Here is a 57671-nt window from a genome sequence, read left to right as displayed (position 1 = left end):
TCAATCCCTTAGTATCAAAATGCCATTCGATCGGCGAGAAAGTCAGCAGCCCATTACTGGGTTACAATCTTCTTGTCGTCCGGGACATGACACCAGTTGTTATTCTCATTTATACCGCCGTTTGGCGAGGTATATCCAAGGCAACCGAGAATGGTGTCGTACAGTTCAACATGGCGACGCGGAATCTTCATATCAGCCTCCTGCTTAAGGTGGGCGAAGGCTTTCGCATGATCGGGGTCTTCCAGATACTTATCAGACATCCACACCATCATAGGAACGCGGAACTGCTCTGGCGGTGCCATTTTACGTGGCGTACCGTGCAGATGCTCACGCTCGTTGATCGACTCACCGTGATCGGCAGCATAGAACACAATCGCTTTCTTATCGCGCAGCTGGTCAAACACTTTGGTGATAAAGTGGTCAACATAGGTTACCGAGTTATCAAATGAGTTAATCATCTGCGCTTTCGAACAACCGCTATCAACATTGACACACTCCGGCTTCCACTGGGCGTACTCACGGGTATAGCGCTGCGTGTAGTTAAAGTGCGAGCCTTTGGTATGCAGGATAATCAGGTGTTTACCATTATCGTCCGGTTTGATTGATTGCTGCATCTCAGAGATCAGCAGCATATCGTCAACCGTTTTGCCACGGTTACGCGGCTCAGCGCCAATCTGCTCACGATAGGCGATGTTCTCCGCCATCGTGTTGCTGTAAAACCACATCTCACTTTGCATCGCGTAGAGATCGGTATTAAAACCTAGCTGGCTGAGTACGGAAAAGACGTTTTGTTCTTTCAGCGTACGCTGCGGGTTATCGCTCGCCCCACCTTCACGAACAAACATACAGCGTAGCGAAAGTTTGGTTGCCGTATCACACGAATATCCGCGGAACGCGGCCAGGTTTTTTTCCTGAGCCAGCCTTGGCGTAGTATTTCTCTCGTAGCCAAAAATGCCCATATGATCCCAGCGGGTCGTTTCGCCGATAATAAACACGACGTAGGTATCATCAATATTCTTGGGGGCGACGTAGGTAAATTTCTTCGCCGGATTCATCAACGAATTGTTATCTGAAGATTCATCCACCTGCGCCCAGGCATACAGACCCAGCGCGGACAGCCAGTTTGAAGGCAAATATGAATTTGCCACTACGCCACCGTAGCTGGGCAAATCAATACCCGTTTCCCGTTCAACTGATTTTTGCTGTATTCCAAGTAAACGAATCGGCGCCCACACCATCAAGCCAGCCAGCAGAACAACGGCCACACTACGCCATCTCATACCTGGCGTACGTATTTGTTTTAGCAGGGTATAGCGGCAACGGTTACTCCAGATAAGCAGCAGCGGCAAAATGCTGACCGACACCAGCCACACGATAAAATGCCAGCCCACAACTTCCTTTGATAAATCAATATCGGTTGTCATGACCGAGGCAATAATGCCGTAGCCAATGACCACATTCAGGAAGGTCATGTAATAGCTGGCACCAGCGGAACACAGCACCACCAAGGTAGCCAGTACGCGCCAGGCCCGCCGACCAAACAGAGACAGAAGACGAAGTAAAAAGAAGGTAACCAGCACGGTGCCGGCCAATTCAACAACCGCAGAGATTCCTTTCAACGCGGTAAATTCCTGCACATAGCTGCCGAAGCGGCGATAAAAAACTGCGCAGTTCATAAACAGACCGATATAGATCGCAAGCAAGAAGCTAAGCTTTTGCTGCGTCATCGATTTAATGTATCTCATGCAAAAAAACCCTGGGAATCGGGATAAAAACACCCTGTGAAGTGGTCAATCGACCAAACAGGGGAAAATGCGACAACAGCAGAGATGAAATGTCTACGGGCGCGGCTAAGTAGACCACAGGAGGGGAGAAAAGTGCTTATGGTGAATGCAAACGGCGCATATATTTTTGTAAATATATGCGCCGGGTATTAATCAGACCGCTAATAGATTCAGGCGTGAGCCTCAGTAAATACGCTACGTTGCGGCTGGCGAATGGTGGTAGAAAGCGCCAGCGAGATGATTAACAGCGCAAAGATAACGCAGAAGGTGACATAGAACCCACCAAACAGCGAAGCGATAATCGAACCACAAATACTGCCGATACCAAAGCCAAGATAGATAACACCGTAGTTTTTCGCCAGGTTATTCAGGCCGAAGAACTCGCTCACCAGTGACGGGAAGACCGTAATGGTGCCACCGAAGTTGAAGGCAACACAGGCAATGGCTGCGAAGAATGTCACTTCATTCAGCGGGGCAAAAAGCAGCGCCGCCATGCCCACCAGCGAAACAACCTGACCAATGGTGATAACGCGAATACGGGAAATTTTGTCGGACAGAATACCCAGAACCAGACGACCTGACAGGTTCGCGATAGAAATAACGGTTACCGCATTCGCCGCTGTTGCCACATCCATTTTTGCCAGGCTTTGGGCGATATCTTTCGCGACACCAATCACGTAAAGCCCGCTCATGCACGCCGTCAGGAACATCACTGCCAGCATCCAGTACTGTGGTTTACGCATGGATTGTGCCAGCGTGTAGTCATTCTCTACCACGCCATTTACGGCTTTAACTTCCTGGTTTGGCGCATCTTTCATCAGCGTGGAGCCAAAGACAATCATCACCAGTACGATCGCGCCCCAAATCATAAAGGTCTTTTCCAGACCCACAGTGCTCAGCAGTTGGCTGTCGATAAATTTAAAACCAAGGCTACCCAGGCCGTAAGAGCCGATCGCAAAGGCGGAAATCAGCCCTTTACGCTCAGGGAACCATTTCACGCAGTTGGACAGGGTTAACAGGTACCCTGCACCGTCAGCCAGACCAACCAGTACACCGGCACTCAGCCACAGCATAATCAGGCTGTCAGAATGCGCGGTTAAGAAGAAGCCCACACCCAGTAAGATACCCGATGCCATGGTGACGCGTTTCACACCGAAACGTTCCTGAAGCTTCCCGGCGACGGAAGAAGAGATCGCCAGACCCAGACTCAGCAAACCAAAGGAAAATGCAACCTGACTCACCGGCGCATCAAGCTTAGAAGAGAGCGCACCGTTAAACAGGCTCCAGGTATAAACAGAACCTAATGCAAATTGGGTAATGATGGTGCCGATCAGTGTCAGCCACCGGGTACGCTGATAATCAGAAGTTTTCATGGCAGTCTTCCTGCATAAACAAAATGGGAAATTCTCTGCCGACAACCATACCGAAGTGCTTTTATGACCAGGAGAAAACGGCATGAAATGCCATCAGGACGGAATGAAATGCCTGGATTGCGGAATGAATGACGAGACAAAAAGTCGGGTTACTGAATTTTATTGCCGGAGTTAGTGCACGCTATCGCTGGAATGCGTGTGATTATTGATCCCGATATGTAACAGAGATGTTTTATCCCGGCTTTCTTTCGTTAAAATTTAGCGCTCACTCCCATGGTGTACAGATAATCGCTGTTATTCGTACTATTTTCTGCCTGAGAAAGTGCCGCATAGGCAGCCATATGCTGATTCAGCAGCATATCTGCACCGACAGTGACATCGACCCAGTTACCATCCTGACTCGCCGCCGCCATACGATTGAGACCCGATTGCGCCTTCCAGATATTCTCGCCAAACTGCTGGTTATAGCTGATTTGCGCCCATGACCGTACATCGCCAAACTGCGAGTCGACCCGCCAGCCCAGGGTACTGACGCTGGCATGCCACATCGGATCGGTCAGCGTTAGCGAAGTCACACTGTCGCCAAATTCGTTGTAGGTAGAGGTGGCTGAACCATCATAATGCAGGGCTGCGACGGGTCCCGTCGTCACCTTACGGGAAAGGGGAAAATTCCAGCCCACGCTCATACCGCTGGTCGCATCCAGAGCCGTTTGGTCCGCCAGATTCACCACCGGCCCCGCCACGTTCTGGGTGGAGCGAATGCGCTCTTCCAGAATGTCGTTATAACGTGGTTGGTGATCGCTGTCCCATGTATAGCGTTCCGACGTATGACCGGACAGCGCATCAACGATATATTCTTGTTGCCAGCCATATGCCGTATTGGCAAACAGCGCACAGACGATGACGTTCGCCAGAGTTAACCTCTGACGACCACTACTGTTTCTTATAATCATCAACGCGACTCCAGAAAAGAGCCGAATACGGCGATATTATTGTCATTGTTTAAAGGATATCGGGCACATGAGGCCCTGTATTAAATATTGTCTTTTTAGCGGGCGCGTCAAGGCGGGCCGAATGAAATTTTTACGCCAGTAAAAACAGCGAGGAAGAGTATGCAACGTTGCGGCTGGGTCAGTCAGGATCCACTATACATTGCCTATCATGACAAGGAATGGGGCGTCCCGGAAACCGATGGTAAAAAGCTGTTCGAAATGATCTGCCTTGAAGGCCAGCAGGCTGGGCTGTCGTGGATAACCGTGCTGAAAAAACGGGAAAACTATCGCCAGGCATTTCACCACTTCGATCCTGCCACCGTTGCGGCGATGACCGAAGAGGATGTAGAAAGGCTGGTACTGGATGCCGGTATTATCCGCCATCGGGGAAAGATTCAGGCCATTATCGGCAACGCCCGCGCATGGCTGGCAATGGAGCAAAACGGTGAGCCGTTTAGCGAGTTCGTCTGGTCATTCGTCGATAACCAACCGCAGTTAACCCGTGCCGCCAGTCTGAGCGATATCCCTACTTCAACGCCCGCCTCTGACGCACTTTCTAAAGCGTTAAAAAAACGTGGATTTAAGTTTGTTGGCACCACTATCTGTTACTCCTTTATGCAGGCATGCGGTCTGGTCAACGACCATGTCACCGGCTGCATCTGTTACCCAGGAGAACAACATGATTCGTGAATCCAACGCTGACGATCTGGCACCAATTCTGGCACTGTGGATGGAAAGCACCATTTTTGCCCATCCTTTTATCGAAGAACGCTACTGGCGCGAGAGTGAGCCTATCGTACGTGATGTCTACCTGCCCGCTGCGCAAACCTGGGTGTGGGAAGAAAACGGTGTGCTCAAAGGTTTTGCCAGCGTGATGGAAGAGCGCTTTTTAGGCGCGCTGTTTGTCGCGCCTGCCGCCATCAGAAGCGGTATCGGTAAAGCACTGGTGCAACATGTGCAGCAGCGCTTTTCGTTGCTCAGCCTGGAGGTCTACCAGAAGAACCAATCAGCGGTAAACTTCTACCACGCACTGGGCTTTCGCATTGAAGACAGCGCATGGCAGGAAGAGACTCACCATCCAACCTGGATTATGGGCTGGCAGGCGGATCAAACGCGGTAAGTGTCAGCGTGGGCCCACTGTACTTCTCCAGCCACGCCAGCGCAGTATTGCCCGCACAGCCGTTCCCCAGCTTCGAGCTGGGGAGATCTTTGGTCAGCACGTTGACAGCACCATTTTTACAAATCCCGTCGGCGGCCGGGTCCAAATCAGGCCAGGCCCCCTCATGAATACAAATCACGCCAGGTTTGATCCCTGTCGTCACGACAGCACCCGCCAGGATATGCCCGCGGTGGTTCCACACTCTGACCGTATCGCCATCGGCAATCCCCCGCGCTTGCGCATCCTGCGGATGAATTGTTACCGGCTCCCGATCCGCCACCGCATACTGTTCGCGTAACGCACTGTAGTTGAGCTGGCTGTGCAAACGGTGAGCCGGATGGGCGGAGAGCACCTGCAGTTGGTCGGGTTCGGCATTGCCGAACCACTCATCCGGCTCCAGCCACATCGGGTGTCCTGCACAATCCGCATAGCCGTAACCTGCAATTTTTGCAGAATAGATTTCAATTTTTCCACTGTCCGTTTTCAGCGGATGCGCCTGTGGATCACGGCGAAAATCAGCAAAACGGATGAACTGCGCATTGGCGGCGTTTTCCGGCATTTCGATCAGTGCATTCTTTTGCCAGAACTCAGCGAATGGCGGCAGTGTAACCTGCTGGCTGGCACCACGCTGCGCGGCAATGTCGTAAAAAGTTTCCAGCCACACCAGTTCGCTTTTACCTTCGGTGAATCGCTCGTAACCGCCCTGTTCCCAGCGCTCGCTAAGCTCGGCAAAAACATCAAAATCGTTGCGTGCTTCAGCCTGTGGCGGCACGACCTGCTTCATCGGCACCAGATGCTGGTTGCTGTAGTCTCCGGTCATGGTCAAATCGTTACGTTCAAAAGAGGTTGTCGCAGGTAACACGATATCGGCATGCTTCGCCGCAGCGGTCCAGAAACACTCAGAGATAACTACCAACTCTGGCTTCTGCCAGGCGCGAATCAAACGATTGGTATCCTGGTGATGCGTGAAGTTGGCGCCGCCCGCCCACCACAGCATGCGGATGTCCGGGAAATGCCGATCCATACCGTTATGCTGATAGAAACCACCGGGATTTTCCAGCGCTTCAACAATTCGCGCCACCGGGATTTTATCCACCGCGTCGGTACCGCCTTTGAGGCTCCCTTGCATCGAAGCCAGTACCGCTGCACGACGTGTCGGGTTCCCGCCGTTGGCAAAATGGTACGACAGCCCAAAGCCACCGCCGGGCGTGCCAATTTGACCGAGCATGGCGGCCAGCGTGACGATCATCCAGTGTTTTTGCTCGCCATACTGCTGACGCTGCATCCCCCAGCCGGCCATCAGCATGGTGGTATTTTGGTGAAATATTGCCGTAAGTTCGCGTATTTTCGCTGCCGGAATACCACAAATTTCAGCAGCCCATTCTGCCGTTTTCGCTATCCCATCGGATTCACCCAGTAGGTAGTCGGCGAACGAATCATATCCGGTTGTACAACGGGCGAGAAAATCCTCGTCGTGCCAGTCGTTTTCCACCAGCGTATGCGCGATACCCAGCATCAACGCTACATCGGTTCCCATATGCGGGGCGATCCATTCCATTTTGTCGCCAAAGAACGCCACACTTTCCGATCGCATTGGATCGATGCAGATCAATCGCTTACCGCTATCGCGCAGCGCTTCAAAGTAAGCAATACCCTGTTCGTCAGAAGCATTCCAGGCAATTTTCAGTGTATTCAGTGGGTTAGCACTCCACAGCACCACCACATCGCTATGCTCCAGCACCATCGGCCAACTGGTCTGCTGCTGGTAAACTTCGTTGCCCCCCACCACATACGGCATGATGGCCTGTGCAGCCCCCGTAGAATAATCCCCCAGGTGTCCGGTATACCCCCCCGCCAGCGCCATATAACGCTGTAGCAGGGTTGCCGCTTTGTGTAACACGCCATTAGATCGCCAGCCGTAAGAACCGGCAAAAATCGAGGCCGGGCCGTAGCTGTCACGGATGCGTTTATGCTGCGTATGGATAAGATTCAGCGCGTCGTCCCAACTGACGCGAACAAACTCATCCTGCCCGCGCACGCCTTGCGGATTCTCCGGCGAGGCGAGAAAGCCTTTACGCACCATTGGAAAACGTACCCGCGTTTTACTGTGAACCTGGTCGCGCACCACGGTTTGCAAGGAGTTGGGATGGGAAGTGGGCAGCGCGCCACGCGAGGAGAAAACCGTCTCACCATCGGTGTCGACGAGAATGGGTCCCCAGTGGGCGGCAGTTAACACCGGGTAATGTGCGGGTGAATTAGCCAAGATGGCGCTCCTGAATGCGATGTGACGGCTTATTTATTATGCCGTTCAATGTTACTTACAAATTTCAGAGTCTTCCCTGGAATTTTCTTCATGTTCACACGTCATAATCAACCGCCACGGTCGCTGTGGCAAAGAAGAAAAAGTCATTAAGGAATTAAGATGAAGAAACGTGTTTTTGTTATTGCTGCCATCGTGAGCGGCGCCCTGGCGGTTTCTGGCTGCACAACAAACCCTTACACCGGCGAACGCGAAGCGGGTAAATCCGGCATTGGCGCGGGTATTGGCTCTCTGGTCGGCGCGGGCATTGGCGCACTCTCTTCTTCGAAGAAAGATCGCGGCAAAGGCGCGTTGATTGGTGCAGCGGCAGGTGCGGCTGTGGGTGGCGGTATCGGTTATTACATGGACGTGCAGGAAGCCAAACTGCGCGAAAAAATGCAGGGAACGGGCGTCAGCGTGACGCGTAGTGGCGATAACATCATTCTGAATATGCCGAATAACGTCACCTTCGACAGCAGCAGCGCCAACCTGAAACCTGCTGGTGCCAACACCCTGACCGGCGTGGCAATGGTACTGAAAGAGTACAATAAAACAGCCGTCAACGTGCTGGGCTTCACCGACAGCACGGGCAGCCAGGATTTGAACATGCGTCTGTCACAGCAGCGTGCCGACTCCGTCGCCAGTGCATTGATTACCCAGGGCGTAGCAGCGAACCGCATTCGCACTCAGGGTATGGGTCCGGCGAACCCCATCGCCAGCAACAGCACGGCGGAAGGTAAAGCGCAGAACCGTCGCGTAGAGATTACGTTGAGTCCTGTGCAGTAATCGTTGAGCCGGGTGGCGGCTTCGCCTTACCCGGCCTACGTTCGACATGTAGGCCCGGTAAGCGCAGCGCCACCGGGCAAATTACTTGCTTCGTCAGATTTTCCCGCTAAGGTATTCACACGAAATTCAGGGAAATCAGCGATGAGCAAATCAACACGGGCAACCATCAGCGATGTGGCAAAGGCCGCAAAAACCGGCAAGACCAGCATTTCACGCTACCTCAACGGTGAAAAGCATCTGCTATCCGACGCGCTGTTAGCCCGCATTGAAAAAGCCATTGCCGAACTCGACTACCGTCCAAGCCTGATGGCCAGAGGCCTGAAGCATGGGCGTACCCGCCTGATTGGCCTGATTATCGCCGATATTACCAATCCCTACTCCGTCAACGTGTTAAGCGGCATTGAAGCCGCCTGTCGCGATAAAGGCTTTACTCCACTGGTGTGCAACACCAACAACGAAGTGGATCAGGAACTGCATTATCTCGACCTGCTGCGCAGCTACCAGGTCGAAGGGATCGTGGTGAACGCCGTCGGGATGCGTGAAGAAGGACTGAACCGTCTGCAGCAGTCTGCGCTGCCGATGGTGCTGATTGACCGTAAAATTCCCGATTTCGCCTGTGATATGGTCGGTCTGGATAACACCCAGGCGGCAACGGTTGCCACGGAACATCTGGTCGAACAAGGTTTTGAAGCCATCCTGTTCCTCAGCGAACCACTCGGCATGGTGAATACCCGCCGCGAGCGCCTGAGCGCTTTTCGCGCCACCCTCGCACAGTACCCCGGCGTTATCGCACAAAATGCGGAAGTCCCGCTAACGGACAATACGCAACTCGATGACACACTGCGCCAGTTTCACCAGCAGCATCGTGGGATGCGCAAAGCCGTTATCTCTGCCAATGGCGCCCTGACGTTGCAGGTTGCCCGTGCGCTAAAGCGTATTGGCCTCAACTGGGGCAGCGACATCGGTCTGCTCGGGTTTGACGAGCTGGAATGGGCCGAACTGGCGGGCGTTGGTATTACCACGTTGAAACAACCTACCTGGCAGATTGGCTATACCGCCGTTGAGCAGGTTGTACGCAGGATCGATGGCGGCTCTGCTGCCATTCAGGAACAGGTCTTCTCCGGCGAATTGATCGTTCGCGGCTCTACCGCCCGCTAAATTTCCTTCGTGATGGTGATCATAAATTCAACATCACAGCCTTTTCTTTGGAACCGGTTCCATCTAGCGTTATAGCAAGAACGCTAGTTTTGGAGTTTCCATGAAAAGAAAAATTATGGTGGTCACTGCCGCTTACGGCTACGACCAGGTACGCGCCGCAGGTGGGCAAACAGCCCTGCTGCCCATCATTGCCGAAGCCGGTGCTGACGGGGTTGAAATCCGTCGCGAGATGCTGACCGACGCCGAGCTAAAAACACTGCCAACCATGGCCTCTGCTATCGAAATCTTCGGCCTGCTGGCCTGTTACTCAGCGCCTGAGCCGTTGTTCCTTGAGGACGGTAGCCTCAATCCCCGACTTCCTGCGCTACTTGAAGAAGCACAGGCCCTGCAGGCGCTGTGGCTAAAAGTCTCCCTCGGCCATTTCTCCCATACCGAACAGTTCAACGTGTTACGTGAATGGCTGGACAACAGCGGGATGGAGCTGGTTGTCGAAAACGATCAGACCGCCTGCGGACGCCTGAAGCCGATGCAGCGCTTTAACGAAGCCTGCCAGACGCAAAATCTGCCGATATCTCTGACCTTCGATATGGGCAACTGGCTGTGGGTAGGCGACGTTCCGGAAGAGGCTGCACAGCAGTTGGGCTCAAGCGTTGGATACATCCATGTGAAAGCCGCCACATCACATCGCGACAGTTACCGTGCCGTGCCGCCTGATCACGCGGAACCACGCTGGCTGGCGCTGTTGGACACGTTGCCCGCAGATGTTCCACGCGGCATTGAGTTTCCCCTGGAAGGGCAGGATTTGGCGGCGGTTACCCGTCACTACGTCGCTCTGTTACGCAAGGAGTAACACATGAAAAATTCACTGGATGTGGTCACTATTGGTGAAGCGATGGCGATGTTTGTCGCCACGCAAACCGGTGATTTGGCGGACGTGGAGCAGTTTATTAAACGCGTTGCAGGCGCTGAACTTAATGTCGCAACCGGACTTGCTCGCCTGGGTCTGAACGTAGGCTGGGTAAGCCGCGTGGGTAACGACAGTTTTGGCCGTTTTATTATTAAGTCGCTGGAGAAAGAAGGGATTAATGCGCAGGGAGTTACTCTGGACGGGCGCTACGCTACTGGCTTTCAGCTTAAATCTAAAGTCGAAAATGGAACCGATCCCATTGTGGAATATTTCCGCAAAGGTTCTGCTGCCAGCCATCTCAGCGTTGAGGATTATCACGATGGGTATTTCTCCAGCGCACGCCACCTGCACCTGAGCGGCGTTGCAGCTGCGCTGTCTGCCAGTTCATATGAACTACTGGCGCACACCGCCCGCACGCTAAAAACACAAGGGAAGACCATCTCGTTCGATCCGAATTTACGCCCAGTGCTGTGGAAAAGCGAAGGCGAGATGGTGGAAAAACTCAACCGACTGGCATTCCAGGCTGACTGGGTTTTGCCTGGATTAAAAGAGGGCATGATTTTAACCGGTCAGCAGACACCAGAAGCCATTGCCGACTTTTATCTGCGCCATGGCGTGAAGGCCGTGATTATCAAAACCGGGGCTGATGGGGCCTGGTACAAAGCAGCGAGCGGCGAGCAAGGCTGCGTCGCACCGGTGAAAGTCGACAATGTGGTCGATACCGTCGGTGCGGGTGATGGCTTTGCCGTCGGCGTTATCAGCGCCCTGCTGGAAGGGCGCTCGCTGCATCAGGCGGTGACCCGGGGCAATAAAATTGGCGCTCTGGCCATTCAGGTCCAGGGCGACAGCGAAGGATTACCCACACGTGAACAATTAGGGGAATAAATTCCCGGCCAACTCTGTCTCTGTACCCTACATTCAGAGGCGGCGTATCAGCATAACCAGAGGGCAGTCTATGAATAGCTCAACCAATGCAGCAAAACGCTGGTGGTACATCATGCCAATCGTGTTTATCACGTACAGCCTGGCGTACCTTGATCGCGCGAACTTCAGCTTCGCTTCCGCAGCCGGCATCAACGAGGATCTCGGTATTACCAAAGGGATCTCTTCCCTGCTGGGGGCTCTGTTTTTTCTTGGCTATTTCTTCTTCCAGATCCCAGGCGCAATTTACGCCGAACGCCGCAGCGTACGTAAACTGATTTTTATCTGCCTGATTCTGTGGGGCGCCTGCGCGTCACTGACCGGGATGGTCAGCAACATTCCAATGCTGGCCGCCATTCGCTTCATTCTTGGCGTCGTTGAAGCCGCGGTCATGCCCGCAATGCTGATTTATATCAGTAACTGGTTTACGAAGTCCGAGCGTTCGCGTGCTAATACCTTCCTGATCCTCGGTAACCCCGTCACCGTCCTGTGGATGTCCGTCGTGTCCGGATACCTGATTCAGGCGCTGGGCTGGCGTGAAATGTTCATCATTGAAGGTTTTCCGGCCATCATCTGGGCGTTCTGCTGGTGGGTACTGGTAAAAGATAAACCGTCGCAGGTAGGCTGGTTGTCAGAATCCGAAAAAGCCGCGCTGCAGGCCCAGTTAGAAAAAGAACAGCAGGGTATCAAAGCCGTGCGTAACTACGGCGAAGCGTTCCGTTCACGTAACGTTATTCTGCTGTGCATGCAGTACTTTGCCTGGAGTATTGGCGTCTACGGTTTTGTTCTGTGGTTGCCGTCAATTATCCGCAGCGGCGGTGCCAACCTGGGTATGGTAGAGGTCGGCTGGCTTTCGTCCGTTCCGTATCTGGCCGCAACGGCGGCGATGATCCTGGTTTCATGGGCTTCCGATAAACTGCAAAACCGTAAGCTGTTTGTCTGGCCACTGCTGCTGATTGCCGCTTTCGCCTTTATTGGCTCCTGGGCCGTTGGCGCAGACCATTTCTGGATTTCTTACACACTGCTGGTTATCGCCGGTGCGGCCATGTACGCCCCTTATGGCCCCTTCTTCGCCATCATTCCTGAAATGTTGCCGCGCAACGTCGCTGGGGGAGCAATGGCATTAATCAACAGCATGGGCGCATTAGGCTCATTCTTTGGTTCCTGGTTTGTCGGCTACCTCAATGGCACCACCGGCAGCCCGTCCGCCTCATACATTTTTATGGGGGTAGCGCTTTTTGTCTCAGTATGGCTAACTCTGATCGTTAAGCCTGCTAATAATCAACAGCTACCTATTGGCGCACGCCACGCTTAAATTTTAACTTACGGAGATTCGCATGAAGCCGTCCATTATTCTCTATAAAGCGTTACCTGACGATTTACTGCATCGCCTGGAAGAGCATTTTACTGTCACTCAGGTGCCTAACCTGCGTTCAGAAACCGTAGCACAGCACGCCGAAGCCTTTGCCAGCGCGGAAGGCCTGCTGGGCTCCAGTGAAGCCGTCAATACCGCCCTGCTGGAGAAAATGCCGAAACTGCGCGCGACCTCCACCATTTCCGTAGGCTATGACAACTTCGATGTCGATGCCCTTAACGCACGTAAGGTGCTGCTGATGCACACGCCAACGGTGCTGACAGAAACCGTGGCAGACACGGTAATGGCGCTGGTGTTAAGCACCGCTCGCCGCGTGGTGGAAGTCGCCGAGCGCGTGAAGGCAGGCGAATGGACAAAAAGCATCGGAGCCGACTGGTTTGGTACCGATGTTCACCACAAGACGCTGGGCATTGTCGGCATGGGACGCATTGGGCTGGCGCTGGCGCAACGCGCGCATTTCGGCTTTAGCATGCCGATTCTCTACAACGCGCGTCGTCACCATCAGGAAGCGGAAGAACGTTTCAACGCGCGCTACTGCGACCTGGATACGCTGCTGCAGGAAGCGGATTTTGTTTGCCTGATTCTGCCGTTAACGGACGAAACCCACCATCTGTTCAGTACCGAACAGTTTGCCAAAATGAAGTCTTCTGCCATTTTCATTAACGCTGGGCGTGGCCCGGTGGTGGATGAAAACGCACTGATCGCCGCACTGCAAAGCGGGGAGATTCATGCCGCGGGCCTGGATGTGTTTGAACAAGAGCCGTTGCCGTCAGACTCACCGCTGCTGTCGTTGCCGAATGTGGTGGCGGTACCGCATATTGGTTCAGCCACGCATGAAACGCGCTATAACATGGCGGCTTGTGCTGTGGATAACTTAATTGACGCACTGCAGGGGAAAGTTGAGAAGAACTGCGTGAATCCGCAAGTGGCCAAATAACACAAAAGGCCGGGTAGCATTGATGCTCACCCGGCCTTTAATGTGTCTTACCGTACGACGATTACTGCGCGGCATTCACCGCAGCAGTCCATGCCTGATTAAATGCCTGATGCTGCGCCGCCAGCGGGCCAATCAGCGTATTGTACTGACTGGCCTGTTGTGAGGTTGGGAACTGGATGCCGTTGGCGACAAAGCTCACCTGCGTATCCTGTTGCGCGATAAAATCGCCTACCTGCACCAACTGCTGCGTGAAAACTTGCGCGGCTGGGATCAGCGGCTGTAACGCCTCTGCCGGTGCGGTCACGACTTTGCTGTAAACCTGATCAAAGACAGGTTTCAGGTCATCACCCTGCTTCAGCGCGCCATGGGCAGCATCTGCCTGTAGCTTCGCATTCTGCAACTGTTGTCCTAACACACCCAGCGCGCCATTTGCCTGACGCAGCGGTTCACGCTGAGTCATATAATCCTGAGGAACACGGATTGCATTTACGCTATCAACAACCGGGCGCAGACCGGAGTCCATTGCCTGATTAACCTGCTGTGAATAGCCATAAAGAATCGCGTAATCGGACACAAACGGGCCAAACTGTTTTTTCTGATCGGCAGTCAGCGTCGGTAAACGCTCTCCGCTACGCATTGCAGTATTCTGCAGAAAATCGATAAACGCTTTGCGTTGATCGCCTTCTTTATCAAAACACCCACTCAGGCCAACTACCATTAAGAGCGCCAAAACAGGCGCAAACCAGCGAGAGCAGGACTTACCTGTCGCCATTTTAATACTCCTTTCACCCAAAAATGCGCACAACGACACCCGCGTGCCTGACGTTGACAAGGATAGTCCAGGTCAGCCCCGCAAGATACCCTTTCCGCGTAATCTTGTGGGGGAAAATAACGGTTTCCGCCGCCCTGTGTTTTGCTCAACAATGCTCCCTTCACATAGCGGCACTCTATTTTAGTCATCTTTACAATTGGAATGGTTCGATCGGAGATCCCGACCTTTATCAGTTCGTTAGCCAACTAAAGGTTGTCACCCGCGATTCGCTGAAACGAATCCACAACGCATACCATAAATTCGCCTTCATTTTTTCCGACTACGCTTAATGAGCTTCGATGAAATTCACGATCCCGCTGTGTGATTTATAGGAGTTCTCAATGGAATACAAAGATCCTATGTTTGAACTGCTAAGCAGTCTGGAGCAGATTGTTTTTAAAGATGTATCGCAGACGGTTACCCAGACGCAAAAAACCAACCCTTTCGCTGAATTTGAACAACTACGACGAGGGACAGGTTTAAAAACAGATGATTTCGCCCGGGTGATGGGCGTAACGGTCGCGATGGTTCATGAATGGGAGTCTAAACGAGTGAAGCCATCCAGTACCGAATTGAAGTTGATGCGCCTGATTCAGGCAGACCCACGATTAAGTAAGCAGTTGATGGATTAAGTTATTTTCAAGTTTGACATAAGAGCGGTCCTGCAGAAGGGCCGTTCCTCCACTGCCAATATCCGCAAAAAAGAAAATAGTAGTTGCATCCACCTGCGTAAAATGAGTTAATGCCCTCAACGGTTTGACGTACAGACCATTACAGCAGTTAGTAAGGCAAGTCCCTTCAAGAGTTATCGTTGATACCCTCGTAGTGAGCATTTCCTTTACTGTTAAAAAATCTGTAAAGCACGCCATATCGCCGAAAGGCACACTTATTTTTTAAAAGGTAATACACTATGTCCGGTAAAATGACTGGTATCGTAAAATGGTTCAACGCTGACAAAGGCTTCGGCTTCATCACTCCTGACGATGGCTCTAAAGACGTGTTCGTACACTTCTCTGCTATCCAGAACGATGGCTACAAATCTCTGGACGAAGGTCAGAAAGTTTCCTTCACCATCGAAAGCGGCGCTAAAGGCCCGGCAGCTGGCAACGTAACCAGCCTGTAAGCTTAAAAAGCTCAAAATTCTGAATCCCTGCCCAACGGCGGGGATTTTTTTTATCTGTACTTCGAAAAACGCCTCGCCCACACGCGTCTTTGCATTACTTTACCCGTCGCCCCTTTGACCTTTCCCTAAGGGCAAGCTTTATAGTGAGCCAGTCAGTATCCCACAACGTTCACAAGGAATTGAAGCTATGTCGAAATCCTCATTGCTGCTGGTTTTAGGTTTACTCACCACCGGTAGCGCGTTCGCCGCCCCCCCTGAAGCCACTTTTTTGGCGGAACACGGGCTCAGCGGAAAATCCGTCGAGCAAATCGTCGAGGCCATTGATCAGTCTCCCCAGAGCCGCCCACTGCCCTACTCGGCATCCGTCACCAGTACCGAACTGAAGCTCTCTTCGGGCGATCAGATCTATACCCTGCCGCTCGGTGACAAGTTCTATCTGTCATTTGCCCCTTATGAATGGCAAACACATCCTTGCTTCAACCACAGCCTTTCTGGCTGCCAGGGCGAAATGCCGGAGAAGACATTTAATGTCAAAGTAACGGATAACAAGGGTGATGTGGTGCTACAAAAAGAGATGAAGAGCGGTCGAAATGGTTTCGTCGGAGTTTGGCTACCGCGCAATATGGCAGGCTCCATCGCAGTAAGCTACAACGGCAAAACGGCGGAATATCCCATTAAAACCATGGAAGACAGCCAGACCTGTCTGACTAAATTACAGCTGCGCTAACAACATAAAAAAATGCCGGATGGCGCAATGCTTATCCGGCCTACTGGTGTTTATCTCGTAGGCCGGATAAGGCGAAGCCGCCATCCGGCATTTTCTAAGTCAGCTCATGACCGTTACTGCAGCAGCGAAATATCCGCCACGCGCAGGAACAGTTCACGCAGTTTTTCGAGCATAGACAGACGGTTAATACGCAGATCTTTATCTTCCACGTTAACCATCACTTTCTCGAAGAACGCATCGACCGGTTCACGTAGCGCAGATAGCTCAACCAGCGCTTCCTGGTAATGACCGGCAGCGAAGACAGGCTCCAGCTTATCGCGCAGCACCACAACCTGCATCGCCAGCGCAATTTCTTCCGGCTCTTTCAGCGTTGCCGCATTCACACGGTCGTTCAGCGTTTCTTCAGACTTCGCCAGAATATTTGATACGCGCTTGTTCGCGGCAGCCAGTGCAGAAGCAGCTTCCAGCGTACGGAAATGCGAAACCGCCTTCATACGTGCGTCGAAATCAGCCGGACGAGTCGGACGACGCGCCAGCACGGCCTGAATGGTATCGACGGTGTAACCTTCGTCCTGATACCAGGCGCGGAAGCGACCAAGCATAAAGTCGATAACGTCATCAACCACTTTCGCGTTGGTCAGCTTATCGCCATACAGACGAACAGCCTCTTCCGTCAGCGTTTGCAGATCCAGATTCAGGTTCTTCTCAACGATGATACGCAGCACGCCCAGCGCAGCACGACGCAGCGCAAACGGGTCTTTGTCGCCTTTCGGATGCTGACCAATACCGAAGATACCCGCCAGGGTGTCCATCTTGTCAGCAATCGCCACGGCACAAGCCACCGGGTTAGACGGCAGGTCATCACCGGCAAAGCGCGGCTGATACTGCTCGTTCAGCGCCACAGCAACATCTTCCGCTTCGCCATCGTGACGTGCGTAGTGCATACCCATCACGCCCTGGGTGTCGGTGAACTCGAAGACCATGTTGGTCATCAGGTCGCACTTGGACAGCAGGCCAGCACGGGTTGCGTGGTTAACGTCAGCGCCAATTTGACCAGCAATCCAGCCCGCCAGCGCCTGGATACGGTCAGTCTTATCGCGCAGCGTACCCAGTTGCTGTTGGAACAGCACGGTTTGCAGACGCGGCAGATGGTCTTCCAGGCGTTTTTTACGGTCGGTATTGAAGAAGAACTCAGCATCCGCAAGACGCGGACGAACTACTTTCTCATTACCGGAGATAATCTGGGTCGGATCTTTCGATTCAATGTTGGCCACGAAGATAAAGTTCGGCAGCAATTTGCCGTCATTCGCGTATACCGGGAAGTACTTCTGGTCACCTTTCATGGTGTGTACCAGCGCTTCAGACGGAACCGCGAGGAATTTCTCTTCGAACTTCGCGGTCAGCACGACCGGCCATTCTACCAGCGAGGTGACCTCTTCCAGCAGGCTTTCGCTCAGGTCAGCGTTACCGCCGATCTTACGCGCCGCTTCTTCAGCATCGGCTTTGATTTTCGCTTTACGCTCGGCGTAATCGGCAATCACTTTGCCGCGCTCACGCAGGATTTCCGGATACTGATCGGCAGAATCGATAGTGAATTCCGGCTCGCCCATAAAGCGGTGTCCACGGATCACACGATCGGACTGAATGCCCAGAATCGTTGCCGGAATAACTTTGTCGCCCAGCAGCAGAGTCACGGTGTGAACCGGACGCACGAAGTGAACGTCAGACGCGCCCCAGCGCATCAGTTTCGGGATCGGCAGCTTCGCCAGCGAAGTGGCGATCATGTTCGGCAGCAGCGTTTCAGCGCTTTCGCCTTTCACATGCGCGCGATACAGCAGCCACTCGCCTTTGTCGGTGGTCAGACGCTCAGCCTGATCAACCGTGATACCGCAACCGCGCGCCCAACCTTCTGCCGCTTTACTCGGTTTACCTTCAGCATCAAACGCCTGGGCAATGGCCGGCCCGCGTTTCTCAACTTCACGATCGGGTTGAGATTCTGCCAGGGCAGCGACTTTCAGCGCCAGACGACGTGGAGCGGCAAACCACTCAACATTGCCGTGCGCGAGGCCAGCGTTGTCCAGCTCCGCGGTAACGTTCGCAGCAAAGGACTCAGCCAGGCTGCGCAGTGCTTTTGGTGGCAGCTCTTCAGTGCCGATTTCCACCAGAAAAGTTTTCTCAGACATGGCCGCCTCTTATTTGTCTTTGTTGCACATCGGGAAGCCAAGGGCTTCACGGGAAGCGTAGTAAGCTTCTGCCACTGCTTTGGTCAGGGTGCGAATGCGCAGGATGTAGCGCTGACGCTCGGTGACGGAGATGGCTTTACGCGCATCCAGCAGGTTGAAGCTATGGGCGGCTTTCAGAATACGTTCATACGCAGGCAGCGGCAGCGGGTTTTCCAGCGCCAGCAGCTGCTGCGCTTCTTTCTCGTACTGCTCGAAGCAGGTGAACAGGAAGTCCACATCGGCGTATTCGAAGTTGTAGGTGGATTGCTCCACTTCGTTCTGATGGAACACGTCGCCGTAGGTTGTTTTGCCCAGCGGACCGTCGCTCCAGACCAGGTCGTAAACGCTGTCTACGCCCTGAATGTACATGGCCAGACGTTCCAGACCGTAGGTGATTTCCCCGGTAACTGGCTTACATTCCAGACCACCAACCTGCTGGAAGTAGGTGAACTGCGTGACTTCCATGCCGTTCAGCCACACTTCCCAACCCAGACCCCAGGCGCCCAGTGTTGGGTTTTCCCAGTTATCTTCCACGAAACGGATATCGTGAATGGTCGGGTCCATACCCAGCTCTTTCAGAGAACCCAGGTACAATTCCTGAATATTGTCCGGTGACGGCTTAATCACCACCTGGAACTGATAGTAGTGCTGTAAGCGGTTCGGGTTTTCGCCATAGCGCCCGTCGGTCGGACGACGAGAAGGCTGCACATAAGCAGTCGCCATCGGTTCCGGCCCCAGTGCACGCAGGCAGGTCATTGGGTGAGATGTCCCCGCGCCGACTTCCATGTCCAATGGTTGAACGATGGTGCAGCCCTGGCGAGCCCAGTAATCCTGTAAGGTCAGGATCAAGCCCTGGAAGGTCCTGGTATCAAACTTTTGCATATTATTTCGTGCTGGATACGTGTGGATTTAAAGGAAGCGATCAGTATACCCGCTGGCTGCAAGATATACAGTACGAAACGGGAAAAAGGGGGAACTTAGCGCATGGAAAGGTGCAAAAACTGCCCGTCTGCGTCAAATGAGCAGACAAAACTCTCTTTGCGGAAGGTAGAACCGCGCATCTCATAGCTACCCTGAAATTGCTCAAGACCGGTGATAGCAATTTTCTGGGCGCCCGTATTATAAAGCTCCGATGCTTCACTTTTGCACAATGACTCCATATCCAGCGAACGCGTGGCGGTAATTTTGCCCTTTTGCGCTTTCTGCACGGGTGCTGACGATTGTGGATCGGCGCACCCCACCAGCAGCAGCGTGAGGATTGCGGGAAAGAAATACTTCATCATCATTTTATTACCGCCTGGTTTGCTGGTCAGTCTTATTATTAGTGTCTGGGAACGGATCCTATTGTGAGAATCTCCCCAGGCCATCACAAGCTTTAGCGTAATAACTCGGATTAATCCAGTGAGCGATGTTCGCAAATACTGGTCAGACTTTTTTTAATGAAAACAGAGGAACTGATGCAGCCCAAAATTTACTGGATTGATAATCTGCGCGGGATCGCCTGTTTAATGGTTGTGATGATTCACACCACGACCTGGTACATCACCAATGCGCAAAGCGTCAGCCCGGTAAATTGGGATCTGGCCAACGTGCTCAATTCCGCCTCTCGCGTCAGCGTCCCGCTGTTTTTTATGATCTCGGGTTATCTCTTTTTCGGCGAACGCAGCGCCAAACCGCGCCATTTCACGCGCATCGCGCTCTGCATTCTGTTTTACAGTAGCGTGGCGCTGGCCTACATCCTGCTGTTTACCTCGATCAACGCTGAGCTGTCGCTGAAGAACCTGCTGCAAAAGCCGGTGTTCTACCACCTATGGTTTTTCTTCGCTATTGCCGTTATCTACCTGGTATCCCCGCTTATTCAGGTGAAAAATGTCAGCGGAAAAATGCTGCTGGCATTGATGGTGGTGATAGGCGTGATTGCCAATCCCAATACCGTCTCGCAAAAAATTGGCGGCTTTGAGTGGCTTCCCATCAACCTGTACATCAGCGGCGATACGTTCTACTACATTCTATACGGCATGCTGGGCCGGGCAATTGGTATGATGGAGACACAAAAGCGCTCACTCACCTGGCTCTGCGCAGCGTTGTGTATCGTCGCCGTGTTTGTTATTTCCCGCGGGACGCTGCATGAGCTCCAGTGGCGAGGCAATTTTGCCGATACCTGGTATCTCTACTGCGGACCAGCGGTATTTATCTGTGCCGCCTCACTTCTGACGCTGGTCAAAAATACGCTCAGCACGCGCACTTTGCCGGTACTGGGCCTTATTTCCCGCCACTCATTGGGCATCTATGGCTTTCATGCGCTGATCATTCACGCGCTGCGCACCAACGGCATAGAACTCAAGAACTGGCCGCCGCTGGATATATTGTGGATTTTTAGCGCCACGCTGGCAGGAAGTTTACTGTTGTCCATATTGTTGCAGCGCATCGATACGCACAGGCTGGTAAGTTAAAATGAAAAACCCCCGCTCGTTACCGAACGGGGGGCTACCGATTATTCCGTAAACTCTTCTGCAATCGCCACAGTTTCTTTTGAACGTTCAAAACCACCATCGCGAATGTTTTTCTGCACGGCAACTGCGCCAAACAGACTCAAAAAGAAAGCCAGACCGTAAAACCCTTTCTCACTAAGTAACAGCGTGGCGTTCCACAAACCAACAACCAGTAATGCTACCGCGATAACAAACGTGGCCAGACAGGTTACATAGTAAATCGGCGTCGTAGGGATACCTTCATATTTATCCCGTACCGTCTTTTGATACGACGCAGCAGAAAACAAACCAAGCACCAACACAGCAAAGTAATACCCCTTTTCATTCAACTGCATATCCGCATTCCACAGCCCCAGCAGATACGTCGCAATGCCGCCGAAAAGCGCTATCCATGACACAATGCTAAATGCGGGAGAATACGTTGAAGTTCTGTTATCCATTCAGAGTTCCTGTCCTTTAGGTGTATTTTCTGATGAGCGCAACAATAAAATTTGCCCCCATAAACAAATAAAGAATGCCGCTGGGTACAGCGCCTTTTCAATGGGCGCTAATGGAGCGTTCCACACCCCCACCAGTAGCAATCCTATCGTGATGAGTGCCACCATCTGACACACAGAGGCGAAGCGTTCGTCGCTCTGATTGAGATTTTCACCACGCTGATAAACATATGTCACAAACATTCCCGCCATCAGCACGCCGAAAAAATAGCCTTTGCCACTCAATAACGGGCATGCCTGCCAAAAGCCAATAACGTAAATCAGCGCGCCAGAGAGGAATAATATCCAGGGCAACAGCCTTGTCGTCAGCCTTGTCGTCTTCATTGGGATCTCCTTATCCATCATGGATACAATATGAATAACCCGCTAAAGACAACACAGAAAAATGCCACTACGCCGGACTTTCAGAATAAATTCATGCACGCCAATTATTTATTAGATTGAAATATATATTTGATAAATCCCCTCTGTTTACCAGAGGGGATTTAGGGTCAGGACATCAGTGGTTGTAATTGCTGATAGATTCGGCGGAAGGTTTCTCGACGCTGTTGGTAAAGAGCATGACGCCCGGCGTCAGGATAATGCGCCTGCTCCAGCGTAAGCTGAGGCAACAGGTCAGATAATGGCCGTTGCGGATTGATGGCAATTTGCGCCAGGCGCGCCGCACCGAGTGCAGGGCCAACATCACCGCCGGTACGGTAATCCAGTTGCAATCCGCTGATGTCAGACAGCATTTGACGCCAGTATTCACTGCGCGCCCCACCGCCAATCAGTGTAATGCTGGCGGGCTGCACGCCACAGGCATGTACCACATCCATACCATCGGCTAAGGCAAATCCCACACCTTCCAGTACCGCTCGCGCCAGTTCTGCCGGACCATGCTGATGCGTCAGACCAAAAAAGACACCCTTCGCTTGCGGGTTGTTGTGCGGCGTACGTTCACCTGAGAGATAGGGTAAAAACCAGACCGGTTCAGCCTGCTCATTTGCCTGCTGTGCGGCATCAATCAGCGCAGGTACACTTGCCATCCCGGTTAGTTTTGCCGCCCAGTCCAGGCAGGATGCCGCACTTAGCATCACGGACATCAGGTGCCACCGTTCAGGTAGAGCATGGCAAAAGCTATGGACTGCGCTTTCCGGTTTGCTGAGAAAACCGTCGCTGACCGCAAAATAGACCCCGGAAGTCCCCAGCGAGAGCATAGCCTGACCGGCATTCATCATGCCGACGCCAACCGCCCCCGCCGCGTTATCACCGCCACCCGCCACTACGGGAATCTCTGACATGCCCCAGGATTGCGCGACACCAGGCAACAGCGTTCCAGTAATCGCACTGCCCTCGTACAAGGTCGGCATATGTGCGCGAGTCAGTTGACACGCAGACAACATGACGTCACTCCAGTCACGTTTCGCGACATCCAGCCACATCGTACCTGCGGCATCCGACATATCGCTGGCAAACTCTCCGGTCATACGCAGACGCAGGTAATCTTTCGGCAGCAGAACTTTATCAACCCGGCTGAAAATGTCCGGTTCATGGCGCTGCACCCACAGCAATTTAGGGGCGGTAAAGCCAGGCATCATCAGGTTGCCGGTGATGGCACGCGATTGCGGAACCCGCTCCTCAAGCATGACGCACTCTTCAGCACAGCGACCATCGTTCCACAGGATTGCCGGACGCAGAACCTTCTGTTGCTCATCCAGTAGCGTCGCACCGTGCATCTGTCCGGCAATCCCCAGCGCTTTCACCTCGCGAAGCGAATGCTGCTGGCCCAACGTTTTCACAGCCCGATCCGCCGCCAGCCACCACTGTTCAGGATCCTGCTCCGACCATAACGGATGCGGGCGCGAGACGGTCAGTTTCTCCGTGTGCGAGGCCACCACATCGCCCTGCTCGTTGAGCAGAATGGCCTTTACGCCTGATGTACCAAGATCTATCCCGATATACATAGGGTATCGTTCCTTAAAGAAAGGCCCGGTAGCGAATCGCTATCCGGGCTTACGGACGTACTCAGCAGTCCGTTATTTGTCGAACAAATAATGGTTTACCAGATTTTCCAGCAATTCCTGATGACCGCTCTGGTGCACCGGTGCCAGGTTATGTTGTTCAGCGTACTGCGCAATTTCCGTCAGCGTCATCTGACCTTTCAGAATTTGCTGGCCCAGCTCACCATTCCAACCGGCATAACGTTTTGCCACGCGCTGATCCAGGCCACCGTCTTCAATCATACGAGCCGCAATTTTCAGCGACAGCGCCATGGTATCCATCGCACCAATATGACCATAGAACAGATCGTATTTATCAGTACTCTGACGACGGACTTTGGCATCAAAGTTCAGGCCACCAGTGGTAAAACCGCCCGCTTTCAGGATTTCGTACATGACCAGCGCATTCTCTTCTACGCTGTTCGGGAACTGGTCAGTGTCCCAGCCCAGTTGCGCGTCGCCACGGTTCGCATCGACGGAACCAAATAGCCCCAGAGCAATCGCCGTAGCGATTTCGTGGTGGAACGAATGGCCTGCCAGCGTGGCATGGTTTGCTTCAATATTCAGTTTGATCTCTTTTTCCAGACCGAACTGCTTCAGGAATCCGTAAACAGTCGCGGCATCGTAGTCATACTGATGTTTAGTGGGTTCTTGCGGCTTCGGTTCGATCAGTAAGGTGCCCTGAAAACCTGTTTTGTGTTTATGCTCGACCACCAGTTGCATAAAGCGGCCAATCTGCTCACGTTCCTGACGCAGGTCGGTATTAAGCAGCGTTTCATAACCTTCACGGCCGCCCCACAGGACGTAGTTTTCGCCACCTAACTTATGTGTGGCATCCATGGCAGTCACGACCTGCGTAGCCGCCCAGCTGAAGACTTCCGGATCCGGGTTAGTCGCCGCACCTGCGCCATAACGTGGGTTGGTAAAGCAGTTTGCCGTACCCCACAGCAGTTTCACGCCGCTCTGTTCCTGTTTTGCCGCCAGCACATCCACCATCTGGGCAAAGTTATTTTTATACTCTTTCAGTGACGCGCCTTCAGGCGAGACGTCAACATCATGGAAGCAGTAGTAAGGCACATTCAGCTTATGGAAAAACTCAAATGCCACATCCGCTTTACGTTTTGCCAGCGCCAATGCTTCACCCGGCTGTTGCCACGGACGGTCGAATGCCCCCATACCGAACATATCCGCGCCGTTCCAGCAGAAAGTGTGCCAGTAGCAGGCGGCAAAGCGCAGATGCTCTTCCATGCGCTTGCCCAGCACGATTTCATCAGGGTTGTAATGGCGAAATGCGAGTGGGTTAGTGGATTTTGTACCTTCAAAACGAACGCGATCGAGTTGGTCAAAATAAGCCTGCATAATAAGCTCCATAATCAGGTAATACGGCAAGTAAACTGCGATACAGTCATACTGGAATTTCCTGATTTATTGCTCAATTACGTTATTTCACACCGCCATTAAGAGAATACCCAAATGTGCGCTGGCTCCCAAAAATGCACACTGAATAAGCAATTAAAAAAGCGATCGCGATCGGCTCTTCATCAATAAACAAAAAACCGTAATACACAGATAAGAAATGACAATTGTCTTCCTGGTCGGGGTGTGTGAATTTTGCGTAGCGTTACGCAAATAAGAAATTTGTAACGCTTCATCAAGTAGTCGCACCTGCGGTTTTGGTAGTATTGACAGGCCACGTTAACCTTTCAGGACAGGCTCTTATGTTTGATAAACGACACCGCATCACCCTATTATTTAATGCTAATAAAGCCTATGACCGTCAGGTGGTAGAGGGCGTAGGTGAATATTTACAGGCATCGCAATCCGAGTGGGATATATTCATTGAGGAAGATTTCCGTGCCCGTATTGATAATATCAAAGACTGGTTAGGCGACGGTGTTATTGCTGATTATGACGATGATGACATTGCGCAATTACTTGCCGATGTCGATGTTCCGATCATCGGCGTTGGGGGTTCCTACCATCTTGAAAGCGATTATCCCCCCGTCCATTACATTGCGACCGATAACCATGCACTGGTGGAAAGCGCTTTTTTGCATCTGAAAGAAAAAGGGGTCAACCGATTCGCATTTTATGGTCTGCCCTCTTCCAGCGGCAAGCGCTGGGCTGCCGAGCGTGAATATGCCTTTTGCCAGTTGGTCGCCAAAGAGAAATACCGTGGTGTTGTCTATCAGGGGCTGGAAACCGCACCAGAAAACTGGCAACACGCCCAAAATCGACTGGCGGACTGGCTGCAAACTTTACCCCCGCAAACCGGTATTATCGCCGTGACCGACGCGCGTGCGCGGCATGTTCTGCAGGCCTGCGAGCATTTGCATATTCCGGTGCCGGAAAAACTGTGTGTTATTGGGATCGATAACGAAGAACTCACCCGTTACCTGTCCCGCGTCGCACTGTCATCCGTTGCTCAGGGCGCGCGACAAATGGGCTATCAGGCAGCAAAACTTCTGCACCGCTTACTGGCGAATGAAGAACTGCCGCTGCAACGTATTCTGGTGCCTCCGGTACGCGTCGTGAATCGTCGTTCAACCGACTATCGCTCACTGACCGATCCCGCTGTCATTCAGGCAATGCACTTTATCCGCAACCATGCCTGTAAAGGCATCAAAGTCGAGCAAGTGCTGGATGCAGTAGGGATTTCACGTTCGAATCTCGAGAAGCGCTTTAAAGACGAGGTCGGGGAAACCATCCACGCCGTGATTCATGCCGAAAAACTGGAAAAAGCGCGTAGCCTGTTGATCTCCACGACGCTCGCGATAAACGAAATTTCACAAATGTGCGGCTACCCGTCGTTGCAGTATTTCTATTCCGTTTTCAAGAAAGAATACGACACGACACCAAAAGAGTACCGTGACATGAACAGTGAGGTGTTGCTGTAGGGGGAATTGTGCCGGATGACGGTTTCGCCTTATCCGGCCTGCAGAGCGGCTCACAGGCCTGATAAGCGTCGTGCCATCAGGCCTATGGAATTACATATGCGCGGCGATTAAACGCTGGTTATCCTGGTACATCGCGAACAGATAGTTATTGTAACTCTGTCCTTTGGTGGAGTACCCCTTCAGCTTATGGATCATCGCGGTCGCTGTCACTTCCTGATCGGCTTTACGCAACTGCGCGCGCGATTTACGGAAGGAAGAGTATGCCGGATGCGTGTTCAGGTTAATGACATAGGCATTCACCGACTCTTTTACCGATTCAAACTGTGAGTAGCCTTTCACCTTACCGGGTGCATTGTTGCAGCGGCCTTTGACACATTTCATGCCAAACAGGTTGTTATTGCTACGCGCCAGTTTCGATGTGCCCCAACCGCTTTCAGCCGCAGCCATAGTCGCCACCATACTGGTAGGAATGATGTCTACGCGTTCAAGCAGCGTATTCCATGGAATTTTACGCGTGTTGCCAGACCAGCTCACCTTGTAGCGTTTCGCGATGTCTTTCATACGCGTACGCTCAGTCGGTGACCAGCGATTCTGGTACTGCTTTGAGATCAGCCAGTTACGGTCCGCCGTAATGGCAGCATTTTGACTGGTAATATAAGGCATAACCGTCCGGAGAAACGCTTTTTTCCTTGGTGTTCCGGAAGGGTATTTTCGCAAATCAGGAAGTGAACTACTCTTTGCACTATTGCGAGAATACTCTTGTTTACTGCTTACCTGTGTATTACTTGCCTTGATTACCTGGGGCTTATGACTCGTTGTCGCCGTGTGTGTCTTTGCCAGCACCTCACCCGAAAATGCAATGGTGAGTAACATAAGAATCATTGCCCCATATCGTCGAATGGGAGTCAATATCATTAGGTCTCCTGGTCGGATTTAAACATTCCAACACCTTATATTTTTCACAAAAATGAGAGATGAATCTCAAATCATATCAAAAATAGCCGTCAAGAGCACCCAAAGGAATAGTCCAATTCTGAAACTATGTCACGTACAAACCGTTCCGGGTGCGGTTAATTCGAAGAAAATGTGGAGGTTATCGCAAAATTAGGTCGTTTTTTGCGCGTGATCGCTCACCCTCATCTCTCATCCGGGCGGAATCGACGCTAAGGATGAGTTTCCGCTCTGATTTCACTGGCAAACTGGCGTAAATCGCAGCATCAAGGACAGCATTATGAAACTTGCCGCCGTTGCGCTGGCGCTGATACCCGGCATTGCCATCGCCTCATCATGGACTTCTCCAGAACTTCCCACCTTCGAAGCGGAAGGTACGGGTAAATTCGTCAGCCATGCAGCGTTGACGAAGGGTACTCGCCCTTTAATCCTGAATTTTGACCAACAGTGCTGGCAGCCTGCTGATGCGATAAAACTCAACCAGATGCTGTCGCTAAAACCGTGTGAAGGCGTGCCGCCGCAGTGGCGTTTATTCAAAGACGGCGATTACACGCTGGAAGTCGACACCCGCTCCGGCACGCCGACCCTGATGCTCTCAGTCAAAAACGCCGCAGAGCCCGCCACCGTCCAGATTCGCCAGTGTCCAAAATGGGATGGTTCGCCGTTAACACTGGACGTGAGCCAGACTTTCCCGGAAGGCGCCGTGGTGCGCGATTTCTACAGTCAGCAAACGGCAACGGTGAAAAACGGGTCGATTACCTTACAGCCCGCCGCAACCAGTAACGGGCTATTGCTGCTGGAACGGGCAGAAACCGATGCCCCCGCAGCCTTCGACTGGCATAACGCCACGGTATATTTCGTCCTGACGGACCGCTTTGTGAATGGTGATCCGAGCAACGACCACAGCTACGGACGTCGCAACGACGGCATGCAGGAAATTGGCACTTTCCACGGTGGCGATTTGCGCGGACTCACCAGTAAACTCGACTACCTGCAACAGTTGGGCGTCAACGCCTTGTGGATCAGCGCACCGTTTGAGCAAATTCACGGTTGGGTCGGCGGTGGCACCAAAGGCGATTTTCCCCACTACGCTTACCACGGCTACTACACCCAGGACTGGACAACGATTGATGCCAACATGGGTAACGAAGTGGATCTGCGTGCGCTGGTAGATGGCGCACACCAGCGCGGTATCCGTGTCCTGTTTGATGTGGTGATGAACCATACCGGCTACGCCACGTTGGCGGATATGCAGGAGTATCAGTTTGGGGCGCTGTACTTATCGGGCGATGAGCTGAAAAAAACGCTCGGTGAACGCTGGACGGACTGGAAACCCGCTGCCGGGCAGAGCTGGCACAGTTTTAATGATTACATCAATTTCAGTGATAAAGCCGGCTGGGAAAAATGGTGGGGGAAAAACTGGATCCGCACCGATATTGGCGATTACGACAATCCTGGCTTTGATGACCTGACCATGTCGCTGGCGTTCCTGCCCGATCTGAAAACCGAATCCACCACACCTTCCGGACTGCCAAACTTTTATCAGCACAAGCCGGATACGCACGCCAAAGCCATTGCTGGTTACACGCCCCGGGATTATCTGACGCACTGGCTCAGTCAGTGGGTACGTGATTACGGGATTGACGGTTTTCGGGTCGATACCGCCAAACACGTCGAGCTTCCCGCCTGGCAGCAGCTAAAAACACAGGCCAGCGCGGCGTTAGTCGAATGGAAGAAAGCCAACCCGGATAAAGCGCTGGATGATAAACCCTTCTGGATGACCGGCGAAGCCTGGGGTCACGGCGTCATGCAAAGCGATTATTACCATCACGGCTTCGACGCGATGATCAATTTCGACTATCAGGAGCAGGCGGCAAAGGCCGTCGATTGTCTGGCAAATATGGATCTCACCTGGCAGCAGATGGCGGATAAACTGCAGGACTTCAACGTCCTGAGCTATCTCTCCTCGCACGATACGCGTTTGTTCCGCGAAGGTGGAGATAAAGCCGCCGAGCTATTGCTGCTGGCGCCGGGCGCGGTACAACTCTTTTATGGCGACGAGTCGGCACGACCTTTCGGCCCAACCGGCTCAGATCCGTTACAGGGTACACGCTCGCAGATGAACTGGCAGGACGTTAGCGGGAAATCTGCCGCCAGCGTCGCGCACTGGCAGCGCATCAGCCAGTTCAGGGCCAGACATCCCGCCATTGGTGCCGGTAAACAGACCACGCTGACATTGAAGCAGGGATACGGATTTATCCGCGAACATGGCGACGATAAAGCCATGGTGGTGTGGGCCGGTCAACCCTGATCCCAACAGGCTTCTCATGCTCAACGGCACGGGAAGCCAGATTCAATATAAAAAACTATCCAGAAAAAAATCTGCAGCACAAAACATCAATTCTGCTCCATGGGCCTGATTTGCACCCCGCCATAGGTAGCGCTATGGTTAGCCACTTTAATACTGAGTTCGACAGATCACCTGCTATGACATTCTCACTTTTTGGCAACAAATTTACCCGCCATTCAGGCATCACACGCCTGATGGAGGACCTCAACGACGGCTTACGCACCCCAGGCGCTATCATGCTCGGTGGCGGTAATCCGGCGCAAATACCAGAGATGCAAAATTACTTTCAGTCTCTGCTGGCAGAAATGCTGGAAAACGGCAAAGCCACTGATGCGCTTTGTAATTATGACGGTCCACAAGGTAAAACCGAGCTACTGTCTGAGCTGGCGAAATTACTACGTGAGAAGCTGGGCTGGGATATCGAACCACAAAATATTGCACTGACAAATGGCAGTCAGAGCGCGTTTTTCTACTTATTCAACCTCTTCGCCGGACGTCGCGCCGATGGAACCACCCGAAAAGTGTTGTTCCCGTTGGCCCCGGAATATATTGGCTATGCCGATTCCGGCCTGGAAGAAGATCTCTTTGTCTCAGCACGCCCAAACATCGAACTGTTACCGGAAGGTCAGTTTAAGTATCACGTTGATTTTGAACACCTGCACATCGGTGAAGAGACGGGCATGATCTGCGTATCACGTCCGACCAACCCAACAGGCAACGTGATCACCGATGAAGAGCTGATGAAGCTGGATCGGCTGGCCAACCAGCATGGGATCCCGTTGGTGATTGATAATGCCTATGGCGTACCGTTCCCCGGCATCATCTTTAGCGAAGCGCGTCCGCTGTGGAACCCCAACATTGTGCTGTGCATGAGCCTTTCCAAGCTGGGGCTGCCGGGCTCCCGCTGCGGCATCATTATTGCGAATGAAAAAATCATCACCGCCATCACCAATATGAACGGCATTATCAGCCTTGCACCTGGCGGAATGGGTCCGGCAATCATGTGCGAAATGATTAAGCGCAACGACCTGCTGCGTCTGTCTGAGACGGTGATCAAACCGTTTTACTATCAGCGCGTTCAGGAGACGATTGCGATTATTCGCCGCTACTTGTCAGAAGAGCGCTGCCTGATCCATAAACCAGAGGGCGCGATTTTCCTGTGGCTGTGGTTCAAAGATTTGCCCATCACGACTGAACTGCTGTATCAGCGCCTGAAAGCACGTGGTGTGCTGATGGTTCCCGGTGATTACTTCTTCCCAGGGCTGGATAAACCCTGGCCGCATACGCATCAGTGCATGCGGATGAATTACGTACCGGAACCGGAAAAAATCGAGGCTGGCGTGAAGATTCTGGCTGAAGAGATCGAACGCGCCTGGCTGGAAGGCTAACGCAAACCCGACCATAGTGCGGGTCGGGCTCACTTCACAGCGGTTGTGAACGCAGACGCTGTCGCTGAATACTGACGGCATCTATACACTGCAACGCGCTGGTCGGGCAGGCTTCGACACACGCGGGTCCCGCCTCACGGTGCCAGCACAGATCGCATTTTATCGCCTGCACCCGAGACGAGCGGGCGACGACATTCATCGCCCCAAACGGGCAGGCCAGCATACAGCTTTTACAGCCAATGCAACGCGACTGTTCAACGAAGATATGCTCATGTTCACGACGAATGGCGTGCGTTGGGCAAACATTCGCGCAGGGAGCATCTTCGCATTGATGACAAGCGACCGCCGTCGTAAAGGCGTCATCTTTGATCACGCGGATCCGCGGAGTAAACGCAGCAGAAGAAACAGACGCGCAGTCCTGGTTTTGCTGATGCGCGACGACACAGGCCACTTCGCAGGTACGACACCCAATACATTTTTCCGCATCCGCCATAATAAACGCGTTCATTGTCCCCTCCCTCTGCGTGAAAACCACAGAGTGCCAGAGAGGTTGCCCCTGTCGCTTTGATCGGACAGGGGAAACGGTTAAATTTTGTCAGGTGACTGAACGACGTCAGGCATGCGCCTAATCTCGAACGGTAAAACCCAGCTCATTTGAAATCGCCTGCGCGGTTTCCCGTAGTGGCTTGAGTAGATTTTTTTCCCCTATCTGCTTAAGTCGCGAGGTAGAGAGTGAAATTGACACCGCGTACGGCACCCGACCATGAATATCAAACACCGGCACGGCGATGCAGGAAACACCCAGCTCGTTCTCTTCCCGATCCATCGCCATACTGCTTTCGCGAATCTGCGCCAACTCATCGTACATGGCCGGTAAACCAGTAATCGTATTGCGGGTCAGCGGCTGAATAAGATCCTGATGGCTCTCCCAGTAGGCTTCCACATAATCCGCATGCCCAAACGCCATGTAAATTTTACCCATCGCGGAGCAATACAGCGGCATATGTTGGCCGATATAAGCGCGGGTACGCAGCATGCCCGTCGTCGGTTCCAGCTTATAAATCAAAATCGCATGGTCGTCTTCACGACTGGAGAAGTTGATGGTTTCACCGGTGGCGATATTCAGCGCTTCAAGGTGCGGCGCAGCAACATGGATGATGTTCAGTGACGACAACGCCTTCTGACCCACGGCAATAAATTTGGTGGTCAGGCGATAACTCCCTGCCGCGGGCGCGGGGGTGACATATCCGCAGGATTGCAGCCCTTGCAGCAGTCGATGCACGGTACTTTTGTTCAGCCCTGCCAGTTCAGACAAATGCGCCAACGGGCAACCATTCGGATAGTTGCTCAAAATCTCAATCAACATCAAACCACGGAACAGGCTCTGACTTCCGGCTGGCCGCTCTTTGTCTTGCGTCATCTCACTCTCTTTTGTGCCCATCGTTTCCGCTCCCCTTTTCGTCGCGCTCTGATGGTAGCGCAAAGTGTGTTTCAGTTCACGATCTGAACCGAAAAAACACAACCATTTGATTTTCATGATTTTAAAAAACAGGGTGCCCCGTTGATCTGTCAAAATTTGATCGCTATATTTGAAATCAGATTTCGCATAGTGAAATTTAGAGATAAAAAAGCGATCAAATTTAAACAAGGAAACAGGAATGAAAGTCACTTTTGAGCAGTTGAAAGATGCGTTCAATCGGGTACTGCTGGCACGCGGTATCGCCGTTGAAACCGCCGATGCCTGTGCCGAAATGTTTGCCCGTACCACCGAATCCGGAGTGTATTCGCACGGTGTTAACCGTTTTCCCCGTTTCATTCAGCAACTGGATAACGGCGACATCATTCCTGAGGCCAAACCGCAGCGCATTACCAGCCTGGGTGCAATTGAGCAGTGGGATGCCCAGCGTTCGATCGGAAATCTGACGGCGAAAAAGATGATGGACCGTGCCATCGAACTGGCCTCCGATCACGGTATTGGCCTGGTCGCACTGCGTAACGCCAACCACTGGATGCGCGGCGGCAGCTATGGCTGGCAGGCGGCGGAGAAAGGTTACATCGGTATCTGCTGGACTAACTCGATTGCCGTCATGCCGCCGTGGGGTTCGAAAGAGTGCCGCATTGGCACTAACCCGTTGATCGTCGCGATCCCCTCATCGCCAATCACCATGGTCGATATGTCGATGTCGATGTTCTCCTACGGCATGCTGGAAGTTAACCGTCTGGCGGGCCGTGAACTGCCGGTGGACGGCGGGTTCGACGATGAAGGTAACCTCACCAGAGAACCTGGCGTTATCGAGAAAAATCGCCGTATTTTGCCAATGGGTTACTGGAAAGGTTCAGGTCTGTCGATTGTGCTGGATATGATTGCCACCCTGCTTTCAGACGGTTCTTCCGTGGCCGAAGTCACCCAGGACAACAGCGATGAATATGGCGTTTCACAGATTTTCATCGCCATTGAAGTAGATAAGCTGATCGACGGCGCCACCCGCGACGCCAAACTGCAGCGCATTATGGATTTCATCACCACCGCTGAACGCGCCGATGAAAACACGCCTGTCCGCCTGCCGGGCCACGAGTTTACCAAGCTGCTGGAAGAAAACCGCCGCAACGGTATCACCGTTGATGACAGCGTCTGGGCCAAAATTCAGGCGTTGTAAGGAGTCAGAGTATGATCTTTGGACATATCGCTCAGCCTAACCCGTGTCGTTTACCCGCGGCGATTGAAAGAGCGCTCGACTTTCTGCGCAGCACAGACTTTAGCAATCTGGAACCGGGTGTGGTGGAAATCGACGGTAAAAATATCTTCGCGCAGGTTATCGATTTAACCACGCGTGATGTTGCCGAAAATCGCCCGGAAGTGCATCGCCGCTACCTGGATATTCAGTTTCTGGCCTGGGGCGAAGAAAAAATCGGTATCGCGATTGATACCGGGAATAACCCAATCAGCGAATCGTTATTAGAACAGCGCGATATTATTTTTTATCACGCCAGCGAACATGAATCGTTCATTGAAATGATTCCGGGAAGCTACGCCATATTTTTCCCGCAGGATGTTCACCGCCCTGCATGTCATAAAACTGTCGCCACGCCGATCCGCAAAATAGTCGTGAAGGTCGCTATTTCAGTTTTATAAAAAGGAGCACAACATGAGCGTTAATAATGCCGGTTATATTATCGGTGCGTACCCCTGTGCACCCTCATTTCACCAAAAGAGTGAAGAGGAAGAGAAGGAATTCTGGCGACAGCTTGCCGATACCCCGGATATTCGCGGACTGGAGCAACCTTGCCTTGAACATCTTCACCCGTTAGGCGACGAATGGTTATTGCGCCATACGCCGGGCGACTGGCAAATCGTGGTCACCGCCATTATGGAAACCATGCGCCGTCGCGGCGCAAACAGCGCTTTTGGGCTGGCTTCCAGCGACGAAGAACAACGTCAAGCCTGCGTTGCGTATTACCGTCATCTGCAGCAAAAAATCAACCATATCAATGCGACCCACGCCGGAAAAGTGATTGCGCTGGAGCTGCATGCCGCACCCAATGCCAGCAATCCAAATGTTGCGCAGGCCACCGATGCGTTTGCCCGTTCGCTGAAAGAGATTACCTCCTGGGACTGGTCCTGCGATCTGGTGCTGGAACATTGCGATGCCATGACCGGCATTGCGCCGCGCAAAGGCTTTCTGCCGTTAGACAATGTGCTGGAGGTCATTGCCGGGTATGACATCAGCGTGTGCATTAACTGGGCGCGATCGGCCATTGAAGGACAGAACCCCGCCCTGGCGTTGACCCACACGCAGCAGGTCAAACGGGCTGGAAAACTGGGTGCGCTGATGTTCTCCGGTACCACTATCACAGGAGACTACGGTGAGTGGCAGGACTTACACGCCCCGTTTGCCCCATTCTGCCCACAAAGCCTGATGACCACCGACCATGCCCGCGAATTATTCGCCTGCGCAGAAGCCGAACCATTGCAATTTGCCGGTATTAAATTGCTGGAAATAAACGCCAATGCAGATGTGAACCATCGCGTAGCAATATTGCGCGACGGTATCGCGACGTTAAATAAAGCAAAAATATAAAAATAAAATACTACTCTACGAGAATATTAATATGAACATGACCTCTCGCCCTACACTCAAAGATATACCCCGTCAGCGCTGGCTGCGGATTATTCCACCTATTCTCATCGCCTGTATTATTTCTTATATGGACCGCGTCAATATCGCCTTCGCGATGCCGGGCGGAATGGATGCCGAATTAGGTATTTCCGCCACCATGGCAGGACTGGCTGGCGGTATTTTCTTTATCGGTTATCTGTTTTTACAAGTTCCCGGCGGAAAAATTGCCGTTCACGGCAGCGGCAAGAAATTTATTGGCTGGTCGCTGGTTGCCTGGGCGGTTATTTCCGTCCTCACGGGGTTAATCACTAATCAGTACCAACTGCTGGTTCTGCGCTTTTTACTCGGCGTTGCCGAAGGCGGCATGCTGCCGGTGGTGCTGACGATGATCAGTAACTGGTTCCCCGATGCCGAACGCGGTCGCGCCAATGCGATTGTGATTATGTTTGTGCCGATTGCCGGGATCATCACCGCTCCGCTCTCGGGTTGGATTATCACCGTTCTCGACTGGCGCTGGCTGTTCATCATTGAAGGTTTGCTTTCCGTCGTTGTACTGGTGCTGTGGGCCTATACCGTTTACGACCGTCCGCAGGAGGCACGCTGGATCTCTGAGGCCGAGAAAAATTACCTGGTCGAAACGCTGGCCGCCGAGCAAAAAGCCATTGCCGGAACGGAAGTCAAAAATGCCTCTCTGGGCGCGGTGCTTTCCGATAAAACCATGTGGCAGCTCATCGCGCTGAACTTCTTCTATCAGACCGGGATTTACGGTTACACCCTGTGGCTGCCGACCATCCTCAAAGAGTTGACGCACAGCAGCATGGGACAGGTCGGTATGCTCGCCATTCTGCCGTACGTCGGGGCCATTGCCGGGATGTTCCTGTTCTCGTCTCTCTCTGACCGCACCGGCAAACGCAAGCTGTTCGTCTGCCTGCCATTGATTGGCTTTGCTCTGTGCATGTTCCTCTCCGTGGCGCTGAAAAATAACGTCTGGCTGGCTTATGCCGCGCTGGTCGGCTGCGGCTTCTTCCTGCAATCGGCAGCGGGCGTGTTCTGGACCATTCCGGCACGTTTGTTCAGTGCGGAAATGGCCGGGGGCGCACGTGGGGTCATCAACGCGCTGGGCAACCTCGGCGGCTTCTGCGGTCCTTATGCGGTCGGCGTACTCATCACCCTGTACAGCAAAGATGCGGGGGTTTACTGCCTGGCTATCTCACTGGCTCTGGCCGCGCTGATGGCGCTGCTGCTGCCAGCCAAATGCGACGCCGGTGCCGCTCCGCTAAAGACACTGAATCCACATAAACGTACCGCATAAAACGATGCCCGGTGGCGCTGAGCTTACCGGGCTTACAAGCTGTAACCGTCGTAGGCCGGATAAGCGCAGCGCCATCCGGCAAAGCTGAGACATCAAAGATGAGTAAAAAAGAGACCTTCTGGCTGGGTATTGATTGTGGCGGCACGTATCTGAAAGCCGGATTGTATGACGCCAAAGGTCATGAGCAGGGCATTAACCGGCAATCGTTGCAGACCGCATCGCCATTGCCTGGTTACGCCGAACGCGATATGCACCAGCTGTGGCAACAGTGTGTCACCACGATCGCCGGGCTGTTAGCGCGCACCGGCGTCTGCGGCGATCAAATCAAAGGCGTCGGTATTTCCGCTCAGGGCAAAGGCCTGTTCCTCCTCGATAAGCAGGATAAACCGCTGGGCAATGCCATCCTCTCTTCCGACCGCCGGGCGATGGACATCGTCCAGCGCTGGCAGCAGGATGGAATTCCCGAGCAGCTCTACCCGGTTACCCGCCAGACGTTGTGGACCGGGCACCCAGCATCGTTGCTGCGCTGGGTGAAAGAGAATCAACCCCAACGTTACGCGCAAATTGGCTGCGTGATGATGGGCCATGACTATCTGCGCTGGTGCTTAACCGGTGTTAAAGGCTGTGAAGAGAGCAATATCTCCGAGTCGAACCTCTACAACATGACTACGGGTCAGTACGACTCGCGCCTGACCCAGTGGCTGGGCATCAGTGAGATCGACAATGCGCTGCCGCCGATTGTCGGCTCAGCAGAAATGTGCGGGGAAATCACCGCTCAGACAGCCGCCATAACCGGTCTGGCGGCGGGCACGCCCGTCGTCGGCGGACTGTTTGATGTGGTTTCCACCGCACTCTGCGCCGGTATCGAAGATGAACACACCCTCAACGCGGTAATGGGGACCTGGGCGGTCACCAGCGGGATCGCGCACGGCCTGCGCGACCACGAGGCCCATCCCTATGTCTATGGGCGCTATGTCAACGACGGGCAGTACATCGTTCACGAAGCCAGCCCGACCTCTTCCGGCAATCTGGAATGGTTTACCGCCCAGTGGGGCGAACTCTCTTTTGCTGAGATCAATCAGGCTGTTGCCAGCTTACCGAAAGCCGGCAGCGATCTTTTCTTCCTGCCCTTTTTGTACGGCAGCAACGCCGGGCTGGAGATGACCAGCGGCTTTTATGGCATGCAGGCGATACACACTCGCGCCCACTTATTACAGGCCATCTACGAAGGCGTGGTTTTTAGCCACATGACCCACCTCAACCGCATGCGCGAACGTTTTACGCAGGCGCATACCCTGCGCGTCACCGGCGGCCCGGCGCACTCCGACATCTGGATGCAGATGCTGGCAGACGTCAGCGGTTTACGTATCGAATTGCCGCAGATTGAAGAGACCGGTTGCTTTGGCGCTGCGCTCGCCGCCCGCGTCGGCACCGGCGTTTATTCCAACTTCAGCGACGCCCAGCGCAGCCTGGAGCACCCGGTGCGCACACTTTTGCCGGACACCGCCGCGCAGGCGAGCTACCAGCGTAAATACCGCCAATACCTGGATTTAATTACCGCACTACAGGGCTACCACGCCCGCATTAAGGAGCACGAATGATGAGTCGACCATTACTGCAACTGGCGCTCGACCACACCAACCTTGAAGCCGCACAACGCGACGTCGCGCTGCTACAAGAGAGCGTTGATATCGTTGAGGCGGGGACGATTCTCTGCTTAACCGAAGGGCTGAGCGCCGTGAAAGCCCTGCGCGCCCAGTGCCCGAATAAAATCATCGTCGCCGACTGGAAAGTGGCCGATGCGGGCGAAACCCTCGCTCAACAAGCGTTCGGCGCTGGCGCTAACTGGATGACCATCATCTGCGCCGCCCCGCTGGCGACGGTAGAGAAAGGCCATGGCGTCGCGCAGTCCTGCGGCGGCGAAATTCAGATGGAGCTGTTTGGTAACTGGACGCTGGATGATGCCCGCGACTGGTATCGCGTTGGCGTTCGCCAGGCGATTTACCATCGTGGCCGCGATGCGCAGGCCAGCGGACAACAGTGGGGAGAAGCAGACCTGGCGCGCATGAAGGCGCTTTCTGATATTGGTCTGGAACTGTCGATTACCGGTGGGATCACCCCCGCCGATCTGCCGTTGTTCCGCGATATTAACGTCAAAGCTTTTATTGCCGGGCGCGCGCTGGCGGGAGCGCAAAACCCAGCGCAGGTTGCTGGCGAATTCCATGCGCATATCGATGCCATCTGGGGAACACAGCATGCGTAATCATCCATTAGGTATCTATGAAAAAGCGCTGGCGAAAGACCTCTCCTGGCCGGAGCGTCTGGTGCTGACGAAAAGCTGCGGTTTTGATTTCGTCGAAATGTCGGTGGATGAAACCGATGAGCGTCTGTCGCGTCTCGACTGGAGCCCGGCTCAGCGCGCCTCGCTGGTTAGCGCAATGCTGGAAACCAGCGTGGCGATCCCGTCAATGTGCCTGTCAGCCCACCGTCGTTTTCCCTTTGGCAGCCGCGATGAGGCCGTGCGTGAGCGGGCGCGAGAAATAATGAGCAAAGCCATTCGCCTGGCGCGCGATTTAGGCATTCGTACCATTCAACTGGCAGGTTACGACGTCTATTACGAAGAACATGACGCAGGCACGCAGCAGCGCTTTGCCGAAGGACTGGCATGGGCAGTGGAGCAGGCTGCCGCTGCGCAGGTGATGCTGGCGGTAGAAATCATGGATACCGCGTTTATGAACTCGATCAGCAAGTGGAAAAAGTGGGACCAGATGTTGTCCTCGCCGTGGTTCACCGTCTATCCGGACGTGGGCAACCTAAGCGCCTGGGGGAATGATGTCACTGCCGAATTGACGCTGGGCATTGACCGCATCGCTGCTATCCACCTGAAAGATACGCTGCCGGTAACCGAAACCCATCCGGGCCAGTTTCGCGATGTGCCGTTTGGCGAAGGGTGCGTGGACTTTGTTGGCATCTTCAAAACGCTGCATCAGCTGAACTATCGCGGGTCGTTTCTGATTGAAATGTGGACTGAAAAAGCGAAAGAGCCGGTACTGGAAATTATCCAGGCACGGCGCTGGATAGAAGCACGCATGCAGGAAGGAGGATTTCCATGTTAGAACAACTGAAAGCCGAGGTGCTGGCGGCCAATCTGGCGCTCCCGGCACATGGTTTAGTGACCTTTACCTGGGGCAACGTCAGCGCGGTCGATGAAACGCGTAAACTGATGGTGATTAAGCCATCCGGCGTGGAATATGAGGTGATGACCGCCGACGATATGGTGGTGGTGGATATTGCCAGCGGCAACGTGGTGGAAGGCAGTAAAAAACCGTCGTCCGACACGCCAACCCATCTGGCGCTGTATCGTCGTTATCCCCAGATCGGCGGGATCGTCCATACCCATTCTCGCCACGCGACGATCTGGTCGCAGGCGGGTTTGGATCTCCCGGCATGGGGCACCACGCATGCCGATTATTTCTATGGTTCTATTCCGTGTACGCGTCTGATGACCGCTGAAGAGATCAACGGCGAATATGAATATCAAACCGGAGAGGTGATCGTTCAGACCTTCGAGCAGCGCGATCTCAATCCGCTGCAGGTTCCGGCGGTATTGGTGCACTCCCACGGACCATTCGCCTGGGGTAAAGACGCGGCAGACGCGGTGCATAACGCCGTGGTGCTCGAAGAGTGCGCCTACATGGGGTTGTTCTCTCGCCAGTTAGCCCCGCAGTTGCCGGATATGCAGTCTGAGTTGCTGGATAAACATTATCTGCGTAAACACGGAGCGAATGCCTATTACGGGCAATAACGGGTCAGGCGCTATTGATATGTTCTTTGCAATAGCGCCGTTTCCACGCCGCGGGCGTCAGGCTGGTGTGCTTGTGGAATATTTTGCGAAAATAACCCACGTCATTAAAACCACATTTCATTGCCACCTCGGTTAGCGACAGCGAATCGCTGATTAACAGTTTTTCTGCCGCCCTTACCCGCTGACGGTGCAGCGCTTCGGTTAGCGTCAGCCGGAAAGCGCCACGGAAAACGCGCCCCAGATAATCCGCATTGCAATGCAGCTCTTTCGCCAACGTTGAGGCGGAAATCGGCAGGTGAAACTGAGTATGTATAATTTGTTGGGCCTTCCATGCCAGCGCATTCCCGGGGCTGTCGGCGGGTTGCTCGCTGGCAGCCGCAGAGATTTGCTGCAAAATCAGCAGCAGGATCAGTTCCAGCGCGATACTGCGATGTATATTTTCCTGCTCGCGTAAGAACTGGCGAAACAGCGAAATAATATATTGTGGCTCGCTCACCCGGGTATGTTGAGGGATAGCAAGTAACGGTTCCGTTATTGATGCGTCGCTTTCTGCCGTCACCTCAAAATGCAGCCAGTAAAATTTCAAATCAGCCGGAAATTGCCCAACGCCAATATGCAAGCGCTGCGGCCACAGCAGCAAACTTTCCCCAGCATTCACGCAAAAAACCGTATGGTCTTCGCGAATCGTTAATGTCCCTTTTTCAACAAAGATAATCTCCCAGGAGTGCAATTGCCGCGCCGGATGGCTACCCACGCCTCGGGAAATAAATAACCCACCATTTTGCACTTTAATCGGAAGAGACATGGACAATTCGAGCATATATATTCAAATTCCCACTTTTCGTATTATTCAAAATACCTTTATCATTGATTATTAATCATAAAATTACTTTTCACCGGATCGAAATCACATTTTCATTATAAAGTCGGAATTGTCATCTTTTTATACTTTTCCCTTCCCTTGTTGCGCTAAACATTTCGTGCAGAATAAATAACGTACTTTGCAAATTACCACTAAAAAACCCGCAATGTAGCGGGACACTTTCTGAACATCCTCTCCGGGAGTTATTTATGACTTCGGCTCCGATTACGACAAGCGATTTAGCGCATCGTGCGCAAGACGATAAATTATCTCTGCGTGAAAAGATTGGTTATGGATTAGGTGATGCGGGTGGGACGGTCATTACCTGCCTGATCATGAACTTCCTGACATTTTTCTACACCGATGTCTTCGGGTTAACGCCTGCGCTGGTCGGCACATTATTTATTGCTTTGCGTGTATTTGACGCCATTTCCGACCCCATTATGGGCGTGCTGGCCGACCGCACACAAAGCCGTTGGGGGCGCTTTCGCCCGTGGCAACTGTGGGTCGCGGTTCCCATTGGCATCATTGGCGTACTCACTTTTACCGTCCCGGACGCCAGCATGGGCATAAAAATCGCCTGGGCGTTCGGTACCTATCTGCTGCTCTCCGTCGGCTATACCGCCATCAACGTACCGTATTGTGCGCTGATCAACACCATGACGACCCGCCATAACGAGGTGATCGCCTGTCAGTCCTGGCGCTTTGTGTTGTGCGGCGTGGCGGGATTCCTGGTCTCCGTTGGTCTGCCGTGGATGGTGGATGTTCTCGGTCAGGGTAATGCCGCGCAGGGTTATCAGTTTGGCGTGGGCATCCTGTGCACCATCGCGGTGGTGATGTTCCTGTGCTGCTTCTTCTGGGTACGCGAGCGTGTGCCACTGGCAATGATGGGAAAATTTACCCTGCGTGAGCACATTGGCGGGCTGCGCAAAAATGACCAGTTGCTGCTGATGCTGGTGATGTCTTTCCTGCTGATTAACGTCTTCAATATTCGTGGCGGCGGGTACATGTATTTTATTACCTACGTGCTGGAAGGTAGCACCGCTTATACGTCGCTGTTTTTCACCATGGTGACCTTCGCGTCCATCATCGGTTCAGTGATCGTCAGCCCCCTGACCCGTCGCATCGATACCGTCAAACTCTATTACTACACCAACCTGGTACTGGCCGCACTGGCGGTAATGATGTGGTTCCTGCCAACCGGCCCAGTTTATCAGACGCTGTGGCTGGCGGTGATCCTCGGTAATGGCATTATTTTAGGCTTCACGCTGCCGTTGCACTTCTCGCTGATGGCCTTCGCCGACGATTACGGCGAGTGGAAAACCGGCGTGCGTTCCTCCGGCATGAATTTCGCCTTTAACCTGTTTTTCATCAAGCTGGCCTGGGCCTCAAGTGCGGGGATCATCAGCCTGCTGTTTATTTTTGTCGCCTATCAGCCGGGCGCCGGTAATCAAACCGCCAGTTCGCTGCAAGGGATTACTGCGATGGAAACGCTGCTGCCCGCGCTGTTCCACCTGCTGCTGGCGCTATCTGTCCGCATCTGCAAACTCAATAACCCGATGATGTCGCGTATTTCCACCGATCTGCGTCAGCGTCATGTACAGCCTTAAGGAGCACGAAATGAACGTACTGGAAGTCGACCTGCATAAGCTCACCGTCAGCGATCCGTTCCTCGGACAATATCAGCAGTTGGTGCGTGACGTGGTGATCCCCTATCAATGGGATGCGCTCAATGACCGCATTGCAGAGGCGGAACCCAGCCATGCGATAGAGAATTTCCGTATCGCCGCAGGTCTGCAGGATGGCGAGTTTTACGGGATGGTTTTTCAGGATAGCGACGTGGCGAAATGGCTGGAGGCCGTTGCCTGGTCCCTGTGCCAGAAACCCGATGCGGAACTTGAAAAAACAGCCGATGACGTCATTGAACTGGTGGCGGCTGCGCAGTGTGAAGATGGCTATCTCAATACTTACTTCACAGTGAAAGCACCGGATGAACGCTGGACCAACCTCGCCGAGTGTCATGAGCTGTACTGCGCCGGTCATTTAATTGAAGCGGGCGTCGCGTTCTTCCAGGCGACGGGAAAACGCCGTTTGTTAGAGGTGGTGTGTCGCCTGGCGGATCACATCGACAGCGTGTTTGGACTCGGGGAGAATCAACTGCGCGGCTACCCCGGACACCCGGAAATCGAGCTGGCGTTAATGCGCTTATACGAAGTGACCCAGCAACCTCGCTATATGGCGCTGGTAAATTACTTTGTGGAACAGCGCGGCGCACAGCCCCATTTCTATGACGAAGAGTACGAAAAGCGCGGCCAAACCTCTTACTGGCATACTTACGGTCCGGCATGGATGGTGAAGGATAAACCCTATAGCCAGGCTCATCAGCCCATTTCAGAACAGCAAACGGCGATCGGGCATGCGGTGCGCTTTGTCTATCTGATGACCGGCGTCGCTCATCTGGCACGCTTAAGCCAGGACGAAGGCAAGCGTCAGGATTGCCTGCGTCTGTGGAAAAACATGGCCCAGCGCCAGTTGTACATTACCGGCGGGATCGGTTCACAAAGCAGCGGCGAGGCGTTTAGCAGCGATTACGATCTGCCCAACGACTCCGTGTATGCGGAAAGCTGCGCCTCAATCGGCCTGATGATGTTCGCCCGCAGAATGCTGGAAATGGAAGCCGACAGCCAGTATGCCGACGTGATGGAGCGCGCCCTGTATAATACCGTATTGGGCGGGATGGCGCTCGATGGCAAGCACTTCTTCTATGTGAACCCGCTGGAAGTACATCCTAAATCATTAAAATTCAATCATATTTATGACCACGTGAAACCCGTTCGTCAGCGCTGGTTTGGCTGCGCCTGTTGCCCGCCGAATATCGCTCGCGTGTTAACCTCAATTGGCCACTACATCTATACACCGCGTCAGGACGCGCTGTATATCAATATGTACGTGGGCAATAGCATGGAGGTCCCTGTTGTAAACGGCTCGCTTAAACTGCGTATTAGCGGAGATTACCCATGGCATGAGCAGGTAAAAATCGCCATCGAATCACCGCAGTCGGTTTATCACACCCTGGCTCTGCGCCTGCCAGACTGGTGCTCCGCGCCGCAGGTTTTGCTGAATGGTCAGCCGGTTGAGCAGGATATTCGCAAAGGCTACTTGCACATCAGCCGGACCTGGCAGGAAGGCGATACGCTCAGTCTGACCCTGCCGATGCCGGTGCGCCGGGTGTACGGAAATCCACTGGTGCGCCATGTGGCAGGGAAGGTCGCTATTCAACGTGGGCCGCTGGTGTATTGCCTGGAGCAGGCCGACAACGGCGAGGAGTTGCATAACTTGTGGCTACCAAAAGAGAGTGAGTTCAGAGTATTCGAGGGTAAGGGGCTGTTCAGCCATAAGATGTTAATTCAGGCTGAAGGTGTGAAGCAAAGTCGCGCCGACGCGACGCAGCAATCCTTGTGGCACTATGATGTTTCACCGGCTTCGCGTCAGGCGCATACCCTGACGTTTATTCCGTGGTTTAGCTGGGCGAACCGTGGTGAAGGCGAAATGCGTATCTGGGTAAATGAGCGGTAAGTGAAAACGTGCCGGATGGCGACGCTTCACGTCTTATCCGGCCTGCAATACTGAAAAAATTGCCCTCCTCCATGAGGACAAACGGGTGAGAATCAGAAGCGCCAGCTCACCCCTGACAGGAAAGTGAAGCTGTCATCGCGATCGACCATCGGGCTATTTTTAATATCATCCGGCAACACGCTATAGTTAGCGCTGGCCAACAGCGTCAGGTTGCTGGTCAATGCATATTTAGCGGACAAGCCAACATACGGTGTCCAGCTATCGCCAGGGGAATAACTTGATAACCCGCTACGGCGGGATTCATTGCCAGAGATGCCGTAATAATATTGGTTAAAGTTTTCGTCATAGTAGAGCACGCCAACAGCCGGGGTCAGCGTCAGCTTGCCCATCGGCATTTGGCGGAACAGAGACGCTTCTCCTACCCAACCGTTGCTGTTGTCCAGCACATCTGCCGCCGCGGAGACTTTCACGCTGCCCCATTTTTCATGGTGATACCATGCTGCACCCGCCATCGCGGTAGCGTCACGCTTATCCAGCTTTTTCATCGCCTGGTCGTCGTTATCACCTGGATCAAACTCAAGCGGCATATATGAGGCAGTAATGCTAAATTCATTGCTTTCGTTTTTTGAAAGAATATAACCTAACGTTGTTTGCCTAAAATAAAATGATTCACTTTCATAACTGACAAGCGGTACTGCGTGAACATTATCATTATATCCACGATAAGGAGATTCATTATATACAGCGCCACCGCCAATAGAAAATTCTGCGGCTGTCGCACTCGCCATAAAAGAAAAGGCAAATAGTGCCACAATATTGCGTTTAATTAACATGCCAACATTCCATTTTAAAATAAGCTACAAAGCGCGTGCATAATAATGCTTACAATTTCATCGGTGCAACATCCATATTTATATAGTAATATATAAAAAATTATATATATCGGGCTTGGCGATGAATAAATTACAACTTAAACACCGGGAACTGAAGATTATTTCGGTAATCGCTGCCAGTGAAAACATCAGCCACGCAGCGACCATCCTCGGCATTGCACAAGCCAACGTCAGTAAGTATCTTGCTGATTTTGAATCAAAGGTTGGATTAAAGGTGTTTGACCGCACCACCCGACAGTTGACCCTCACGCCGTTTGGTACTGCGCTGCTCCCTTACATCAATGACATGCTAGACCGAAACGATCAGTTGAATAATTTCATTGCTGATTATAAGCACGAAAAACGCGGCCGGGTAACGGTATATGCGCCAACCGGGATTATTGCTTACCTGTCGCAACATGTTATCGCAAAAATTCAGAATATCGGCGACATTAGCCTCTCACTGAAAACATGTAATCTTGAACGGAAAGCATTTTATGAAGGCGTCGACTTTCCTGATGATTGTGATGTTTTAATCACCTATGCGCATCCCAAAGACGAATCATTGGTCGCCAGTTTTATTACTAAATATGCAGTAACGGCCTTTGCCAGCCCGGAATATATTAGCACTCATCCTATAAGCGGCCCTGAAGATCTTGAACAGCACTCTTGTATTCTGATTGATTCCATGATGATCGACGATGCCAATATTTGGCGATTTACCTCCACCGGTGGCAAAGAGATGCACGACTACCGCGTGACGGGAAATTACGTCTGCGACAACACACAGTCTGCACTGGCGCTGGCTCGAAACCATCTGGGCATTGTTTTTGCGCCGAATACGAGCGTGCAAAAGGATGTTCAGGTCGGGTTGCTGGTCCCGTGTTTTTCTGAACAACATGAATGGTGGCTGGATCTGGTAGCGATTTTCCGCAAGCGTGAGTATCAGCCCTGGCGGGTGCAGTATATTCTTGATGAGATGTTGGCTGAGATTCGCCGGCAGCTTACTCAGTCGCTGGAGCAGTAGACTGAGCAAGCAAAACAGCCTGAGTTTAATGATCGAGATACAGGTAATGCACCCAACTGGTCATTCGCAACAAGACTTTGCGCATGACTGACACATGTTCGAAGTGGTCAGAATATACGGCGACCTGCGCGTAAATCCCGTCAGGTAACGCGCTAACCTCCGCATTATCATTCAGCTCAATCGTGGCGATCACCCCTTCAGAACCAGGCGTAGAATTTAAGGATTGCAGCGCCCCGTTCGACTGGTATGTACCACCCGGTACGGCCGGACTGATAGCAGCCAGTTTACCGCTAAATACTTTACCCGGCAGGGCGTTAAACACCACTTCCGCTTCATCGCCTGGCTCCAGTCGCAGCAGCGAGTTTTGACGGAACTGGGCGATAATTTGCCGTTTTTGATCCGGGATAAACACCATCACCGGGCGCATAGGCAGTGCGGCGGCATAGGTTCCCGGACGCATCAGCACCTGCGTCACATAGCCATCGCTGGGCGCGCGAACCACGGTCTGGTCCAGATTGAACTCCGCTTCTGCTAACTGTGCTTTCAGGCTGGCAATTTGTGAATTTTCCCCCAGCACCAGGCTGTCTAACTGACTCTGGATTTGCTGTTGTTCCGCAATGGAGGACTTCACCGATGCTTCCTGCGCCAGATAGTTTTGCCGCGCCGCGTCGATATCGCGTTCAGAAAAAGGATTCACCTTCGCCTGGCTTCCCTGCGCATAGCGCTGATAATCTTTCGCCAGCTTGTCACGGGTAGCCTTTGCCCGTTGCGTGTTGGCTTGCATTTCATCCAGTTGCGCAGCAAGAGCCTGCTCTTTATGCTGTGCGGTGACAATATCGGCTTTCAGACGATCGACCCGCGCCTGATAACGCCCCGGATTAAGTTTGAATAGCACCTCGCCTTTTTTGATCAGTGTATTCTTCTTATCTGTCACTTCCGTCACGACACCCGTTACCTGCGGCACTACGGGAATAGAAATTACCGCCTTTTGCGCCTTAAAGGTATACGGATGATTATAATTCATCAGTAATATCAGTCCGCACACAATAAATATACCGCCCAATGCTGCGGTAGGTACTGTCCATTTATTGACAGGAATTTTAAAAATCTTAAATATTGACCATGCACACGCTACATAGGTCAGAACAATCAGTAAATCCATCGATATTACTCCGCCGCAGAGGTCTTCACCTCACCCAATTTTTTTTCCAGATCGGCAACCCTTGCCTGCAGCTGGATCAGGGAAGAATCCGCGCTCTGCATGCCCCATCCGCGCTCCGGGCGATAAAGCGTTGCCCAGATCCATAAAAAGGGCCAAATAACATGTAAGGTAAACAAACTCACCCAACCCGCAACATGTATTGCGTCGGCATGAGGATGATTACGTTTTTTTGCAATCAGATAGGGAATATCATGCAGAATAATAACCCCATAAAAAATGACCAGGAATACAAAAATAAGCACTCCTAATGCAAAATAATCAAGAAACATATTTGCCTCAGAGATTGAAATAACAAATAAGAATTCCATTTGGATTTAAAAATAGATTGGAGGATAGTAGATGAATATGTATATGGAGTGCAATTATCTTGTTTATATAACGACATATGGGTTTTTATATAACTGCAGAATAAAGATATGCCCGGCGAAAAACCGGGCAATAAGTGACGAGAAATTAAAACAGTCCCAGTGGTTTATCCGAGTAGCTCACCAGCAGGCACTTGGTTTGCTGATAATGCTCGAGCATCATTTTGTGTGTCTCGCGCCCGATGCCCGACTGCTTATAGCCGCCGAACGCGGCGTGAGCCGGGTAAGCGTGGTAACAGTTGGTCCAGACACGGCCAGCCTGAATACCGCGTCCCATCTTGTATGCCAGATTGCCGTTGCGACTCCAGACGCCAGCGCCGAGTCCATATTGCGTGTCATTGGCGATTTCCAGCGCCTCTTCCATGGTTTTGAAGGTCGTGACCGCCAGCACCGGGCCGAAGATCTCTTCCTGGAAAACCCGCATGTTGTTCTTACCAAACAGAATGGTTGGTTCGAGGTAATAACCCTCTTTTAACTCGCCATCCAGGTGCTTGCGCCGCCCGCCGGTGAGAACATCTGCACCTTCTTTCTTACCAATGTCGATGTAATTCAGAATAGTTTCCAGTTGACCATGCGACACCTGCGCGCCCATCTGCGTCACGCTGTCTAACGGATTACCGCTACGAATACTCTCCACGCGGCGAATGGCCCTTTCCATAAAACGTTCATAAATGGATTCCTGAACCAGCGCACGACTCGGACAGGTACACACTTCGCCCTGGTTGAAGGCAAACAATGCAAAACCTTCCAGCGCTTTGTCAAAGAACGCATCTTCTTCATCCATCACGTCCGCGAAGAAGATATTGGGTGACTTGCCGCCCAGTTCCAGCGTGACAGGAATAATGTTCTGCGTGGCGTACTGCATGATCTGCTGCCCAACTTCCGTTGAGCCGGTAAACGCCACTTTCGCAATACGTTTTGACGTCGCCAGATACTCACCAATTTCCCCACCCGCGCCGTTTACCACGTTCACCACGCCAGGCGGGAGCAGATCGCCGATGACTTCCATCAGCAACAGCACGGACAGCGGCGTCAGGCGCGCGGGTTTCAGCACCACGCAGTTACCCGCCGCCAGTGCGGGTGCCATCTTCCAGCTGGCCATCAGCAGCGGGAAGTTCCACGGAATAATTTGCCCTACCACACCAAGAGGTTCATGGAAGTGATACGCCACGGTTTCGCTATCAACCTCGCTGATTCCCCCTTCCTGCGCACGAATACAGGAGGCAAAATAGCGGAAATGGTCAATTGCCAGCGGCACATCTGCCGCACTGGTTTCACGGATAGGTTTACCGTTATCCCAGGTTTCAGCCGTCGCCAGCAGCTCCAGATTTTGCTCCATACGATCGGCAATTTTGAACAGAATCGCCGCCCTGTCCTGCACGGATGTCTGCGCCCACTTGTCTTTTACTTTGTGCGCGGCATCCAGTGCCAGATCGATATCCTTTTTGCCGGAAGAGGCCACTTCGCACAGTAATTGCCCGGTAACTGGCGTCAGGTTCTGGTAATACTCACCGTCCACTGGTGCAACCCAGTCGCCGCCGATAAAGTTATCGTATCGGGCCTTTAACTTCAGAGGGTAACCATACTCGCCGGGATAAATACGCGTTGAAGGGGGGTTGTTGGTCATGACCGTCTCCTTGCTGTAGGGGTATTACAAAGGTAGACGGGACTGGCGAATTATTCGCCAGCCTTTTACTGCTTTACGACAGATATCACGAATTACATGGCAGCACGATAAATCGCCATGATTTCTTCATGTGTTGCCTGAATCGGGTTAGTGAAACCACAGGCATCTTTCAGGGCGTTGGTCGCCAGAACAGCAAAATCTTCTTCCTTAACGTTCAGCTCACGCAAACCTGCCGGAATATTCACTTTCTGCGCCAGTTCGCGGATTGCCGCGATACAGGCTTCGGCTCCTTGCGCATCGTTCAATCCAGCCACGTCGACGCCCATTGCCGCAGCACAATCGCGCAGACGAGCTGCGGCCACCTTGCTATTGAAGACCTGAACGTGCGGCAGCAGTACCGCATTGCAGACACCGTGCGGCAGGTCGTAGAAACCACCCAACTGATGCGCCATCGCGTGAACGTAACCCAGAGAGGCGTTGTTGAATGCCATACCTGCGAGGAACTGTGCGTAAGCCATGGCTTCGCGCGCCTGAGCATTGGCGCCATCTTCCACGGCGATCGTCAGGTTCTCGGCAATCATCGTCACGGCTTTAAGCGCACATGCATCGGTGATCGGCGTTGCCGCAATCGACACGTAGGCTTCGATAGCGTGGGTCAGCGCATCCATACCGGTTGCCGCTGTCAGGGACTTCGGCATACCGACCATCAGCGAAGAATCATTGACGGACAGCAGCGGTGTAACGTGCTTATCGACAATCGCCATTTTGATGTGGCGTACTTCGTCGGTAATGATGCAAAAACGGGTCATTTCAGATGCCGTTCCCGCCGTCGTGTTAATGGCAATCATCGGCAACTGCGGTTTTGCAGAACGGTCGACACCTTCGTAATCACTAATATCGCCGCCGTTAGCCGCCACCAGCGCAATCCCCTTCGCACAATCGTGTGGGGAACCGCCACCGAGGGAAATTACGCTATCACAGGCATTTTCTTTCAGCATTTGCAGACCTGCGGCAACGTTGCTGGTTGTCGGATTAGGATGCGTACCATCATAAATTACGCTGAAAATATCACGTTCCTGCAGCGCTTTTTGAATTTCACTCGCCATACCTAATTTCGCCAGCATGGCATCCGTGACAATTAACGTACGACGAAAACCATATTCCGCCATTGTATTCATTGCATCTTTTAATGAACCAGCGCCAATTACATTCACGGAAGGAATAAAAAATGTTGAAGCAGCCATTGTACGATCCTTAATTACTCAAAAGAGGCAGGAAGCATACGAGTGATAATCCCAACAAAATATGATCGTGGTTGTTATTTTAATAACATTGAAAATTAAAAAGCACATTAGGTTCATAATCTAATGTGCTTATTTCAATCAATATCTATTTTGTATTAATTCATTTAATTTTTGAATTAATTGTTTCATTACTTTTCGGGAAACAGTAATGCATCGCGTAATAAATGATCATTTCCCCGACGACGCGTAAAACCAATACGGTCAAAATATTCCAGAATCTGAATAGCCAATTTACGCCCGACGTTAAGCCTGTCGCGGAAATCGGCAGCGCAGGTCGATCCTCTTTCCTGATCCAGTTCGCGGATCAGATTGGCAAAGGCCACAATCCGATCGTTACGGTAATAACGATCTTTGACGATCGCCGTAATAATGCCCTGCTGCGCCGCCTGCCGTAGCGCCAGACGCATCGCCTGCTCGTCCGTAGCCGTGGTTTTCGCCAGATCCCGCACCCACCACGGCTCATCACCAAACAGAGGTTCTACTTTTTGCCAGATAGCCCGCTGCTCATCGCTAAAACCGGCCTTATGATCCGGCAAATGTAGCCAGCCATGATGGCTATCAATAGCGCCGCTATCGCGCATCTTTTCAATCAGCAGCAGGACCAGCGCTTCATCTTCCATCGGCAGGGCCATACGACGCAGGCGTTCACGTCCAGGTCCCGGCTCATCACGGTGCTGTTCATGGTAGGTCGCCAGCGTATCCAGAATCTTACGCTGCCAGCGTGCAGCAACGGGCGCATTCAACAGACTATACCCGGCGCGAATAAATCCATGTTGCTCAATCAACGAACGCATGCCGTCGCCATTGAGCTGGCGTGCCCATGCGAAATCGGGAATATTCACCGCCCCGCGAGTCAGATGCAATGCCAGCGCTTCGCCGTCATTCTGCGCATTTTCCAGCGCCGACAGCCACTGTAAATACTCCGGCTTACGCTTCCCACGACGCGGTGGATTCAGCGTCACGACACGTGCGCCTGCCAGCGTCGTACGGGCAGAAATATCACGCAGCACCAGCCTGTCGTTATCAGCCAGCCACAGCGGCGTATCAAATACCAGTTCCGCCAGCGTCCCTTCGAGCAGTGAGATACGTCCGGTCACGTGGCTGGCCGCGTGGTGGATATGCAGCGGCTGCCACTGCATCAGCGGAGCCGAGTGTTCTAAAGAGACAATGACGCGTGAGAAGGCCTCTGGCGGCGCATCTGCAAGCAGCCAGTCACCACGGTTAATCTCTTCTTTTTGCGCATCACCGACAATGTTCAGCGCAATTCGCTGTCCGGCGTGAGCGTATTCGGTCGGCTGATTTTGCGCATGCAGGCTACGTACGCGCATCGGTTTGTTGACGCCCGTAAGCCACAACACATCCCCGACGTTCACTTCTCCGCTGAGCGCCGTTCCCGTTACGACCAGACCTGCGCCTTTTACCGTGAAAGCGCGGTCAATCGCCAGGCGGAAGGTGTGATCGCGAGCCAGTTCACGCGGCGTCAACTGCAGCAAGTGGTCACGCAGCGCTTCGATACCACGGCCTTCACCGGCGGCAGTTACGAACAGTATCGCATCGGCAAAACCATAGTTACCCAGCGTGGTTTGCACCTCGGCACGTACTTCGTCAATGCGTGCTTCATCGACGCGATCGGCTTTTGTGAGCGCCACGGTAAGCTGTGGGTTGCCCGTCAGTTGCAGGATTTGCAAGTGTTCACGCGTTTGCGCCATCACGCCGTCATCACACGCCACCACCAGCAGCGCGTGGTCGATACCACCGACACCCGCCAGCATGTTGGACAGAAACTTTTCGTGACCAGGGACATCGATAAATCCCAGTACCCGCCCGTCCGGCTGCGGCCAGTAGGCATAGCCGAGGTCGATAGTCATACCGCGCTTTTTTTCTTCCGGCAGCCGGTCGGCATTCACGCCGGTAATCGCCTGTAATAACGTTGTTTTTCCGTGGTCAACGTGTCCGGCGGTTGCAATAATCATTTCAGCATCATCTCCATAAACCGGGTCTCGTCTTCAAGGCAGCGCAGATCCAGCCACAAGCGGCCATCATAAATTCGCCCAATGACCGGCACGGGCAGCAAACGCCAGCGGGCGGCCAGCGCTTCGAGGCGGCTTCCACGCCCGTCATGGGGGGTAAAGGTTAATGCCGCGCTCGGCAGCCTATCAACTGGTAGCGAGCCGCTGCCAATCTGCGACAGGCAAGGCATGACAGTCAACGCAAACTCGGCACCATAATGTTCTGTCAATTGTGCTTGTAATCGTAGCGCCTGCGCGTGGACAGCCTCTTTCGTGCGGGTGAGCTGGCGTAACGTCGGCAACTTCTCCGCCAGCGCTTCCGGGTGCAGATAGAGCCGCAGCGTTGCTTCCAGCGCTGCCAGCGTCATTTTATCAGCCCGTAACGCGCGTTTCAGCGGATGGCTCTGTAAGCGGGCGATCATCTCTTTTTTACCGACGATAATCCCGGCCTGCGGCCCGCCCAACAGTTTGTCACCAGAGAAACTCACCAGGCTCACACCTGCGGCAATGAGCTGCTGCGGCATCGGTTCCTGCGGCAAACCATACTGACTGAGATCGACCAGCGAGCCGCTACCCAGATCCGCCACTACCGGCACATCCAGTTCCTGACCAATGGCGGCCAGCTCAGCTTCATCAACCGAGCTGGTAAAGCCTTCAATGCTGTAATTACTGGTATGGACTTTCATCAGCAGACCGGTGTTTTCATTCACCGCCTGACGGTAATCTTTCGCATGGGTCCGGTTGGTGGTGCCAACCTCGCGCAGGATACATCCGGCCTGGCACATCACGTCGGGAATACGAAACGCGCCGCCAATTTCTACCAGCTCGCCGCGCGAAACGACCACCTCTTTGCCGTTGGCCGTGGCGGCCAGCATCAGCAGAACCGCAGCGGCATTATTATTGACAATACAGGCATCTTCCGCGCCGGTCAGGTGGCAGAGTAGATCCGCCAGCGCCCGATCCCGATGTCCACGTCCGGCATCATCCAGGCTGTATTCCAGCGTCACCGGCGTACGCATCGCCTGCACCACCGCAGCAATCGCCTCCTCAGCTTGTGATGCACGCCCAAGATTGGTATGCAGCACCGTTCCGGTCAGGTTAATCACCGGACGTAGCGCGCTTTGCGATTCTCGTTCCAGCCGGGCGCTGGCCTCTTGCGCCCAGTCTTCCCCCCATGCTGGAAGCGCCTGCGTGTCGCGAATCGCCTCTCTGGCTTCATCGAGCATATGACGCAGCAGATCCACCACGCGGGTATGACCGTGGGACTCACGTAAGACCTGGAAAGCGCTATCGCGCAGTAAACGATCGATAGCAGGAAGCTGGCTGTAGAGTGAACGCATGTCGGTTGTCATGAAAGGGCCTGGCTGTTGGTGGCCCTCTCCACCGTGGAGAGGGATATCGATATAGGAAGGATTGTACCGTGACTTTGCTCAGGCGGGTATTATCTGCATCAAGCCTTTGGCGGTTCCGTACGGGCAAAACTTTCGCGTTGAAAGAGTGTTTCCACCAGTTTGACCAGACGTGGACGGTCCACACACCAGCCAGGCGCAACCCGACGAAAATTGAGATAGCCCACGGCACAGGCAATCGCAATCGTTGCCAGATTAACCGTATCCGTTTTCAGCGTACCGTCCGCCAGATAACCTTCCAGCACATCCAGGCTGCGGGTAATTTTTTCTCGCTGGCGTAGCAATTCAGTTTCTGACTGCTGCGCAGCGGGGCGAGCCTGTTCGCGCACCGAGACTAATCCCGCATCCATAATACCGTCGGCCAGCGCTTCCAGTTGACGAACTTTGAGTGCCGCCAGCGGCTCACGCGGCAGCATTGCGGGTGCAATATCCAACAACTCTATATATTCAGCAATGATCGGAGAATCAAACCAGTACTCTCCCTTATCGGTGACCAGCGCGGGCACTTTTCCCAATGGATTGTATCGCGCCACGCCGCTATCCGCGTTATAGGGGAGTTCATTAACGAATTCGAAGGTGATGCCCTTTTCCAGCAACAGAATAGAAATTTTACGCACAAAAGGGCTGGTATAGCTGCCAATGAGTTTCATGCCGTGTCCTTTTTGCCAACAAAAAAGCGATGTCCAACGAATATCTGGACACCGCTTAGTATGGCTCAGGCCACGACAAATGGCAGGTGATGCTGGTCTCAATGATCCAAATAAAGATAATGCATCCAACTGGTCATACGCAGCAGCACTTTACGCATCACCGAAACGTGGGCGAAATGGTCGGAATAGACCGCCACCTGGGCATAGATACCGTCCGGTAGTGCATCCACATCTGCATTGGGAGCCAGTTCAATCGTGGCCAGCACGCCATCGGTACCCGGCACCACCGTCAGAGACTGCAATGCTCCCTGGGCCTGATAAGAACCGCCCGGTACAACCGGCAGAATGCTGGTGAGCTTGCCGGGGAATACCTGGCCTGGCAGCGCGTTGAAGACCACTTCCGCTTCATCACCCGGTTTAAGACGCAGCAACGAGTTCTGGCGGAATTGCGCCACGATTTGCCGTTTTTGTTCCGGAATAAACACCATCACCGGGCGCAGAGGCAGCGCGGCGGCGTAGGTTCCGGGCCGAATAAGCACCTGCGTAACATAGCCGTTGCTGGGGGCTCGGACGATAGTCTGCTCAAGATTGTATTTGGCTTCAGCGAGCTGAGCGCGCAGGGACGCAACCTGAGATTGCTCTCCGTTGACCATGCTGTCTAACTGACTCTGAATCTGCGTCTGTTCGGCGACGGAGCCTTTTACCAGCGCGTCCTGTGCCAGATAGTTCTGCCGGGCGTTGTCGATATCGCTTTCAGAGAAGGGATTAACCTTCGCCTGGCTGCCCTTCAAATAGCGTTGATAATCTTTATACAGGCGGTCGCGTTCAGCGGAAACGCGGGTGGTATTGGCGACGGCTTCAGAAAGTTGGGCTTTCAGATTGTCGATATTGTGCGTGGCGGTCACCAGATCGGCTTGCAGTCGGTCCACTCGCGCCTGATAACGCACGGGATCGAGTTTAAATAACACCTCGCCTTTTTTAATCAGTTGATTATTTTTATCTGTCACTTCACTCACAATTCCAGTGACCTGCGGGGTAACAGGTATTGAAATAACCGCCTTTTGCGCCGTAAAGGTATACGGGTGGTTATAGTTCATTAATAAGATGAGTCCCGCCACAATAAACACCCCACCTAATGCGGCTGTGGCAAGCGTCCATTGGTTTACCGGAATACGGAATATTTTAAAGATGGCCCAGGCAAATGCCACGTAAGTCAGGACAATCAACAAATCCATGATCAAATCTCCGGAAAGGTGGAGTTATCGTCTTTTTTCTCCCCAGCCAGCCTTTTTTCTAACTGGGTAATGCGCGCTGCCAGCGCGGCAATTTCAGGGTCTTGTTCCTTTCCGGTCGGCGTAATGTGTGACTGCATCCCCCAGCCTCGTTCTGGCTGATAGAGCGTGGCCCAGATCCACAGAAACGGCCAGATAACGTGCAGCGTAAATAAGCTCACCCAACCTGCCGTATGGATGGCATCGGCATGGGGATGGTTGCGCTTCTTAGCCATGTTATAGGGAATATCATGGATGGCGATGATTCCGTAAAACAGAACCAGAAAAACGAAGATCAGCACACCTAACGCGAAATAGTTTAGAAACATACCCGCCTCGTATTCACGCTAATCAGAGCTTTCAATTGCAGGCAGCCGAAAGGAGTCATGGCTGGTAATTTGAACATAATTGCAGTTAGTCATTTCCGCCATACCACCAGGGTATAAATTTGCAGGTGAACGACTCGCGGGGTAGCAGCAAGAAATGGGAGATGAAACAGAATCCGCCTCAGATCACATCAGGAGAAATCCTGGCAAATATTTATTGCGAAGTAGATCACAAATACCCAACAAACAGCCAAAGCAAAAACGTGAACAACTTCACATTTAAGTGCCTTTTCCAGCCTATTTCCGCGTAATGATGTTTTTTTATACCGGTGTTTTGTGATCGAAATCACATTAAGTGATGCCGTAAACCCTATATTTACGTGACATTGATCACATTAAAAGTCATCGACTGGACAGTTGAACGATTCAGTGCCAGATTTCGCAGTATCTACAGGGTCCGGCTACCTCCTGCCGCTACATTAACAAACCTCGGGCTTTCAGCCTGCGCGATAGCAAACATAAGAAGGGGTGTTTTTATGTCATCCGATATTAAGATCAAGGTGCAAAGCTTTGGTCGATTCCTCAGCAACATGGTGATGCCAAATATCGGCGCGTTTATCGCGTGGGGTATTATCACCGCATTATTCATTCCGACAGGGTGGTTGCCGAACGAAACGCTGGCGAAGCTGGTCGGCCCGATGATCACCTATCTGCTGCCGCTGTTGATCGGTTATACCGGTGGTAAGCTGGTTGGCGGCGAACGCGGCGGCGTAGTGGGCGCGATT

Annotated in this window: 53 protein-coding genes (1 of these 53 cut by a window edge); 27 read left to right on the top strand and 26 right to left on the bottom strand. The window is 52.9% G+C overall.

The features are described 5' to 3' along the window. Nucleotides 1-53: 53 nt before the first annotated feature. The 3 genes from eptB to EHN13_RS19620 all read right to left on the bottom strand — a co-directional run bounded on the left by eptB (nt 54) and on the right by EHN13_RS19620 (nt 4110). Nucleotides 54-1745, bottom strand: a complete 1692-nt coding sequence (eptB, locus tag EHN13_RS19630) for a kdo(2)-lipid A phosphoethanolamine 7''-transferase (protein WP_048213652.1) — start codon at nt 1743-1745, stop codon at nt 54-56. A 209-nt stretch (nt 1746-1954) separates the two neighbouring features. After that, nucleotides 1955-3157: an L-lactate MFS transporter gene (locus EHN13_RS19625; protein ID WP_048213653.1), complete on the bottom strand. Its 1203-nt coding sequence runs from the start codon at nt 3155-3157 to the stop codon at nt 1955-1957. 251 nt (nt 3158-3408) lie between these two features. Continuing rightward, the gene (locus EHN13_RS19620) at nt 3409-4110 is read right to left on the bottom strand and encodes an autotransporter outer membrane beta-barrel domain-containing protein (RefSeq protein ID WP_048213654.1); all 702 of its coding nucleotides are present in this window, start codon (nt 4108-4110) and stop codon (nt 3409-3411) included. 159 nt (nt 4111-4269) lie between these two features. Here EHN13_RS19620 and tag point away from each other — a divergent pair, with 159 nt between their 5' ends. Beyond that, nucleotides 4270-4839, top strand: coding sequence for a DNA-3-methyladenine glycosylase I (gene tag / locus EHN13_RS19615; protein WP_061066787.1), 570 nt, complete (start codon nt 4270-4272; stop codon nt 4837-4839). Further along, entirely contained in the window at nt 4829-5269 is a 441-nt protein-coding gene (locus tag EHN13_RS19610; protein ID WP_048213656.1) for an N-acetyltransferase, read from the top strand. Before tag ends, EHN13_RS19610 begins: the two co-directional genes overlap by 11 nt. Here the strand turns inward: EHN13_RS19610 and EHN13_RS19605 are convergent. Beyond that, nucleotides 5238-7571, bottom strand: coding sequence for a molybdopterin guanine dinucleotide-containing S/N-oxide reductase (locus EHN13_RS19605; RefSeq protein ID WP_124021941.1), 2334 nt, complete (start codon nt 7569-7571; stop codon nt 5238-5240). The two genes, EHN13_RS19610 and EHN13_RS19605, sit on opposite strands and share 32 nt — an antisense overlap. A 159-nt stretch (nt 7572-7730) precedes the next feature. Here EHN13_RS19605 and EHN13_RS19600 point away from each other — a divergent pair, with 159 nt between their 5' ends. From EHN13_RS19600 to ghrB, 6 genes are all read left to right on the top strand, one after another. Beyond that, nucleotides 7731-8393: an OmpA family lipoprotein gene (locus EHN13_RS19600; RefSeq protein ID WP_101742802.1), complete on the top strand. Its 663-nt coding sequence runs from the start codon at nt 7731-7733 to the stop codon at nt 8391-8393. A gap of 141 nt (nt 8394-8534) precedes the next feature. After that, entirely contained in the window at nt 8535-9551 is a 1017-nt protein-coding gene (locus EHN13_RS19595) for a LacI family DNA-binding transcriptional regulator (RefSeq protein WP_115601322.1), read from the top strand. 100 nt (nt 9552-9651) lie between these two features. Then, nucleotides 9652-10401: a sugar phosphate isomerase/epimerase family protein gene (locus tag EHN13_RS19590; RefSeq protein WP_124021940.1), complete on the top strand. Its 750-nt coding sequence runs from the start codon at nt 9652-9654 to the stop codon at nt 10399-10401. Between the two features lie 3 nt (nt 10402-10404). Further along, the gene (locus EHN13_RS19585; protein ID WP_048213660.1) at nt 10405-11343 is read left to right on the top strand and encodes a sugar kinase; all 939 of its coding nucleotides are present in this window, start codon (nt 10405-10407) and stop codon (nt 11341-11343) included. Between the two features lie 70 nt (nt 11344-11413). Further along, a complete protein-coding gene (locus EHN13_RS19580; RefSeq protein ID WP_040231622.1) occupies nt 11414-12694 on the top strand; it encodes an MFS transporter in 1281 nt (426 codons plus the stop codon). A 22-nt stretch (nt 12695-12716) separates the two neighbouring features. After that, the gene (gene ghrB / locus EHN13_RS19575; RefSeq protein WP_048213662.1) at nt 12717-13691 is read left to right on the top strand and encodes a glyoxylate/hydroxypyruvate reductase GhrB; all 975 of its coding nucleotides are present in this window, start codon (nt 12717-12719) and stop codon (nt 13689-13691) included. Between the two features lie 61 nt (nt 13692-13752). Here ghrB and EHN13_RS19570 read toward each other — a convergent pair whose 3' ends face one another. Next, complete coding sequence (locus tag EHN13_RS19570) at nt 13753-14463, bottom strand: DUF3053 domain-containing protein (RefSeq protein WP_048213663.1); 711 nt, start codon at nt 14461-14463, stop codon at nt 13753-13755. A 380-nt stretch (nt 14464-14843) separates the two neighbouring features. Between EHN13_RS19570 and EHN13_RS19565 the strand changes: the two genes are divergently transcribed. From EHN13_RS19565 to cueP, 3 genes are all read left to right on the top strand, one after another. Next, on the top strand, nt 14844-15134 hold the full coding sequence (locus EHN13_RS19565) for an HTH-type transcriptional regulator (RefSeq protein WP_048213664.1): 291 nt from the start codon (nt 14844-14846) through the stop codon (nt 15132-15134). Between the two features lie 278 nt (nt 15135-15412). After that, nucleotides 15413-15625: a transcription antiterminator/RNA stability regulator CspE gene (gene cspE / locus EHN13_RS19560; protein WP_000014594.1), complete on the top strand. Its 213-nt coding sequence runs from the start codon at nt 15413-15415 to the stop codon at nt 15623-15625. Nucleotides 15626-15812: 187 nt separating this feature from the next. Then, the gene (gene cueP / locus EHN13_RS19555) at nt 15813-16352 is read left to right on the top strand and encodes a copper-binding periplasmic metallochaperone CueP (RefSeq protein WP_124021939.1); all 540 of its coding nucleotides are present in this window, start codon (nt 15813-15815) and stop codon (nt 16350-16352) included. Between the two features lie 113 nt (nt 16353-16465). On the opposite strand, the gene glyS is transcribed toward cueP, so the two are convergent. The 3 genes from glyS to EHN13_RS19540 form a co-directional block, all read right to left on the bottom strand. Beyond that, nucleotides 16466-18535, bottom strand: a complete 2070-nt coding sequence (gene glyS, locus EHN13_RS19550) for a glycine--tRNA ligase subunit beta (RefSeq protein ID WP_124021938.1) — start codon at nt 18533-18535, stop codon at nt 16466-16468. Nucleotides 18536-18544: 9 nt separating this feature from the next. After that, on the bottom strand, nt 18545-19456 hold the full coding sequence (gene glyQ / locus EHN13_RS19545; RefSeq protein WP_001168551.1) for a glycine--tRNA ligase subunit alpha: 912 nt from the start codon (nt 19454-19456) through the stop codon (nt 18545-18547). 95 nt (nt 19457-19551) lie between these two features. After that, nucleotides 19552-19860: a YsaB family lipoprotein gene (locus EHN13_RS19540; RefSeq protein WP_048213667.1), complete on the bottom strand. Its 309-nt coding sequence runs from the start codon at nt 19858-19860 to the stop codon at nt 19552-19554. A gap of 171 nt (nt 19861-20031) precedes the next feature. Here EHN13_RS19540 and EHN13_RS19535 point away from each other — a divergent pair, with 171 nt between their 5' ends. Beyond that, nucleotides 20032-21027 carry an acyltransferase gene (locus EHN13_RS19535; protein WP_124021937.1) on the top strand — a complete coding sequence of 332 codons (996 nt, stop codon included), beginning with the start codon at nt 20032-20034 and terminating at the stop codon, nt 21025-21027. Between the two features lie 41 nt (nt 21028-21068). Here EHN13_RS19535 and yiaA read toward each other — a convergent pair whose 3' ends face one another. From yiaA to xylA, 4 genes are all read right to left on the bottom strand, one after another. After that, nucleotides 21069-21506: an inner membrane protein YiaA gene (gene yiaA / locus EHN13_RS19530; RefSeq protein ID WP_124021936.1), complete on the bottom strand. Its 438-nt coding sequence runs from the start codon at nt 21504-21506 to the stop codon at nt 21069-21071. Continuing rightward, nucleotides 21507-21887: an inner membrane protein YiaB gene (gene yiaB / locus EHN13_RS19525; RefSeq protein WP_249039302.1), complete on the bottom strand. Its 381-nt coding sequence runs from the start codon at nt 21885-21887 to the stop codon at nt 21507-21509. It lies immediately after the preceding gene. Nucleotides 21888-22054: 167 nt separating this feature from the next. Then, nucleotides 22055-23509, bottom strand: coding sequence for a xylulokinase (gene xylB / locus EHN13_RS19520; RefSeq protein ID WP_124021934.1), 1455 nt, complete (start codon nt 23507-23509; stop codon nt 22055-22057). A 72-nt stretch (nt 23510-23581) separates the two neighbouring features. Further along, complete coding sequence (xylA, locus tag EHN13_RS19515; protein ID WP_048213670.1) at nt 23582-24904, bottom strand: xylose isomerase; 1323 nt, start codon at nt 24902-24904, stop codon at nt 23582-23584. Between the two features lie 359 nt (nt 24905-25263). Between xylA and xylR the strand changes: the two genes are divergently transcribed. Beyond that, on the top strand, nt 25264-26442 hold the full coding sequence (gene xylR / locus EHN13_RS19505; protein ID WP_048213671.1) for a D-xylose utilization transcriptional activator XylR: 1179 nt from the start codon (nt 25264-25266) through the stop codon (nt 26440-26442). Between the two features lie 90 nt (nt 26443-26532). On the opposite strand, the gene EHN13_RS19500 is transcribed toward xylR, so the two are convergent. Beyond that, nucleotides 26533-27357, bottom strand: coding sequence for a protein bax (locus EHN13_RS19500; RefSeq protein WP_061066797.1), 825 nt, complete (start codon nt 27355-27357; stop codon nt 26533-26535). A 316-nt stretch (nt 27358-27673) separates the two neighbouring features. Between EHN13_RS19500 and malS the strand changes: the two genes are divergently transcribed. Continuing rightward, nucleotides 27674-29704 (top strand): alpha-amylase, encoded by a 2031-nt coding sequence (gene malS / locus EHN13_RS19495; protein ID WP_124021933.1) that lies wholly within the window; start codon nt 27674-27676, stop codon nt 29702-29704. 176 nt (nt 29705-29880) lie between these two features. Continuing rightward, entirely contained in the window at nt 29881-31131 is a 1251-nt protein-coding gene (avtA, locus tag EHN13_RS19490; protein WP_124021932.1) for a valine--pyruvate transaminase, read from the top strand. A 34-nt stretch (nt 31132-31165) separates the two neighbouring features. On the opposite strand, the gene EHN13_RS19485 is transcribed toward avtA, so the two are convergent. Then, the gene (locus EHN13_RS19485; protein WP_124021931.1) at nt 31166-31639 is read right to left on the bottom strand and encodes a 4Fe-4S dicluster domain-containing protein; all 474 of its coding nucleotides are present in this window, start codon (nt 31637-31639) and stop codon (nt 31166-31168) included. Nucleotides 31640-31756: 117 nt separating this feature from the next. Then, the gene (gene yiaJ / locus EHN13_RS19480) at nt 31757-32572 is read right to left on the bottom strand and encodes an IclR family transcriptional regulator YiaJ (RefSeq protein ID WP_003024237.1); all 816 of its coding nucleotides are present in this window, start codon (nt 32570-32572) and stop codon (nt 31757-31759) included. Between the two features lie 217 nt (nt 32573-32789). Here yiaJ and yiaK point away from each other — a divergent pair, with 217 nt between their 5' ends. The 8 genes from yiaK (at nt 32790) to araD (ending at nt 40366) form a co-directional block, all read left to right on the top strand. Beyond that, complete coding sequence (yiaK, locus tag EHN13_RS19475; protein ID WP_124021930.1) at nt 32790-33788, top strand: 3-dehydro-L-gulonate 2-dehydrogenase; 999 nt, start codon at nt 32790-32792, stop codon at nt 33786-33788. 11 nt (nt 33789-33799) lie between these two features. Next, nucleotides 33800-34264 (top strand): YhcH/YjgK/YiaL family protein, encoded by a 465-nt coding sequence (locus tag EHN13_RS19470; RefSeq protein WP_124021929.1) that lies wholly within the window; start codon nt 33800-33802, stop codon nt 34262-34264. 13 nt (nt 34265-34277) lie between these two features. Further along, complete coding sequence (locus EHN13_RS19465) at nt 34278-35210, top strand: DUF4862 family protein (RefSeq protein WP_124021928.1); 933 nt, start codon at nt 34278-34280, stop codon at nt 35208-35210. A 31-nt stretch (nt 35211-35241) separates the two neighbouring features. Continuing rightward, complete coding sequence (locus tag EHN13_RS19460; RefSeq protein ID WP_005120509.1) at nt 35242-36561, top strand: MFS transporter; 1320 nt, start codon at nt 35242-35244, stop codon at nt 36559-36561. Nucleotides 36562-36659: 98 nt separating this feature from the next. Continuing rightward, on the top strand, nt 36660-38162 hold the full coding sequence (locus EHN13_RS19455) for an FGGY-family carbohydrate kinase (RefSeq protein ID WP_124021927.1): 1503 nt from the start codon (nt 36660-36662) through the stop codon (nt 38160-38162). Beyond that, nucleotides 38162-38824, top strand: coding sequence for a 3-keto-L-gulonate-6-phosphate decarboxylase UlaD (gene ulaD / locus EHN13_RS19450; protein WP_124021944.1), 663 nt, complete (start codon nt 38162-38164; stop codon nt 38822-38824). The genes EHN13_RS19455 and ulaD overlap by 1 nt, the downstream gene beginning before the upstream one ends. Then, on the top strand, nt 38817-39677 hold the full coding sequence (locus EHN13_RS19445) for an L-ribulose-5-phosphate 3-epimerase (protein ID WP_124021926.1): 861 nt from the start codon (nt 38817-38819) through the stop codon (nt 39675-39677). The genes ulaD and EHN13_RS19445 overlap by 8 nt, the downstream gene beginning before the upstream one ends. Beyond that, nucleotides 39671-40366 carry an L-ribulose-5-phosphate 4-epimerase gene (gene araD, locus EHN13_RS19440; RefSeq protein ID WP_061066807.1) on the top strand — a complete coding sequence of 232 codons (696 nt, stop codon included), beginning with the start codon at nt 39671-39673 and terminating at the stop codon, nt 40364-40366. The genes EHN13_RS19445 and araD overlap by 7 nt, the downstream gene beginning before the upstream one ends. A gap of 4 nt (nt 40367-40370) precedes the next feature. Here araD and EHN13_RS19435 read toward each other — a convergent pair whose 3' ends face one another. Beyond that, the gene (locus EHN13_RS19435; protein ID WP_124021925.1) at nt 40371-41186 is read right to left on the bottom strand and encodes a helix-turn-helix domain-containing protein; all 816 of its coding nucleotides are present in this window, start codon (nt 41184-41186) and stop codon (nt 40371-40373) included. Nucleotides 41187-41437: 251 nt separating this feature from the next. On the opposite strand from EHN13_RS19435, the gene EHN13_RS19430 reads away from it, so the two are divergent. After that, nucleotides 41438-42838: an MFS transporter gene (locus tag EHN13_RS19430; protein ID WP_124021924.1), complete on the top strand. Its 1401-nt coding sequence runs from the start codon at nt 41438-41440 to the stop codon at nt 42836-42838. 10 nt (nt 42839-42848) lie between these two features. Then, entirely contained in the window at nt 42849-44804 is a 1956-nt protein-coding gene (locus EHN13_RS19425) for a glycoside hydrolase family 127 protein (protein ID WP_124021923.1), read from the top strand. Between the two features lie 92 nt (nt 44805-44896). Here EHN13_RS19425 and EHN13_RS19420 read toward each other — a convergent pair whose 3' ends face one another. After that, entirely contained in the window at nt 44897-45637 is a 741-nt protein-coding gene (locus EHN13_RS19420) for a MipA/OmpV family protein (RefSeq protein WP_061066811.1), read from the bottom strand. 121 nt (nt 45638-45758) lie between these two features. Between EHN13_RS19420 and EHN13_RS19415 the strand changes: the two genes are divergently transcribed. After that, entirely contained in the window at nt 45759-46703 is a 945-nt protein-coding gene (locus EHN13_RS19415) for a LysR family transcriptional regulator (protein ID WP_048213686.1), read from the top strand. Nucleotides 46704-46728: 25 nt separating this feature from the next. On the opposite strand, the gene EHN13_RS19410 is transcribed toward EHN13_RS19415, so the two are convergent. From EHN13_RS19410 to EHN13_RS19370, 9 genes are all read right to left on the bottom strand, one after another. Next, a complete protein-coding gene (locus EHN13_RS19410) occupies nt 46729-47865 on the bottom strand; it encodes an HlyD family secretion protein (RefSeq protein WP_061066812.1) in 1137 nt (378 codons plus the stop codon). 5 nt (nt 47866-47870) lie between these two features. Further along, nucleotides 47871-48194, bottom strand: coding sequence for a DUF3302 domain-containing protein (locus EHN13_RS19405; RefSeq protein WP_101742495.1), 324 nt, complete (start codon nt 48192-48194; stop codon nt 47871-47873). Between the two features lie 184 nt (nt 48195-48378). After that, nucleotides 48379-49917 carry an aldehyde dehydrogenase AldB gene (gene aldB, locus EHN13_RS19400; protein WP_048213689.1) on the bottom strand — a complete coding sequence of 513 codons (1539 nt, stop codon included), beginning with the start codon at nt 49915-49917 and terminating at the stop codon, nt 48379-48381. Nucleotides 49918-50009: 92 nt separating this feature from the next. After that, on the bottom strand, nt 50010-51161 hold the full coding sequence (gene yiaY, locus EHN13_RS19395; RefSeq protein WP_048213690.1) for an L-threonine dehydrogenase: 1152 nt from the start codon (nt 51159-51161) through the stop codon (nt 50010-50012). 188 nt (nt 51162-51349) lie between these two features. Continuing rightward, the gene (selB, locus tag EHN13_RS19390) at nt 51350-53194 is read right to left on the bottom strand and encodes a selenocysteine-specific translation elongation factor (RefSeq protein ID WP_124021922.1); all 1845 of its coding nucleotides are present in this window, start codon (nt 53192-53194) and stop codon (nt 51350-51352) included. Further along, nucleotides 53191-54582: an L-seryl-tRNA(Sec) selenium transferase gene (selA, locus tag EHN13_RS19385; protein ID WP_124021921.1), complete on the bottom strand. Its 1392-nt coding sequence runs from the start codon at nt 54580-54582 to the stop codon at nt 53191-53193. The genes selB and selA overlap by 4 nt, the downstream gene beginning before the upstream one ends. A gap of 98 nt (nt 54583-54680) precedes the next feature. Further along, complete coding sequence (locus EHN13_RS19380) at nt 54681-55289, bottom strand: glutathione S-transferase (protein WP_048213693.1); 609 nt, start codon at nt 55287-55289, stop codon at nt 54681-54683. Nucleotides 55290-55387: 98 nt separating this feature from the next. Next, the gene (locus tag EHN13_RS19375; RefSeq protein WP_101742499.1) at nt 55388-56524 is read right to left on the bottom strand and encodes an HlyD family secretion protein; all 1137 of its coding nucleotides are present in this window, start codon (nt 56522-56524) and stop codon (nt 55388-55390) included. 2 nt (nt 56525-56526) lie between these two features. Continuing rightward, the gene (locus EHN13_RS19370) at nt 56527-56889 is read right to left on the bottom strand and encodes a DUF3302 domain-containing protein (protein ID WP_061066819.1); all 363 of its coding nucleotides are present in this window, start codon (nt 56887-56889) and stop codon (nt 56527-56529) included. A gap of 533 nt (nt 56890-57422) precedes the next feature. Here EHN13_RS19370 and mtlA point away from each other — a divergent pair. Further along, on the top strand, nt 57423-57671 hold the 5' portion of the coding sequence (gene mtlA, locus EHN13_RS19365) for a PTS mannitol transporter subunit IICBA (RefSeq protein WP_061066820.1). The gene runs 1668 nt beyond the window's last position; only the first 249 of its 1917 coding nucleotides appear in the window; the start codon lies at nt 57423-57425; its stop codon lies beyond the right edge, outside the window.

It is taken from the genome of Citrobacter youngae, assembly GCF_003818115.1.
GTDB lineage: Bacteria > Pseudomonadota > Gammaproteobacteria > Enterobacterales > Enterobacteriaceae > Citrobacter > Citrobacter youngae.
The sequence above is the reverse complement of the archived record's forward strand: the minus strand, read 5'-3'. Positions and strand labels throughout refer to the sequence as shown.

Excerpts from the sequence above, each read along its gene's own strand:
- selB (WP_124021922.1), bottom strand. The coding sequence starts at position 53,194 with ATGATTATTGCAACCGCCGGACACGTTGACCACGGAAAAACAACGTTA.
- EHN13_RS19410 (WP_061066812.1), bottom strand. The coding sequence starts at position 47,865 with ATGGATTTACTGATTGTTCTGACCTATGTAGCGTGTGCATGGTCAATA.
- ghrB (WP_048213662.1), top strand. The coding sequence starts at position 12,717 with ATGAAGCCGTCCATTATTCTCTATAAAGCGTTACCTGACGATTTACTG.
- avtA (WP_124021932.1), top strand. The coding sequence starts at position 29,881 with ATGACATTCTCACTTTTTGGCAACAAATTTACCCGCCATTCAGGCATC.
- EHN13_RS19420 (WP_061066811.1), bottom strand. The coding sequence starts at position 45,637 with ATGTTAATTAAACGCAATATTGTGGCACTATTTGCCTTTTCTTTTATG.
- xylB (WP_124021934.1), bottom strand. The coding sequence starts at position 23,509 with ATGTATATCGGGATAGATCTTGGTACATCAGGCGTAAAGGCCATTCTG.
- xylR (WP_048213671.1), top strand. The coding sequence starts at position 25,264 with ATGTTTGATAAACGACACCGCATCACCCTATTATTTAATGCTAATAAA.
- EHN13_RS19370 (WP_061066819.1), bottom strand. The coding sequence starts at position 56,889 with ATGTTTCTAAACTATTTCGCGTTAGGTGTGCTGATCTTCGTTTTTCTG.
- cueP (WP_124021939.1), top strand. The coding sequence starts at position 15,813 with ATGTCGAAATCCTCATTGCTGCTGGTTTTAGGTTTACTCACCACCGGT.
- EHN13_RS19405 (WP_101742495.1), bottom strand. The coding sequence starts at position 48,194 with ATGTTTCTTGATTATTTTGCATTAGGAGTGCTTATTTTTGTATTCCTG.
- EHN13_RS19460 (WP_005120509.1), top strand. The coding sequence starts at position 35,242 with ATGAACATGACCTCTCGCCCTACACTCAAAGATATACCCCGTCAGCGC.
- EHN13_RS19465 (WP_124021928.1), top strand. The coding sequence starts at position 34,278 with ATGAGCGTTAATAATGCCGGTTATATTATCGGTGCGTACCCCTGTGCA.
- EHN13_RS19625 (WP_048213653.1), bottom strand. The coding sequence starts at position 3,157 with ATGAAAACTTCTGATTATCAGCGTACCCGGTGGCTGACACTGATCGGC.
- EHN13_RS19435 (WP_124021925.1), bottom strand. The coding sequence starts at position 41,186 with ATGCTCGAATTGTCCATGTCTCTTCCGATTAAAGTGCAAAATGGTGGG.
- EHN13_RS19570 (WP_048213663.1), bottom strand. The coding sequence starts at position 14,463 with ATGGCGACAGGTAAGTCCTGCTCTCGCTGGTTTGCGCCTGTTTTGGCG.
- EHN13_RS19500 (WP_061066797.1), bottom strand. The coding sequence starts at position 27,357 with ATGATATTGACTCCCATTCGACGATATGGGGCAATGATTCTTATGTTA.
- EHN13_RS19485 (WP_124021931.1), bottom strand. The coding sequence starts at position 31,639 with ATGAACGCGTTTATTATGGCGGATGCGGAAAAATGTATTGGGTGTCGT.
- yiaB (WP_249039302.1), bottom strand. The coding sequence starts at position 21,887 with ATGAAGACGACAAGGCTGACGACAAGGCTGTTGCCCTGGATATTATTC.
- EHN13_RS19415 (WP_048213686.1), top strand. The coding sequence starts at position 45,759 with ATGAATAAATTACAACTTAAACACCGGGAACTGAAGATTATTTCGGTA.
- yiaY (WP_048213690.1), bottom strand. The coding sequence starts at position 51,161 with ATGGCTGCTTCAACATTTTTTATTCCTTCCGTGAATGTAATTGGCGCT.
- aldB (WP_048213689.1), bottom strand. The coding sequence starts at position 49,917 with ATGACCAACAACCCCCCTTCAACGCGTATTTATCCCGGCGAGTATGGT.
- cspE (WP_000014594.1), top strand. The coding sequence starts at position 15,413 with ATGTCCGGTAAAATGACTGGTATCGTAAAATGGTTCAACGCTGACAAA.
- xylA (WP_048213670.1), bottom strand. The coding sequence starts at position 24,904 with ATGCAGGCTTATTTTGACCAACTCGATCGCGTTCGTTTTGAAGGTACA.
- yiaK (WP_124021930.1), top strand. The coding sequence starts at position 32,790 with ATGAAAGTCACTTTTGAGCAGTTGAAAGATGCGTTCAATCGGGTACTG.
- EHN13_RS19595 (WP_115601322.1), top strand. The coding sequence starts at position 8,535 with ATGAGCAAATCAACACGGGCAACCATCAGCGATGTGGCAAAGGCCGCA.
- EHN13_RS19540 (WP_048213667.1), bottom strand. The coding sequence starts at position 19,860 with ATGATGATGAAGTATTTCTTTCCCGCAATCCTCACGCTGCTGCTGGTG.
- malS (WP_124021933.1), top strand. The coding sequence starts at position 27,674 with ATGAAACTTGCCGCCGTTGCGCTGGCGCTGATACCCGGCATTGCCATC.
- EHN13_RS19455 (WP_124021927.1), top strand. The coding sequence starts at position 36,660 with ATGAGTAAAAAAGAGACCTTCTGGCTGGGTATTGATTGTGGCGGCACG.
- araD (WP_061066807.1), top strand. The coding sequence starts at position 39,671 with ATGTTAGAACAACTGAAAGCCGAGGTGCTGGCGGCCAATCTGGCGCTC.
- EHN13_RS19620 (WP_048213654.1), bottom strand. The coding sequence starts at position 4,110 with ATGATTATAAGAAACAGTAGTGGTCGTCAGAGGTTAACTCTGGCGAAC.
- EHN13_RS19585 (WP_048213660.1), top strand. The coding sequence starts at position 10,405 with ATGAAAAATTCACTGGATGTGGTCACTATTGGTGAAGCGATGGCGATG.
- selA (WP_124021921.1), bottom strand. The coding sequence starts at position 54,582 with ATGACAACCGACATGCGTTCACTCTACAGCCAGCTTCCTGCTATCGAT.
- EHN13_RS19580 (WP_040231622.1), top strand. The coding sequence starts at position 11,414 with ATGAATAGCTCAACCAATGCAGCAAAACGCTGGTGGTACATCATGCCA.
- ulaD (WP_124021944.1), top strand. The coding sequence starts at position 38,162 with ATGAGTCGACCATTACTGCAACTGGCGCTCGACCACACCAACCTTGAA.
- EHN13_RS19425 (WP_124021923.1), top strand. The coding sequence starts at position 42,849 with ATGAACGTACTGGAAGTCGACCTGCATAAGCTCACCGTCAGCGATCCG.
- EHN13_RS19590 (WP_124021940.1), top strand. The coding sequence starts at position 9,652 with ATGAAAAGAAAAATTATGGTGGTCACTGCCGCTTACGGCTACGACCAG.
- EHN13_RS19445 (WP_124021926.1), top strand. The coding sequence starts at position 38,817 with ATGCGTAATCATCCATTAGGTATCTATGAAAAAGCGCTGGCGAAAGAC.
- yiaA (WP_124021936.1), bottom strand. The coding sequence starts at position 21,506 with ATGGATAACAGAACTTCAACGTATTCTCCCGCATTTAGCATTGTGTCA.
- EHN13_RS19430 (WP_124021924.1), top strand. The coding sequence starts at position 41,438 with ATGACTTCGGCTCCGATTACGACAAGCGATTTAGCGCATCGTGCGCAA.
- EHN13_RS19565 (WP_048213664.1), top strand. The coding sequence starts at position 14,844 with ATGGAATACAAAGATCCTATGTTTGAACTGCTAAGCAGTCTGGAGCAG.
- eptB (WP_048213652.1), bottom strand. The coding sequence starts at position 1,745 with ATGAGATACATTAAATCGATGACGCAGCAAAAGCTTAGCTTCTTGCTT.
- EHN13_RS19375 (WP_101742499.1), bottom strand. The coding sequence starts at position 56,524 with ATGGATTTGTTGATTGTCCTGACTTACGTGGCATTTGCCTGGGCCATC.
- EHN13_RS19610 (WP_048213656.1), top strand. The coding sequence starts at position 4,829 with ATGATTCGTGAATCCAACGCTGACGATCTGGCACCAATTCTGGCACTG.
- EHN13_RS19470 (WP_124021929.1), top strand. The coding sequence starts at position 33,800 with ATGATCTTTGGACATATCGCTCAGCCTAACCCGTGTCGTTTACCCGCG.
- glyQ (WP_001168551.1), bottom strand. The coding sequence starts at position 19,456 with ATGCAAAAGTTTGATACCAGGACCTTCCAGGGCTTGATCCTGACCTTA.
- EHN13_RS19600 (WP_101742802.1), top strand. The coding sequence starts at position 7,731 with ATGAAGAAACGTGTTTTTGTTATTGCTGCCATCGTGAGCGGCGCCCTG.
- tag (WP_061066787.1), top strand. The coding sequence starts at position 4,270 with ATGCAACGTTGCGGCTGGGTCAGTCAGGATCCACTATACATTGCCTAT.
- EHN13_RS19380 (WP_048213693.1), bottom strand. The coding sequence starts at position 55,289 with ATGAAACTCATTGGCAGCTATACCAGCCCTTTTGTGCGTAAAATTTCT.
- yiaJ (WP_003024237.1), bottom strand. The coding sequence starts at position 32,572 with ATGGGCACAAAAGAGAGTGAGATGACGCAAGACAAAGAGCGGCCAGCC.
- glyS (WP_124021938.1), bottom strand. The coding sequence starts at position 18,535 with ATGTCTGAGAAAACTTTTCTGGTGGAAATCGGCACTGAAGAGCTGCCA.
- EHN13_RS19535 (WP_124021937.1), top strand. The coding sequence starts at position 20,032 with ATGCAGCCCAAAATTTACTGGATTGATAATCTGCGCGGGATCGCCTGT.